General features: G+C 69.2%; 51 protein-coding genes (1 of these 51 running past the window's edge). 24 read left to right on the top strand and 27 right to left on the bottom strand.

What is annotated here, in order from left to right; genetic code table 11:
• Nucleotides 1-172 precede the first annotated feature (172 nt).
• Nucleotides 173-1012 (top strand): universal stress protein, encoded by an 840-nt coding sequence (locus EV141_RS07490; RefSeq protein WP_028495564.1) that lies wholly within the window; start codon nucleotides 173-175, stop codon nucleotides 1010-1012.
• 190 nt (nucleotides 1013-1202) lie between these two features.
• On the opposite strand, the gene EV141_RS07495 is transcribed toward EV141_RS07490, so the two are convergent.
• The 4 genes from EV141_RS07495 to EV141_RS07515 all read right to left on the bottom strand — a co-directional run bounded on the left by EV141_RS07495 (nucleotide 1203) and on the right by EV141_RS07515 (nucleotide 7630).
• Entirely contained in the window at nucleotides 1203-1466 is a 264-nt protein-coding gene (locus EV141_RS07495) for a hypothetical protein (RefSeq protein ID WP_028495563.1), read from the bottom strand.
• A 139-nt stretch (nucleotides 1467-1605) separates the two neighbouring features.
• Entirely contained in the window at nucleotides 1606-4392 is a 2787-nt protein-coding gene (locus tag EV141_RS07500) for a cation-translocating P-type ATPase (RefSeq protein ID WP_130485373.1), read from the bottom strand.
• Between the two features lie 447 nt (nucleotides 4393-4839).
• On the bottom strand, nucleotides 4840-6651 hold the full coding sequence (locus EV141_RS07505) for an SLC13 family permease (protein ID WP_028495562.1): 1812 nt from the start codon (nucleotides 6649-6651) through the stop codon (nucleotides 4840-4842).
• A 421-nt stretch (nucleotides 6652-7072) separates the two neighbouring features.
• The gene (locus EV141_RS07515) at nucleotides 7073-7630 is read right to left on the bottom strand and encodes a PDDEXK nuclease domain-containing protein (RefSeq protein ID WP_311768263.1); all 558 of its coding nucleotides are present in this window, start codon (nucleotides 7628-7630) and stop codon (nucleotides 7073-7075) included.
• Between EV141_RS07515 and EV141_RS07520 the strand changes: the two genes are divergently transcribed.
• Entirely contained in the window at nucleotides 7565-8338 is a 774-nt protein-coding gene (locus tag EV141_RS07520) for a Fic family protein (protein WP_277871062.1), read from the top strand. The two genes, EV141_RS07515 and EV141_RS07520, sit on opposite strands and share 66 nt — an antisense overlap.
• Before the next feature lie 83 nt (nucleotides 8339-8421).
• Here the strand turns inward: EV141_RS07520 and EV141_RS07525 are convergent, their stop codons facing one another.
• The 3 genes from EV141_RS07525 to EV141_RS07535 form a co-directional block, all read right to left on the bottom strand.
• Entirely contained in the window at nucleotides 8422-8736 is a 315-nt protein-coding gene (locus EV141_RS07525; protein WP_130485374.1) for a TetR/AcrR family transcriptional regulator, read from the bottom strand.
• A complete protein-coding gene (locus EV141_RS07530; RefSeq protein ID WP_157985528.1) occupies nucleotides 8733-9092 on the bottom strand; it encodes a cupin domain-containing protein in 360 nt (119 codons plus the stop codon). Before EV141_RS07530 ends, EV141_RS07525 begins: the two co-directional genes overlap by 4 nt.
• An 82-nt stretch (nucleotides 9093-9174) precedes the next feature.
• Nucleotides 9175-9960, bottom strand: a complete 786-nt coding sequence (locus EV141_RS07535) for a hypothetical protein (RefSeq protein ID WP_130485376.1) — start codon at nucleotides 9958-9960, stop codon at nucleotides 9175-9177.
• A gap of 193 nt (nucleotides 9961-10153) precedes the next feature.
• Here EV141_RS07535 and EV141_RS07540 point away from each other — a divergent pair, with 193 nt between their 5' ends.
• Together EV141_RS07540 and EV141_RS07545 are read left to right on the top strand one after the other, a co-directional pair.
• Complete coding sequence (locus tag EV141_RS07540; protein WP_130485377.1) at nucleotides 10154-10981, top strand: DUF554 domain-containing protein; 828 nt, start codon at nucleotides 10154-10156, stop codon at nucleotides 10979-10981.
• A gap of 22 nt (nucleotides 10982-11003) precedes the next feature.
• Entirely contained in the window at nucleotides 11004-11537 is a 534-nt protein-coding gene (locus EV141_RS07545) for a GNAT family N-acetyltransferase (RefSeq protein ID WP_130485378.1), read from the top strand.
• Nucleotides 11538-11578: 41 nt separating this feature from the next.
• Here EV141_RS07545 and EV141_RS07550 read toward each other — a convergent pair whose 3' ends face one another.
• Complete coding sequence (locus EV141_RS07550; RefSeq protein WP_311768262.1) at nucleotides 11579-12076, bottom strand: rhodanese-like domain-containing protein; 498 nt, start codon at nucleotides 12074-12076, stop codon at nucleotides 11579-11581.
• Nucleotides 12077-12152: 76 nt separating this feature from the next.
• Between EV141_RS07550 and EV141_RS07555 the strand changes: the two genes are divergently transcribed.
• The 3 genes from EV141_RS07555 to EV141_RS12255 all read left to right on the top strand — a co-directional run bounded on the left by EV141_RS07555 (nucleotide 12153) and on the right by EV141_RS12255 (nucleotide 13806).
• Nucleotides 12153-12422 carry a glutaredoxin family protein gene (locus tag EV141_RS07555; protein WP_130485380.1) on the top strand — a complete coding sequence of 90 codons (270 nt, stop codon included), beginning with the start codon at nucleotides 12153-12155 and terminating at the stop codon, nucleotides 12420-12422.
• Nucleotides 12423-12838: 416 nt separating this feature from the next.
• Entirely contained in the window at nucleotides 12839-13576 is a 738-nt protein-coding gene (locus tag EV141_RS07560) for an SDR family oxidoreductase (RefSeq protein ID WP_130485381.1), read from the top strand.
• An 83-nt stretch (nucleotides 13577-13659) separates the two neighbouring features.
• Entirely contained in the window at nucleotides 13660-13806 is a 147-nt protein-coding gene (locus tag EV141_RS12255) for a hypothetical protein (RefSeq protein ID WP_157985529.1), read from the top strand.
• A gap of 76 nt (nucleotides 13807-13882) precedes the next feature.
• On the opposite strand, the gene EV141_RS07565 is transcribed toward EV141_RS12255, so the two are convergent.
• The gene (locus EV141_RS07565; protein WP_130485382.1) at nucleotides 13883-16009 is read right to left on the bottom strand and encodes an acyl-CoA dehydrogenase family protein; all 2127 of its coding nucleotides are present in this window, start codon (nucleotides 16007-16009) and stop codon (nucleotides 13883-13885) included.
• A gap of 232 nt (nucleotides 16010-16241) precedes the next feature.
• Between EV141_RS07565 and trxA the strand changes: the two genes are divergently transcribed.
• Complete coding sequence (gene trxA / locus EV141_RS07570) at nucleotides 16242-16628, top strand: thioredoxin (protein WP_130485383.1); 387 nt, start codon at nucleotides 16242-16244, stop codon at nucleotides 16626-16628.
• Here trxA and EV141_RS07575 read toward each other — a convergent pair whose 3' ends face one another.
• The 8 genes from EV141_RS07575 to yczR all read right to left on the bottom strand — a co-directional run bounded on the left by EV141_RS07575 (nucleotide 16629) and on the right by yczR (nucleotide 31515).
• On the bottom strand, nucleotides 16629-17204 hold the full coding sequence (locus EV141_RS07575; RefSeq protein ID WP_241969163.1) for a GNAT family N-acetyltransferase: 576 nt from the start codon (nucleotides 17202-17204) through the stop codon (nucleotides 16629-16631). It lies immediately after the preceding gene.
• A complete protein-coding gene (gene recQ / locus EV141_RS07580) occupies nucleotides 17201-19201 on the bottom strand; it encodes a DNA helicase RecQ (RefSeq protein WP_130485384.1) in 2001 nt (666 codons plus the stop codon). Before recQ ends, EV141_RS07575 begins: the two co-directional genes overlap by 4 nt.
• A 92-nt stretch (nucleotides 19202-19293) precedes the next feature.
• Nucleotides 19294-19857, bottom strand: coding sequence for a serine O-acetyltransferase EpsC (epsC, locus tag EV141_RS07585; protein ID WP_130485385.1), 564 nt, complete (start codon nucleotides 19855-19857; stop codon nucleotides 19294-19296).
• Nucleotides 19858-20793 (bottom strand): cysteine synthase A, encoded by a 936-nt coding sequence (gene cysK / locus EV141_RS07590; protein ID WP_130485386.1) that lies wholly within the window; start codon nucleotides 20791-20793, stop codon nucleotides 19858-19860.
• Between the two features lie 154 nt (nucleotides 20794-20947).
• Nucleotides 20948-24985, bottom strand: a complete 4038-nt coding sequence (locus EV141_RS07595; protein WP_130485387.1) for an ExeM/NucH family extracellular endonuclease — start codon at nucleotides 24983-24985, stop codon at nucleotides 20948-20950.
• A 171-nt stretch (nucleotides 24986-25156) separates the two neighbouring features.
• On the bottom strand, nucleotides 25157-26773 hold the full coding sequence (locus EV141_RS07600; RefSeq protein ID WP_130485388.1) for a DEAD/DEAH box helicase: 1617 nt from the start codon (nucleotides 26771-26773) through the stop codon (nucleotides 25157-25159).
• Nucleotides 26774-26785: 12 nt separating this feature from the next.
• A complete protein-coding gene (locus tag EV141_RS07605; protein ID WP_130485389.1) occupies nucleotides 26786-29935 on the bottom strand; it encodes an efflux RND transporter permease subunit in 3150 nt (1049 codons plus the stop codon).
• A 143-nt stretch (nucleotides 29936-30078) separates the two neighbouring features.
• The gene (gene yczR / locus EV141_RS07610; protein ID WP_130485390.1) at nucleotides 30079-31515 is read right to left on the bottom strand and encodes a MocR-like transcription factor YczR; all 1437 of its coding nucleotides are present in this window, start codon (nucleotides 31513-31515) and stop codon (nucleotides 30079-30081) included.
• A gap of 61 nt (nucleotides 31516-31576) precedes the next feature.
• Here yczR and yczE point away from each other — a divergent pair, with 61 nt between their 5' ends.
• On the top strand, nucleotides 31577-32275 hold the full coding sequence (gene yczE, locus EV141_RS07615; protein ID WP_241969164.1) for a membrane protein YczE: 699 nt from the start codon (nucleotides 31577-31579) through the stop codon (nucleotides 32273-32275).
• Nucleotides 32276-32375: 100 nt separating this feature from the next.
• Here yczE and EV141_RS07620 read toward each other — a convergent pair whose 3' ends face one another.
• Complete coding sequence (locus EV141_RS07620; RefSeq protein WP_130485391.1) at nucleotides 32376-33107, bottom strand: MerR family transcriptional regulator; 732 nt, start codon at nucleotides 33105-33107, stop codon at nucleotides 32376-32378.
• A 175-nt stretch (nucleotides 33108-33282) separates the two neighbouring features.
• Between EV141_RS07620 and EV141_RS07625 the strand changes: the two genes are divergently transcribed.
• Nucleotides 33283-34068 (top strand): DUF4097 family beta strand repeat-containing protein, encoded by a 786-nt coding sequence (locus tag EV141_RS07625; protein ID WP_241969165.1) that lies wholly within the window; start codon nucleotides 33283-33285, stop codon nucleotides 34066-34068.
• The gene (locus EV141_RS12525; protein ID WP_198675522.1) at nucleotides 34065-34862 is read left to right on the top strand and encodes a PadR family transcriptional regulator; all 798 of its coding nucleotides are present in this window, start codon (nucleotides 34065-34067) and stop codon (nucleotides 34860-34862) included. The genes EV141_RS07625 and EV141_RS12525 overlap by 4 nt, the downstream gene beginning before the upstream one ends.
• Nucleotides 34863-34893: 31 nt before the next feature.
• On the opposite strand, the gene EV141_RS07635 is transcribed toward EV141_RS12525, so the two are convergent.
• Complete coding sequence (locus EV141_RS07635) at nucleotides 34894-35562, bottom strand: hypothetical protein (protein ID WP_130485393.1); 669 nt, start codon at nucleotides 35560-35562, stop codon at nucleotides 34894-34896.
• A 64-nt stretch (nucleotides 35563-35626) separates the two neighbouring features.
• Between EV141_RS07635 and EV141_RS07640 the strand changes: the two genes are divergently transcribed.
• The 3 genes from EV141_RS07640 (at nucleotide 35627) to EV141_RS07650 (ending at nucleotide 39791) form a co-directional block, all read left to right on the top strand.
• A complete protein-coding gene (locus EV141_RS07640; RefSeq protein ID WP_130485394.1) occupies nucleotides 35627-36079 on the top strand; it encodes a fluoride efflux transporter FluC in 453 nt (150 codons plus the stop codon).
• Nucleotides 36076-36471 carry a fluoride efflux transporter FluC gene (locus EV141_RS07645; RefSeq protein ID WP_198675523.1) on the top strand — a complete coding sequence of 132 codons (396 nt, stop codon included), beginning with the start codon at nucleotides 36076-36078 and terminating at the stop codon, nucleotides 36469-36471. The genes EV141_RS07640 and EV141_RS07645 overlap by 4 nt, the downstream gene beginning before the upstream one ends.
• Nucleotides 36472-36596: 125 nt before the next feature.
• Nucleotides 36597-39791 (top strand): Calx-beta domain-containing protein, encoded by a 3195-nt coding sequence (locus EV141_RS07650; protein WP_130485395.1) that lies wholly within the window; start codon nucleotides 36597-36599, stop codon nucleotides 39789-39791.
• Nucleotides 39792-39888: 97 nt separating this feature from the next.
• On the opposite strand, the gene EV141_RS07655 is transcribed toward EV141_RS07650, so the two are convergent.
• Nucleotides 39889-40242 carry a hypothetical protein gene (locus tag EV141_RS07655; RefSeq protein WP_130485396.1) on the bottom strand — a complete coding sequence of 118 codons (354 nt, stop codon included), beginning with the start codon at nucleotides 40240-40242 and terminating at the stop codon, nucleotides 39889-39891.
• Nucleotides 40243-40339: 97 nt separating this feature from the next.
• Nucleotides 40340-41440, bottom strand: a complete 1101-nt coding sequence (locus EV141_RS07660; protein WP_130485397.1) for an NAD(P)-binding domain-containing protein — start codon at nucleotides 41438-41440, stop codon at nucleotides 40340-40342.
• Nucleotides 41441-41599: 159 nt separating this feature from the next.
• On the opposite strand from EV141_RS07660, the gene EV141_RS07665 reads away from it, so the two are divergent.
• On the top strand, nucleotides 41600-41794 hold the full coding sequence (locus EV141_RS07665) for a DUF3073 domain-containing protein (protein WP_130485398.1): 195 nt from the start codon (nucleotides 41600-41602) through the stop codon (nucleotides 41792-41794).
• 91 nt (nucleotides 41795-41885) lie between these two features.
• On the opposite strand, the gene purM is transcribed toward EV141_RS07665, so the two are convergent.
• On the bottom strand, nucleotides 41886-42992 hold the full coding sequence (purM, locus tag EV141_RS07670; RefSeq protein ID WP_130485399.1) for a phosphoribosylformylglycinamidine cyclo-ligase: 1107 nt from the start codon (nucleotides 42990-42992) through the stop codon (nucleotides 41886-41888).
• Between the two features lie 104 nt (nucleotides 42993-43096).
• Here purM and purF point away from each other — a divergent pair, with 104 nt between their 5' ends.
• Complete coding sequence (purF, locus tag EV141_RS07675) at nucleotides 43097-44557, top strand: amidophosphoribosyltransferase (RefSeq protein ID WP_130485400.1); 1461 nt, start codon at nucleotides 43097-43099, stop codon at nucleotides 44555-44557.
• Between the two features lie 9 nt (nucleotides 44558-44566).
• Here the strand turns inward: purF and EV141_RS07680 are convergent, their stop codons facing one another.
• The 4 genes from EV141_RS07680 to EV141_RS07695 form a co-directional block, all read right to left on the bottom strand.
• The gene (locus tag EV141_RS07680) at nucleotides 44567-46288 is read right to left on the bottom strand and encodes a sigma-70 family RNA polymerase sigma factor (protein ID WP_185740152.1); all 1722 of its coding nucleotides are present in this window, start codon (nucleotides 46286-46288) and stop codon (nucleotides 44567-44569) included.
• A gap of 94 nt (nucleotides 46289-46382) precedes the next feature.
• Nucleotides 46383-48377, bottom strand: coding sequence for a choice-of-anchor G family protein (locus tag EV141_RS07685; RefSeq protein ID WP_130485402.1), 1995 nt, complete (start codon nucleotides 48375-48377; stop codon nucleotides 46383-46385).
• Between the two features lie 143 nt (nucleotides 48378-48520).
• Nucleotides 48521-48907: a hypothetical protein gene (locus tag EV141_RS07690; RefSeq protein ID WP_130485403.1), complete on the bottom strand. Its 387-nt coding sequence runs from the start codon at nucleotides 48905-48907 to the stop codon at nucleotides 48521-48523.
• 36 nt (nucleotides 48908-48943) lie between these two features.
• The gene (locus tag EV141_RS07695) at nucleotides 48944-49318 is read right to left on the bottom strand and encodes a sterol carrier family protein (protein ID WP_130485404.1); all 375 of its coding nucleotides are present in this window, start codon (nucleotides 49316-49318) and stop codon (nucleotides 48944-48946) included.
• A gap of 74 nt (nucleotides 49319-49392) precedes the next feature.
• Between EV141_RS07695 and purD the strand changes: the two genes are divergently transcribed.
• The 4 genes from purD to EV141_RS07715 all read left to right on the top strand — a co-directional run bounded on the left by purD (nucleotide 49393) and on the right by EV141_RS07715 (nucleotide 53537).
• The gene (gene purD, locus EV141_RS07700) at nucleotides 49393-50652 is read left to right on the top strand and encodes a phosphoribosylamine--glycine ligase (RefSeq protein ID WP_130485405.1); all 1260 of its coding nucleotides are present in this window, start codon (nucleotides 49393-49395) and stop codon (nucleotides 50650-50652) included.
• 70 nt (nucleotides 50653-50722) lie between these two features.
• Nucleotides 50723-51646 (top strand): phosphoribosylaminoimidazolesuccinocarboxamide synthase, encoded by a 924-nt coding sequence (locus tag EV141_RS07705; RefSeq protein ID WP_130485406.1) that lies wholly within the window; start codon nucleotides 50723-50725, stop codon nucleotides 51644-51646.
• A gap of 167 nt (nucleotides 51647-51813) precedes the next feature.
• A complete protein-coding gene (locus EV141_RS07710) occupies nucleotides 51814-52680 on the top strand; it encodes a VOC family protein (RefSeq protein ID WP_130485778.1) in 867 nt (288 codons plus the stop codon).
• Between the two features lie 11 nt (nucleotides 52681-52691).
• Nucleotides 52692-53537 carry an SGNH/GDSL hydrolase family protein gene (locus EV141_RS07715; protein WP_157985530.1) on the top strand — a complete coding sequence of 282 codons (846 nt, stop codon included), beginning with the start codon at nucleotides 52692-52694 and terminating at the stop codon, nucleotides 53535-53537.
• 16 nt (nucleotides 53538-53553) lie between these two features.
• Here EV141_RS07715 and EV141_RS07720 read toward each other — a convergent pair whose 3' ends face one another.
• Nucleotides 53554-54720 (bottom strand): mechanosensitive ion channel family protein, encoded by a 1167-nt coding sequence (locus EV141_RS07720; protein ID WP_130485408.1) that lies wholly within the window; start codon nucleotides 54718-54720, stop codon nucleotides 53554-53556.
• A 110-nt stretch (nucleotides 54721-54830) separates the two neighbouring features.
• Here EV141_RS07720 and purS point away from each other — a divergent pair, with 110 nt between their 5' ends.
• The 4 genes from purS to purL form a co-directional block, all read left to right on the top strand.
• Nucleotides 54831-55103 (top strand): phosphoribosylformylglycinamidine synthase subunit PurS, encoded by a 273-nt coding sequence (purS, locus tag EV141_RS07725; RefSeq protein ID WP_130485409.1) that lies wholly within the window; start codon nucleotides 54831-54833, stop codon nucleotides 55101-55103.
• Entirely contained in the window at nucleotides 55100-55801 is a 702-nt protein-coding gene (purQ, locus tag EV141_RS07730) for a phosphoribosylformylglycinamidine synthase subunit PurQ (RefSeq protein ID WP_130485410.1), read from the top strand. Before purS ends, purQ begins: the two co-directional genes overlap by 4 nt.
• A gap of 79 nt (nucleotides 55802-55880) precedes the next feature.
• Complete coding sequence (locus EV141_RS07735; RefSeq protein WP_130485779.1) at nucleotides 55881-56351, top strand: DUF3817 domain-containing protein; 471 nt, start codon at nucleotides 55881-55883, stop codon at nucleotides 56349-56351.
• Nucleotides 56352-56574: 223 nt separating this feature from the next.
• Nucleotides 56575-57671 carry the beginning of a phosphoribosylformylglycinamidine synthase subunit PurL gene (gene purL / locus EV141_RS07740; RefSeq protein WP_130485411.1) on the top strand. It continues 1222 nt past the right edge of the window, so the window shows 1097 of its 2319 coding nt (coding positions 1-1097); the start codon lies at nucleotides 56575-56577; the stop codon falls past the right edge of the window.

Here is a 57671-nt window from a genome sequence, read left to right on the forward strand (position 1 = left end):
AAGAGGCTTCTCGAAGGATCACACGGTGACCGCGTTTACGTCAGCAACGACGCCGGCGACCACCGAGCGTTACACCACTATGCGGGACTCCACTCGTGACGGAGGATGCGGCGTCGGGCCGATCTGCCGTTGACGCAGGGCTGAGAACCCGTTCGATGAGAAGGAGTGCAACATGAATGAGAAGTTGGTTGTCGGTGTGACGGATGCGTCTGCGTCTCGTCGGGCCGTGGACTGGGCCGTGGAGAGAGCTGCAGCGCGTGGTGACCGGCTCGAGCTGGTATCGATCATCGGCCGCGCGAAAGGTGTCCGCGGGGAGGGACCAGTCATCGAGGAGGCCCTCCAGCTCACACGAAGCCTTCTCGATCGGGAGGCTGAGCGCGTCCGAGCGCACGGCGTGCCCGTCGAGACGCGGATCGGGCGGGGCAAACCGGTGGAACAGCTCATCGACGCCTCCAAGGGAGCTGCTCTGCTGGTCATCGGAAGCGACTACCGCGGCCCAGAGACCGGGCCAGCGCGCGGCCCGCACGGGATCCGCATCACCGCCGGTGCACACTGTCCGGTCGCCGTCGTACCCGACCTGGACCTGACTGGCAGAACCGGGGTCGTCGTCGGCATCGACGGAGCAGATGTGTCCGAGGCCGCCATCGCGTTCGCCGCCGCCGAGGCGGACCGGTCCGCAGAGGTGCTCACCGCCGTCAGCGCTTGGTCGCCAGTCACGGTACCTCTCGGTCTCAGGTCCTACCCCGACGACTACCTGGGCATCATGCACCGCATGGCCGCGGAAACGCTAGCCGGCTCTGTTGGTGGGCTTCCCTCGAAGTACCCGGACTTGGGACTGGAACTGGTCGTTGAACGGGGCGAACCGGCCCTCCTCATCAACCGTGTCGCGGCGCACGCGCGCCTCACCATAGTCGGATCGCACCGCCGCGGGGCGATGGCACGGTTCCTCCTCGGCTCCACCAGTGAACAGGTTCTCGCCCGGCTCGCGACAACCACCATCGTCGTGCGATGAGCGGGATCGCAAACGAGATGGCGAGGTGCTCGAGGCGCGCGAGCCGTCACGGCGGCTTGCGCAGCCTTGCCAAGAAGAGGTGGTCACGCTGTCTGTGACAACCTGAGTGGAGACCAGGGTGACGGTCTCATTCGGACCCACCTGATCGGCTGTCGGTGTGTTGTGACAACTACCTAATCTGGAGAACGATCTAGACAGAACGGTCCGCGCGGTCGGACGGGTCAGAGCCCACAAGCCACACCGCTGTGACTCGGTCCGACCCGCGGATGTCGGCTGAAAGGGACCAGGCCTCACGAAAGTTCGCGCGCGCCCAGTCGATAGTCTCAACCAGGCTGGCGCCCTCCATCTCATACACTGCGACCGCGCCATCGCCATTCAGATGGCCCCACACGCGGAACACCGCGTCATGGATCTCCTCCGTGACATCCCGCTCATCAATCAAAGTTGCGCGCATGGGTTCAGGCTATGACGTCCAGAGCTGCTGAGCAGCCTAAGTGAGCTCTAGACAAGTCCTATTGCACCTGATCAGATGAGCGTTCTCGGTTTGACGAGCCGTCAGAATCTCACGTCGACCGGTGGATACAGGCTTAGCGTCAAGCCCGATGCGTCGCGTTTCCTGCGGGCAGTGCTCCCTGCTCTCGCGGCGTGCGGTTTGCAATCCGTCGGATGACGGCCTTGGCACCTTCCATCACCACGAAAACGCCGACGGCCAGGCCAGCTGTCAGTGCCCAACTGTGGAAACCGATGGGGGTTGAGTCGAACCAGTCGTTCATGAACGGCGCGTAGGTGAACATGATCTGCAGAGCCATCAGCAGGCCGGCCGAGATCCACAGGTTGCGGTTCCCGGTAAGTACCCGAACAGTGAACGCGGAACCGTTGAGCAGACGGCAGTTCAAAAGGAAAGCGAGCTGGCCGAGGGCGAGCATCAGGACTGCGGACGTCTGCGCCACGGCGTAATCGCCGGTGCGGTCGCGCTCGAGAAGGTAAACGACGAAGGTCGCGACGCCGATGACGACCGAGGCGGTGAGGACGACGGCGATCGCCCGCGACGACAGGACCTGCTCCGTCGCTGAGCGCGGCATGCGCCGCATGATGCCTGGCTCTGCGGGCTCTCTCGCCAAGGTCAACGACAACGTGAGCGCGGTGACCAAGTTGATCCAAAGGATTTGCACCGGGGAAAGCGGCAGAGCAATCCCCGCCAGGACCGCAGCGATGATCACAAGGGCCTGCGCACCGTTGGTTGGCAACAGGAAGACTACGGACTTGCGGATGTTGTCATAGATCCGCCGGCCTTCCTCGACAGCGCCTTCGATAGTCGCGAAGTTGTCGTCGGCGAGAACGATGTCCGCCGCTTCCTTGGTCGCTTCGGTTCCCTTGATGCCCATGGCCACGCCAACGTCCGCGAGCGTGATCGAAGGGGCGTCGTTGACGCCGTCGCCGGTCATGGCGACGACCTCGCCGTGAGACTGCAGGGCGCGCACGATCCGCAGCTTGTGCTCCGGGGAGGTACGAGCGTAAACGTCCACGTCACGTACGACCCGGCGGAGTTCGTCGTCGTCCATCGCTTGGAGGTCGGCGCCGGTCAGGGCGAGAACTTCGCCCTCCGCTGGGGCGATGCCCAGCTCACGGGCGATCGCCGTCGCAGTCCCGCGGTGGTCGCCGGTGATCATCTTCACGCGGATACCTGCAGCGTGGGCCTCGGCGATCGCCGCAGTTGCCTCGGGGCGTGGTGGGTCGACGATGCCGATGATGCCGAGGAAAGTCAGGCCGCCATCGAGGTCGCCCAGCACGATATTGTCGACACCGTCGGCCGGGCGTGTGGCTGCGGCCAGCACGCGCAGTCCTTTGGCCGAGAGTGCGTCGATCCGCTCCTCCCACGCCGCCCGGTTGAGCGGTGCGGTGCCGCCGTCGGCAGAGCGCTCGGTGTCGGCTCGGTCGAGAAGGCGGTCCGGGGCGCCGACCACGTGGACGAATCGGGTCACGCCGTCGGGGGTTGAGCCGGTCGGGAGCTCGTCGAGGGTGGCTGCGAACTTGTGGGTTGACTCGAACGGCACCGCGCCGACGCGGGTCACGGCGCCGGTGGCTGCGCCGGCTTTCGCCGCCAGGACGTCGAGGGCTCCCTCGGTCGGCACGCCGACAACCCGCCAGCGGTCTTCCGTCTGTTCGACATGGGCGTCGTTGGTGAGACCGGCGGCCAGCACGAGATCGGAGAGGTCGGGGTGGACGGCGAGGTCGGCGGTCTGGCCGTCGGAGTTGACGACCCGACCCACGGGGTCATAGCCGGTGCCCTCGACTGTGTATGTGCTTACTGCCGTGACGACCGTCCGGGCGGTCATCTCGTTCTGAGTGAGCGTCCCAGTCTTGTCAGAGCAGATGGTCGTCGTGGAGCCGAGGGTCTCAACCGCCTCCATCTTGCGTGTGATTGCGTGGCGTTTAGCCATCTGCTGCACGCCGAGCGCTAGCGTGATCGTCACCAGGGCGGGCAGTCCCTCTGGCACCGCAGCCACGGCGAACCCGATGGCCGCCGAGATGAGCTCATCAACATCCAGGCCGTGCACGAACCAGCCGATGAGCAACATGACAACGGCGAGCACGCCGATGAGGATCGACAGCTGCTTACCCAGGTGGGCGAGCTGTCGGGCGAGCGGGGTGTCCATCTGGTCCTGCTCGGACACGAGCACCGAGATACGGCCGATCTCAGTGTCCCGCCCCGTAGCCACCACCACGCCCTCGCCGTTGCCCGCCGTGACGATCGTCCCTGAGAAGAGCATCGACGTTCGGTCCCCGATGCCCGCATCCGCAGCCACGATCTCATCGCTCTTGTCGGCGGCCACCGACTCGCCTGTCAACGCAGACTCGTCGATCTGCAGCCGCCCGGAGGTTAACAGCCGGACGTCCGCCGGCACCCGGTCGCCGCTACGAACGCGGACGACGTCACCGACGACGATGGTCGCGGAGTCGACCACTCCCCAGGTCCCGTCGCGCCGTACCTGCGCGCTCAACGACTGCATCTTGCGCAATCCCGCGAGCGCCGACGCCGCACGACCTTCCTGGATGAAGCCGATCAGCCCAGTAGCCACGATCACAACAGCGATCACGGTGAAGTCGACCCAGTCACCCCTAATCGCCTTCAGCACGGCCGCCACGATGAGGATGTAGATCAAAACGTCAGCGTAGTGGGCCAGCAGACGCTTGAAGACGGACGGCTCGGGCGGAGTCGGCAATTCGTTGCGACCGTCGCGCGCGAGACGGGATTCGGACTCGCCTTCCGTCAGGCCTTCTGGCCCGCTAGCGACAGCGCGCAACACCTCCCCCCCAGTGATGGCCCAGGACGCTGCGGGCGCCTCGGCGCGGGAGCGGTCGGTCTCAGAAATATTCATCTGGCGTGCTCCTTGGCAGGGTGCGGTTACGCATGATCGCCCGTCCAGCGCACGCTGCGCTACCGCAGTGAGCGAGCGACTGCACTGCTGTCGGCCTCCAGCTCATTTTTGCTTTGTGACCTGTGCGCCGCCGACGCGATTGCAATCCTCTGATTGTAGACACCCGTTTCGATAATCACAATGCGTCCGTCAGAGGCAATTCGGTGCGTCACGCAAAGAAGCGTGCTGGAGTGCAACGAGGTCGTCGCCAGCGCTCTGAATCCGGCGTTGCGGGCTTCCCGAGTGCATACGCACTTCGATCCGGTCTCGCGCGCCGCCAGCTCGGAACGCCGTCATCCTTGCGCGAGGTTGAGAAGTGAAGTCGCTGAACCCGTCGTTGGGCGGCGTCACTTTTTTGGCGGGTGAAACCGTGACGGGGTGCACTCCTCGGCGGGCGCGTGGTGTCGGTCAGAAGGGGAGGACGAGGGGCACCATGAACACGCTGACGAGGAGGACGACGATGGTGAAGGGTGCTCCGACTTTGAAGAAGTCGAGAAAGCTGTAGCGGCCGGGTTCGACCACGAGGGTGTTCACCGGCGAAGACACGGGTGTCATGAACGCGGCGGAAGCCGCCAGAGCGACAACCATCGCGAACGGATAGGGCGAGACCCCCAGCTGTGTTGCGATGCCGATCGCAATCGGACCCATCAGCACGGCCGTCGCAGTGTTCGACACGAAGAGCCCGATGACGGCGGTCAGCACGAAGACGCCGCCAAGCAGGATCGTCGGGTTCGCGTCGCCGAGCCCGCCGAGCAGGCCATCGACGACGAGGTCCACGCCGCCGGTGCGCTGAAGGGCGAGCGCGAACGGCAGCATTCCGACGATGAGCAGGATCGTCGGCCAGTGGATCGATCGGTAGGCGCTGGGCATGTTGACACAGCGGAAGAGCCCCATCAGCAGGCACGCGATGAGCGCGGCGATCACGTTGGGGACGATGCCTGTCATCATCAGCGCAACCATCACGAGCACCGCGCCGATCGCAAAGGGGGCCTGGTTGGCGGCGGGGGCCACTTCCTTCACTTCGGCCGGGAGGTCGAGCATGATGAAATCCTGGCGCTGCGCCTGGAGCCGGTGGATGGAATCCCAGCCGCCGGCGACGAGCAGTGTGTCGCCGGCGGCGAGGCGGATCACGGGGAATGCCGGCCCGGCGGCCTCGCGCCGATGACGGACGCCAAGCACGACGAGATCGTGCTTCTCCCGGAACCGGATGCTCCGCACGCTGAGGCCGCGCGCGGACGAGTCTGGCGCGATCATGACCTCGGCCATACCCACCTGACGTGAGTACGATTCGAAGAAGTCGGGTGTCAATGCCAGCTCTTCGAGCCGGAGACGACGTCTCTCCGCGCTGGGCACCTCCAGGTCCACCACCACGATGTCGCCCTCCGTGAGGATCGTGTCGTCGTCGGAGGTGCGTACGGTCTTACGCCAAAGGCGGGTGCGCTCGAGCACCAGGACTCCGACCATCGCGCCGCCGCCGAACTCGGCATCCGCCAGTCGTTGGCCGATCAGCGGCGATCCTGCATTGATTCGATATCGGCGGGTGCGGGCGTCCACACCGTAGTCGAGGATCAGGCTCCCGAAGGAGGTGCGCGAACCGGCATCCGCGATCGCCTCCGCGCCGAGGAACCGACGAGCGACCAGCATGTAGCCGATGCCCAGGGCGAGGATGACAAGCCCGAACGGGGTGGGGGCGAAGAAGCCGAAACCGCTCAGACCGTGCCGCCGCAGCTCAGCGTCGATCACTAGGTTCGGCGTCGTGGCGATCAGCGTAAGCATGCCACTGATGAGACCGGCGAAGCTGATCGGCATCAACAGCTGCCTGACCGAGATGCCCGTTCGGGATGCCACGCTCAACGCGACCGGAATGAAGATCGCGACGACGCCCGTCGAGCTCATCACCGCGCCGAGCAGCGCGACGCAGAGCATGAGCAGCACGATCACCCGCGTCGCACTCGCACCCGCCGTACGCGCCAGCCAATCCCCGAGCCGGTACGTGACCCCCGTGCGGGAGAGCCCCTCACCCACGACAAAGAGCGCGGCGATCAGCACGACGTTCGGATCGGCGAAACCCGCGAGAGTCTCCGGGACGGAGAGAATGCCGGTCAACGGCAGCGCGACGATCATCAATAGCGCAACCACATCCATGCGCGGCCGGCCGATCGCGAACATCACGATCGCCGCGATCAGAAGTGCGAGGACCACCGCCAGCTCCAGGTTCACGCCGTCCTCCCTCCCTCAGGAGACTCCTGAAGCGTACCCACCTTCGGCTGGCGATGATGATTCGGCTACCGTACCAACGCCGCCGCACGGGTGATGGACATCCTGGCGCTGTAAGACGTCGCCGAACTCCTGCTGAAGCCGCTGTTCGGATCCCTGTCGGATCGGATCGGGGCCAAACCCGTGATCGTCGGCGGTCTCCTCGCGTTTGCGGGACTGTCGCCGTTCGGGCTTGGCGCTGACAACACCATCATGCTGGCGGTTGCACGACTGGGGGCAGGGCGCCGCCACCGCAGCGTTCTCGCCAGCGTCGTCTGCCACGGTTGCCCGCCTGGCCGGCGCTGGTCGCACGGGGCGCTACTTCGGTCGCTATGGGTCGTGGAAGAGCCTCGGCTACACGCTCGGACCATTGCTCGCTGGGCGACTAATCGGCGTTGGCGGGCTGCCTTCTAGGTTGGCGTCCTGGCGGTTCTGGCAGAAGCAAATGCGATCTGGGTCGCTGTCCCTCCACAAGCTCCACATAGGAGCCGAGCTGGCCGGCATACTCCGGCTCGAACTTACCTGCCTTGAGCTCCACTACGACGTAGCGCAGCTGTTCGAGATGGAAGAACAGCAGGTCGACGAAGAACTCATCGCCGTCCACGTCGAACGGGACCTGCCAGCCGACGAAGCTGAATCCGCTGCCCAACTCTCCGAGGGTCTTTATGGCGCGTTCCACCAGCGCCTGCTCGAGTTCCCGCTCCGCGTGGCCCGGCTCGATGCGAAGGAAGTCGAAGACGTACGGATCCTTCGTGATCTGCTGCGCGAGCTCGGACGCACCCGGGTCCAGGATGCGATCGAAGTTCGTCGGCGCCCCGCCGAACCGCAGGTGAGCGGTGGTCTTGATGGGGTGCTCGAGCGTGGCACCGGTCCATCCGTGCGTCAGGGTTTGGCCGGCGTACCAGTCCCGCAGTTCGGGACCGAGGAGCTTGTCCAGGAGCACGGTGATGTTGCCCTACGGCAATTGCGCAACAGGCTGTTGCGCAATCTCGGTAGGTCCTGGCCCGGTCCGGGCAAAAGAGGGCTACACCACGCTAAGGGGCACTACTCCGACTGGGAGAACTTCGTCAACGCGGACGGCTCATCGATGCCCGCACTGGTGCAAGCCGCTCTCATGCACTACCAATTCGAGACGATCCACCCTTTCCTGGATGGCAACGGGCGCATCGGACGACTTCTCATCAACCTTCTCCTGATGGAGCGGGGGCGCCTATCGCTCCCTCTCCTGTACCTATCGAATTACTTCGAATCGCACCGCGACGAGTATTACGACCGCCTGCAAGCGGTTCGCGAGCGCGCAGAGATTGCCGAGTGGCTGACGTTCTTCCTCGGCGCCGTGCGCGCCCAAGCAGACGATGCAGTAAAGCGATCACGAGCGCTCGTGCGGATTCGCGAGGAGTACCACGCTCAGGCGATTCAGGAGCGATCGAACCTGCCCCGCCTCGTGGATCTCATCGCTCGTAACCCGTTCGTCACCGTCAAGTCCATCGAGCAGCAACTTGAACTCACGAATCAGGGCGCTCGGAATCTCATCAAGAACGCCGAGGGGCGGGGATGGCTGACAAGCCTCGGAACCCGAGGCCGGGGCGGCCGTGAGTTGTGGTTTTCAGCGGCCATTTTTGAAATCGTCGAGGCACCAATGTCCTACTGAGGCGCCGGCCGCACGAGCGCCGGGGCCAGCGTCAGGGCGCGGCGCTCGAGCACCGCCGTAATGGCGGCGCGCAGGTGGCCGTGTCACGTGGCGTAGACGCTCTGCAACAGCGGCGACAGGTGCGGGTACTGCATCACCATGTTCGACGACTCGAGCCACAGTCTCGCCTGATCGTCGAAGCTCGGCACGGCGGCGTGCAGCATCGCCGGCGCGAGCAGGTTCTCGTGCGAATCGAAATAGTGCTGAATCAGGCCGACCGAGACACCCGCCCGATCGCCCACGTCGCGCAGGCGCGTGCCGGCGTAGCCCTTTTCTCCGAGCACCCGGAAGGCGGCGACGAGAATCAGCTCACGCTTTTCCTCGACACCGCCCACCGACGGCGATGCTCTGGTCGTCATTCGAAGATGACGTAGACCTTCTTGAGCGGCTCGGTGACCTCCCAGAAGCCGGCCCAGCCGACGGGAAAGACCACGAGGTCGCCCGGCTCGATGTGCTGCGGCTCCTTGCCATCCTCGGTGACCGTCATGCGACCCGAGATCACGTAGATGACTTCGCCGCTGTCGGTGAAATCCCACCGGGAGCGGCCGGGGTCGGTCTCCCAGATGCCGACGTCGAGAGAGGCGGCCTTGCCCGAGAACACCTCCAGGTAGGTGGTCGCAATGTCGGCGCCAAGCGGGTCGGCCAGCGGCAGCTCAAGCGGAGTGTGGGTCTGATCGGCGCGGGTCACCGCGCCAGTGCGGCAGACGATAGCCATGGGAAGCCCTTCTGTGAAGCAGATTCGGTCACCCCTATCGTCGTGCATTCCGCCTGAGACAGCACGGTTCGCTGCTGCCCGCTCACCAACCGAAGCGGGCGGCGATCACGTCGGCCGCGCGGCTCGGAAACTCGGGCCACCCCGGCTCAAGCTCGCGGCGCATCAGCGCGAACAGGGCCCGCGCCGCCGGCTCGACCGGCTGCGCGACCGCCTCGGCGAGCGCCGCGGCCGGCCCGGGCAGCACACGCTCGAGGCGCCGGGTCGGCTCGAGGATGTCGCGCAACGGCTCATCGGGGTCGAGCAGTCGGCCGCGCAACGCCCGCACCAGGTGCTGCACCGCCCAGGTGCGCACGAACAGACCGCCGCTGACCACCTCGCCGCGGCGGTCGCGACCCACGCCAATGCGCAGCTTGATAAGCGCAAGGCCCACCTCGAGCGCCGGGTCGATCGCGATGCTCGCGGCGGCCCGCGCCTGCGACTCGTCAATCAGTGTCGCGACGGTGCCCGCCTCATCATCAACGGTCACGGTCGTGAGACCCGCGAGCGCGCCCTCGAGCTCTGCGGGGTGCGCGGCGGCGAACTCGAGCAGGTGGCCGTCGTCGTACAGCACGACCACACCCGCGCCCCCCTCGGGCAGCGCGAGCACGATGTCTTCTTGCCGCGGCAGCCACGACAGATCCGCCCGCACCCGCGGCCCCGCACCATCGGCCGCGATCGCGAAAAAGTCGTGGTCGCTCCACTCGTCGCGCCGGTGCCGACCGGCCTCACTCGCCGACCCCATGAGGGCAAGACCCACCAGCTCGGGGTTGTCGCGCACTCCGCGCGCCAGCTCGTCAGACAGCTCGTCAAAACGCCGGGAATCGGTCACGGCGCACCTCCTTCGCGGGGCGCCACGCGCATCCCGCATCATCGGGCGGCCACCGGCCGCCGCATCGAAAAGATGACAACGCGGATGCGCGACCAGCGTCGTGACAGGGCCGTTCGATTGTGGGCGCCCGGCTCGGGCGCGCCCAGTCTGCCACCGTGAAGCGCGGCGCGCCAGAGGTGCGAGACTGGCCCCCGTGATCGGTCTCGGCACTCTCATCAACGTCGTCGCCATCGTGGTGGGTGCCGCCGCCGGCAGGCTCATCGGGCACCGGCTGCCCGAGCGCACGAACCGCCTCGTCACCGACGTGCTCGGCCTCGTCGTGCTGGTCATCGGCGGGCTCAACCTGGCCGCTCTCTCTGACCCCGACTACGTGGCGACGGTCACGCCGGGCGGCACGCTGCTCGTCGTGCTGGGCGCACTGCTCATCGGCGGCATCACCGGCTCGGCCCTGCGCATCGAAGACCGACTCGAGCAGTTCGGCGGCTGGCTGCAGGGCCGCGTCTCGCGGGCGCTGCCGGCGCCCGCCCCCGCCGTCGGCCTTGATGGCGCAGACCCCGACACCGCCGCCATTGACGCGGCCGCCGCCCAACACGCGGCGAAGCGCGCCCAGTTCATCACCGGCTTCGTCAACGCCTCGCTCGTGTTCTGCATCGGCCCGCTCGCGATCCTCGGAGCGTTCAGCGACGGCACCGGCCAGGGCATCGACCAGCTCGCCCTCAAGTCGGTGCTCGACGGCTTCGCGTCGATCGCGTTCGCGGCGACCCTCGGCTGGGGCGTCGCCCTGTCGGCCCTGCCGGTCGGCCTGTGGCAGGGGCTGTTGACCGTGCTCGCCGCCACCCTCGGCACGGTGATGTCGGCCGCCGCCATCGCCTCGCTCACCGCCACCGGCGGCGTACTGCTGCTCGCCGTCGGCATCCGCATCATGAACGTCCGCGCGATCGCCGTCGGTGACCTGCTGCCCGCGCTGATTGCCGCACCTCTGCTCACCGTGCTGGTGGGCACGCTGCTCGGTACGGCGTAGCCCGCGCGACTACCGTGGGCTGATGCCCACCACCGTTCGACGCATCCGACCCGATGAGTGGCCCCGCGTGCGCGACTTTCGACTCGAGGCCGTCTCCGACCCCGCCGCCCCGATTGCGTTTCTCTCAAGCGCCGACGACGAGCGCGCCCATTCCGACGAGTTCTGGCGCGAGCGCGCGGCCACCAACGCAGCCGGCGACGACTCAGCCCAATTCGTCGCCGTCACTGACGAGGATGCGTGGCTCGGCACCGCGACGGCGCTGCGTCGCATCGTTGGCCAGGTCGACCATCTCGGCCGCCCCGTCACGCGCGACCGCATCGACATCGTCGGCGTCTATGTCACCCCGGATGCTCGCGGCCGCCGCATCGTCGACCTCCTCTTCGAGGCGGTCGCCTCGTGGGCCGCCGAGCATGGAGCCGAGGCGCTCACCCTCGACGTGCACCGCGACAACGCCCGCGCCCGCGCGGCGTACACCCACGCCGGCTTCACCCCGACAGGCGTCGAGTTCACGGGCCCGATCGGCCCCGAGCTCGAGCTATCGAAGCCCCTGCCGTGACATAACGCTGACGACGGCCGCCCGTCAGAACCCCGCGTGCCTCAGCAGTCGAAGCTGATCGCGCCGCCCGACACCGGTGCCGTGAGGGGGTCGGCCGCGCGGTGAATTGGGCCGTTGGCGCCCTCGACGGGCAGCCCCTCGCGCGCCCAGTACTCGAAGCCGCCGAGCATCTCTTTCACCGGGCGGCCGAGGCTTGCCAACAGCTGTGCGGCCTTCGATCCGCCGTTGCAGGCGGGCCCCCAGCAGTACACGACGATCGGCAGCGCGGGGTCGAGCGTGTCGAGCTGCGCCGCCAACTCCGCCCGCGGAATGTGCCGGGCCGCCGCCGCGTGCCCCTGATCCCACGCCTCGCGCGAGCGCACGTCAATGAAGTGGAAGCGTTCGCCCGCCTCGAGCGCCGCCGCCACGTCGGAAGGGTCCGTCTCGAACGACAGCTTGCGGGCGAAGTGCTGCGCGATGGCCGCCGCGTCGGCAAACTCGCCGAGCGCGCTGCGCGCGCGGCTGTCGGTCGCGGTCGTGGATGCGGTGGTGTCGGTCACAGCGTCATCGTACGGATGCGCGCGGCGCGTTCGCGACGCCGGGAACAGCCACGCGCATCCGTGCGTTGCACCAGGCATGACGAACACTGTCGAGAACCCTGCCCGCGTGACCATGTACGGCGCCGACTGGTGCCGCGACTGCCGCCGCAGCGAGGCCCTGCTGAACCAGCTCGGCGTCGACTGGGTGAAGGTCGACGTTGAGCAGAGCGCTGAGGCCGCCGAGACGGCGAAATCGATCAGCGGGCGCATGAACATTCCCGTCGTGCACTTCCCCGACGGCAGCTTCCAGGTCGAGCCGAGCGACGCCGACCTCAAGGCGAAGCTCGAAGCGCTCGGCGCGCTCTAAGCGCGAAGCGCGGGCCAGCGTCGAGCGCGTTAGGCGCTGGGCGCTGGGCGCTGGGCCGCGAATAGTCAGTTGTGGGGGCCTCATCGGCCGAAACGCCCCACAACTGACCATTCAGCGCAGAAGCGAGCCGCCGGCGTAGTGAGTTGCCCGTCGTGGTCACACTCGGTCGCACGAGGGCACCACAAGGGGCAGCTCACGCCGGTCACGCTGCCCCGCCCTACTCACGCCGGGCACGCTCCCCGCCCTGCCCCTCCCCACACACACCGCGCACCCACCGCCCGCCCTCCGCGGCCGGTGGGCTCTAGGCGCAGCCACCGGCACCACACGACCCGTCAGAGGGCCGAAAGGCCCTGGCGGGTCGTTCGCGTGCGCGAGTACGGTCGAGCACACCTCACCCACCGATCCAAGGAGGAATCATGGGAAAGCTCGACGGAAAAGTCGCCCTCATCACGGGCGGATCACGCGGAATGGGCGCCGCACACGCGCGCCTGATGGCATCAGAGGGCGCGAAGGTCGTCATCACCGACGTGCTCGACGATGAGGGCCACGCCCTCGCCGACGAGATCGGCGGCACCTACCACCACCTCGACGTCACCGACGAAAACGCCTGGGCGAGCGTCGTCGCCGACGTGCACGCGAACGTCGGCCCGATCGGCGTGCTCATCAACAACGCCGGCATCGTCGGCTTCAGCCCGATCGCGACCGCCTCGACCGACGAGTGGAACCGCGTCATCGGCATCAACCTCACCGGCACCTTCTTCGGGATGCGCGCCGTCGTCGAATCCATGACGTCCGCCGGCGGCGGCGTCATCATCAACATCTCCTCCACCGCGGGCCTTCAGGGCTACTCGAACCTCTCGGCGTACGTCGCCAGCAAGTGGGGCGTGCGCGGGCTCACCAAGTCGGCGGCGCTCGACCTCGGGCAGCACGGCATCCGCGTCGTGTCGATTCACCCCGGCCCGATCAAGACGCCGATGACCGACGGCTTCGGCGACGAGATGACGGCGCAGCAGGCGATCCCGCGCTTCGGCCTGCCCGAAGAGGTCGCCGCGATGGCCCTGTTCATCGCCGCCGACGCGACGTACACGACCGGCACCGAGTTCGTCATCGACGGCGGCGCGACCGTCGGGGCGGCGCTCCAGCCACCGCAGTAACGCCGTCTCGCGGGCGCGGATGACTCCGGGGGCGTACGCTCAGCCCTACAGGGTCACCTCGGCTCTCGGTAAGGAGAGCCCACATGGGTGAAAAGTCTGTACGCAAAAGCTCAGGCAAGACGGCCGCATCGAAGACGCTGAAAGAGAAGCGCGTCGCGAAGGCCGACAAGAAGGCCGCGAACGAGCGCAGCCAAAACTCTGACGCCGTCAGTCGCGCCGCCAAGCACTAGCGACTCCCGCCGTCACAACGACAACGGCCCGCACCCCAGGGGGGCGGGCCGTTGTCGTGTCGTCGTGACATCCGACTCAGCGGCGCGACTTCTTGCCGGCCAGCAGGTCTTTTTCGTCGATCGGCGTCAGACCGCGCGAGCGCAGCTCGGCGTAGTGCGCCGCCGCTTCCTCCTGACGCTGGGCCTCGACACCGGTGGCGATCTCGGCACGGATGTGCGCATCCTCAAGAAGGAACGCGTCGGTCAGCGACCGCGCGTGCGGGCGCAGGCGCGGCAGCAGGCGGCCGTCGATGTAGTCGGTGATCGCCTGCGCGCGGTGCGCCGAGAGGCGGCCATGCATCAGGTACCAGGCGAGGTTCTTCTCAATCAGCGTGAAGCCGAACAGGTCGCGCAGCCACGTGAGCACGGTCTTCGTGCCGGCGTGCTCGACGTGGTCGAGCGCTTCGGTGAAGGCCTCCCACTGCAGCAGCTCACCGTGGGCACGGGCAGCCTCGATCAGCTCGTTCTGGTGGCGGTTGAACAGTTCGGCGGCCTCGCGCTTGCCCATCTTCGACGCGCCGCGCAGGCGACCGGCGAGCTCGGCGACCATCGTCTCGACGCGGTCGGTCAGAAGCTGGCGCTGCGACTCGGTGTCGCGCACGTAGCCGACCGAGCGGGCGGTCGAGCCGAAGTCGGCGACATTCTGAGCGAGACGTCGCAGGCCGGACTTGTTGAAGGCGCGGTCGCCGACCTGGTCGGCGACGTAGCCGGCGAGCGCCCCGGCGTCAGCCTTGGCGAACTTCTTCGAGTAGTCGGTGAGCAGGCGCTTGGCGACGAGTTGCAGCAGCACGTTGTTGTCGCCCTCGAAGGTCGCGTAGACGTCGAGGTCGGCGCGCATCTGCACGAGGCGGTTCTCGGCGAGGAAGCCCTGGCCGCCGCACGCCTCGCGCGCCTCTTGAATGATGTCGAGCGCCGCCCACGTGCTGAGCGGCTTGAGGGCCGCGGCAAGGGTCTCGAGGTCTTGGCGCGACTCGTCTGTGTCGTCACGACCTGAGAACACGGCGTCGAACTTCTCGAGGAACACCTCGTGGGCGAACGACATCGCGTAGGTCTGGGCGAGGCGCGGCAGGAGGCGGCGCTGGTGGCGCTGGTAGTCCATCAGCACGACCTCCTCGCCCTCGCCGCCGGCGAACTGGCGGCGCTCGGTGCCGTAGCGAATGGCGATCGTCAGCGCGAGCTTGCTGGCGACGGTGCAGGCGCCGTCGAGTGAGATGCGGCCCTGCACGAGCGTGCCGAGCATGGTGAAGAAGCGACGGCCGGGGCTCTCGATCGGCGAGCTGTAGACGCCGTTCTCGTCGACCGAGCCGTAGCGGTTCAGCAGGTTGGTGCGCGGAACACGCACGTTCGTGAAGTGCAGGCGACCATTGTCGATGCCGTTGAGGCCACCCTTCAGCCCGTCGTCCTCGCCGCCGATGCCGGGCAGGAAGTCGCCGTTCTCGTCGCGAATCGGAACGTAGATCGCGTGTACGCCGTGGTTGACGCCGCGGGTGATGAGCTGCGCGAAGACGACGGCGGCCTTCGCGTGCAGGGCGGCGTTGCCGAGGTAGTCCTTCCACGCCGCGCGGAACGGGGTGTGGATGACCCACTCGTCGGTGGCCTCGTCATACGTGGCGGTGGTTCCCGCGGCGGCAACGTCAGAGCCGTGGCCGGTTTCGGTCATCGCGAACGCGCCGGGGGTCGTCATGTCGAGGGCGTCGGGCAGCCACTTCGCGTGGTGCTCGTCGGTGCCGAGGTGCTGAATCGCGGCCGCGAACAGGCCCCACTGCACGCCGGCCTTGATCTGCATGCTGGGGTCGCCGAGAACGAGCTCTTCGAAGCTCGCGATGTTGCCGCCGTTGTCTTCGTCGCCGCCGACCGACTTCGGGAATGCGCGGTGCACCGAGCCTGCCTCGACGAGCTTGTGCAGCTGGCCGAGAACGCGCTCGCGGTGCGCGTCTTTACCCAGATCGGGGTCGCGCTGAAACTCGGGGCGCGTCATCAACTCGCGGGCGTGCTTGCGGGCGTACGCCCACTGGCCGAGCAGCTGCTCGCCGAGCGCGGCGACGTCGATGGCCAGCGGCAGATTCACCTCGCCCGTGGCGGGCGCAATGTCGGCGGCGCTGGCGGCGGCCGCGTCGTCGGCCGGGGTCGCGGGGCGGGTGGTGCTGTCGGTGAGCTGCGTCATCGTCGGTTCCGTTCGCACGTCGGGTGCCGCCAGGTGTGGGGCACGTCGGTTCTTCGACGGTAGGTCGCGTTTCTCTCGCGCGCTCGTGCGTGGTGGTCGGGGCACGAATAGGGCCGGATGCACACCGTCACGCTTGTAGGGATCGGCACATAGCTGGGCGATCGCTTAGTGGGCCATCTCTGATTATGGATACCCCTTGGGGTATCTCTGTGGCTGTGTCAGGATGGTTGTTATGGCAACCATCGACCTGACCACCGCCGACTTTGAGCAGACCGTCACGAAAGACGGCATCACCCTCGTCGACTTCTGGGCCGACTGGTGCGGCCCCTGCAAGGCGTTCGCGCCCGTGTACGAGGCGGCAAGCGAAGCCCACCCCGACGTGACCTTCGGCAAGGTCGACACGGAAGACCAGCAGGCGATCGCGGCGGCCGCGAACATCCGCTCGATCCCGACGCTCATGGCGTTCCGCGACGGCATTCTCGTCTTCGCGCAGCCCGGCGCGCTGCCGGCCCCCGCGCTCGAGCAGGTCATCACCGCGGTGAAGGACCTCGACATGGATGACGTACGCAAGCAGGTTGCGGAGCAGCAGGCGCAGGCCGAGCAGGGCGCCGCGCAGTAATCAGACGCGCCCTTCGCGTGGGCGCCAGCGGTACAGCACGTGCGGGCGCAGTGGGTGCCCGTCGGCGACGTTCGGATGCTCGAAGTCGCCCGCGGGATCACGCACCATTCCGATGCGCTCCATCACCGCAATCGACGGCAGGTTGAGCGCTGCCGTGAACGACAGCACCTCGTCGATGCCGAACCCGGGCGCGGCGTCCAACACGCGGCGGGCGGCCGCCGATGCGGCACCGCGCCCCCACGCCCACGCGTCGAGACGCCAGCCGATCTCGACCGCCGGAGTGAACGGCGCCGCAAACGTCGCCCGTGCGAGACCGACGTAGCCGGCGAAGCGGCCCTCGACCTCGACCGCCCACAGGCCCCAGCCGTCGGCCCGATGCTGCGCCACGATGTGGTCAACGAACGCGTCACTTTCAGCCCGAGACCGCAGCGACGGGAAGAACCGCATCACCTCGGGGTTGGCGTTCATCGCCGCGAAGGGCGCCCGGTCGCTATCGCGCCACGCCCGAAGCCGCGAGCGGTCGCCTGCGGAGCCAGCGAGCTCAGGGCTCGGCTCGGCGTGCAGCGCCTCGCTCACCACTCCTCCGGAGGCGGAGGCTCGTCGTCCGGCGGCGGCTCGTCAAAGTAGGGCGGCGGTTCAGCCGCTGCGACCGGCGGACCGGAGCGTGCGGCCCCGCGCGCGGTACGTAACCGCGCCGACAGCGCCGCCGGGTCGCTCGGGGTCGACACCTCGACGGCCGGGGGCTCGTCGCCGCGAACCACCGCGAGCACCGCTTCGCCGAACTGCTCGAGCTTCTTCTGGCCGACTCCGCTGATCTGCGCCAGCTCGTCGAGCGACGACGGCACCGTCAGCGCAATACCCCGCAGGGTCGCGTCGCCGAACACGATGTAGGCGGGCACTCCGGCCTCGCGCGCGGTCGACGCGCGCCAGGCGCGCAGCCGCTCGAAGAGACCGCCCGCCTCCGCCGGCAAATCAGCGGGGGCCGAGCGCTTCGACCGCGAACCCGAACTCGAGGAGGCGCGCGGAGCATCCTTACGAAGGCGCACCTCGCGCTCGCCGCGCAGCACCGCCGCGCTCGCCTCGGTGATGCCGAGTACGCCGTACTCGCCGCGCACGGCGATGAGGCCCTGGGCGAGCAGCTGGCGCACGACGCCGCGCCACTCTTGCTCGCCAAACTCGGTGCCGAGGCCAAAGGTCGACAGCTCATGGTGGCGCTGCTGCTGCACCCGCGGCGTCTGCTTGCCGGTGAGGATGTCGATGAGGTGGCCGGCGCCGTAGCTCTGGCCGCGCTCGCGCTCAAGCCGCACGATCGTCGACAAGAACTTCTGCGCCGGCACCGTGCCGTCGATCGCCTCAGGCGGGGCCAGGCACGTGTCGCAATTGCCGCAGCGACCCCCGGGCAGCTGCTGACCGAAGTAGTCGAGCAGCTGCGCGCGGCGGCACTCGACCGTCTCGCAGAGGGCGAGCATCGCGTCGAGCAGCTGCGACTGGCGGCGCTTGTGCGCCGGGTCTCCGTCGCCGCGCTCGATCAGCTGGCGCTGCTGCACGACGTCTTGCAGGCCATAGGCAAGCCAGGCCGTCGACGGCAGCCCGTCACGACCGGCGCGGCCCGTCTCTTGGTAGTAGCCCTCGACGCTCTTCGGCAGGTCAAGGTGGGCGACGAAGCGCACGTCGGGCTTGTCGATGCCCATGCCGAAGGCGATCGTCGCGACCATGACAATGCCGTCTTCACGCAAGAACCGCGACTGGTGGTTCGCGCGCACCGAGGCGTCGAGGCCCGCGTGGTACGGCAAAGCCGCGATGCCGTGGTCGGCCAGCTGCTGAGCGGTCTTCTCGACGCTCGCCCGCGACAGGCAGTACACGATGCCCGCGTCGCCCGGGTGCTCGGTGCGGATCAGCCGCAGCAACTGCTGCAGGGGCTGGTTCTTCGGCTCGATGCGGTACTGAATGTTGGGTCGGTCGAAGCTCGCGACGAAGTGGCGGGCCTGGCCCAGCTCGAGGCGCATCGCGATCTCGCGCGCCGTCTCGGCCGTCGCGGTGGCGGTCAACGCGATGCGCGGCACCTGCGGCCAGCGCTCGTGCAGCATCGACAGCGCCAGGTAGTCGGGCCGGAAGTCGTGCCCCCACTGCGACACACAGTGCGCCTCGTCGATCGCGAACAGCGCGATGTCGAGCCGCGAGAGCAGCTCGACCGTCGCCGGCACCGTGACGCGCTCGGGCGCGAGGTACAGCAGGTCGACCTCGCCCGCAGCGAGCGCCTGCTCGACGGCGCGACGCTCGTCAGGCGATTGCGTGGAATTCAGGAACGCGGCGCGCACGCCGACCGCGCCCAAGGCATCCACCTGGTCTTTCATGAGCGCGATCAGCGGCGAAATGACGACGCCGACGCCGCGGCGCACGAGCGCCGGAATCTGGTAGCAGAGGCTCTTGCCCCCACCGGTCGGCATCAGCACGAGCGCGTCGCCGCCGGCGACCACATGGTCGATGATCTGCTGCTGCTCGCCGCGGAACGCGGGATACCCGAAGACCTGCTCGAGCACCTGCTGGGCGGCGGGAGCGGTGGTCGGATTCACCGACCCAGGCTAACGGGCACCGCCGACGCGTATGCCGCGAGCGCCCACCCCGGTGAACGGATGCGCCCGCGCGGCCGGGTGGGGACGACGGCCTAAATGTGGATGGCCGGGTCGATCCAGAATCCGTCGGCGCCGGCCGCGGCGTTCGCGCCGCGCGGCTTCGCCACCGCGGGAATGCCGGTCGCCACGTGATTCGGCGGAACGTCGCGCGCGACGAGCGCGAGCGCCCCCACCTGCGAGTCGTCGCCGATCGTGATCGGGCCGAGCACCGTCGCGTTGGCCCCGATCAGCACGTTGTTGCCGATCGTCGGGTGACGCTTGCCCTTCTCGAGGGTTCGACCGCCCAGCGTGACGCCGTGGTAGAGCATGACGTCGTCGCCGATCTCGGCCGTTTCACCGATCACGACGCCCATGCCGTGGTCGATGAAGAATCGGCGCCCGATCGTGGCGCCGGGGTGAATCTCAATGCCCGTCAGCCAGCGGGCGAACTGCGACACGAGGCGACCCAGCAAGAACAGTCGGGCTCGCCACAGGCGGTTCGCCAGGCGATACCACCAGATGGCGTGCAAGCCGCTCGAGGTGAGAAACACCTCGAACGCGGAACGCGCGGCGGGATCTCGCCGCCGCGCGTTCGCGATGTCTTCCCGCAGAGGCATCTACGCCCGCAGGTCTTCGTACAAGACGCTCGAGAGGTAGCGCTCGCCGTAGCTGGCGACGATCACGACGATCGTCTTGCCGGCGTTCTCGGGGCGCTTCGCGAGCTCAACGGCGGCGTGCACGGTCGCACCCGACGAGATGCCGGCGAGGATGCCCTCTTCGGCAGCCATGCGACGGGCCATCGAGACGGCCTGCGTGATGTTGACGTCGACGATCTCGTCGTAGACCTCGCGGTCGAGCACGGCGGGCACGAAGTTGGCGCCGATGCCGGCGATCTTGTGCGGGCCGGGGTTGCCGCCGTTGAGAATGGGGCTCTCCTCCGGCTCAACGCCGACAACCTTCACGTCGGCCTTCTGGCCCTTCAAGTACTGGCCGGTGCCGGTCAGGGTTCCGCCGGTGCCGATGCCCGAGACGAAGATGTCGACGGCGCCGTCAGTGTCGTTCCACACCTCGGGGCCGGTGGTGGCACGGTGAATCTCGGCGTTCGCCTCGTTCTCGAACTGGCGGGCGAGCACAGCGCCCGGCGTGCTTTCGACGATCTCTTGAGCCTTTCCGACGGCGCCCTTCATGCCCTCGGCACCCGGCGTGAGCACCAGCTCGGCGCCGTAGGCCTTCAGCAGCATCTTGCGCTCTTCGCTCATCGTCTCGGGCATGGTGAGGATCACCTTGTAGCCGCGGGCCGCGCCAATCATGGCGAGCGCGATGCCGGTGTTGCCGCTCGTGCCCTCGACGATGGTGCCGCCCGGCTTCAGCTCGCCGCTCTTCACGGCGGCGTCGATGATCGCGACACCGAGGCGGTCTTTCACGCTGGCAGACGGGTTGTAGAACTCGAGCTTCGCCAACACGGTCGCCGCCGCGCCGTCGGTGACGGCGTTCAGCTTCACGAGCGGGGTGTTGCCGAAGACCTGGGTGATGTCGTCGTAGACGCGGGCCATGGTGCTCCTCGGTACGTAGTTCGCGGATCGGTCGGGGACAAGCGTAGGGGCGCGGGCGCAGAAAACGCCGGGCGCGCATCCGGCGGAGACAACGAAACGGGGGCGACGGGTATTCCCCGCCGCCCCCGCATTCATGAGCGGATGCTCGTGCCGGTTACCAGAAGATCAGCGCAGTGATGAGGCTGATCAGCCCGTTGACCCACTTCGGGGCGCCCGGGATGGCCGGCGGCACGCGACGCTCGTCGGTCGTGACCGTGAGCGTCTCGTAGCCGTCAGCGGTCACCGTCAACTCGACCGAGAGTTCCGCGAGGCGGTCGGCCGAGGTCACCCGGTAGCTGTCACCGGTCGCACCCTCGATGGGCTGACCGTTACGCAGCCACTGGTACTCGACCTCGACACCGCGCACGCTGTAGCGGCCGTCGTCAACGCGGAGCGTCTTGCCGACCACTGCCGAACCCACGAGCTTCGGCTGCTTCTTCACCTCAATCGTCGGCAGCGGCTCGGCCGCCTCGATCGTGACGGGGATGCTGACCTCGGTGCCGTTGTCGGCAACCGCAATCACGACATCCGTCGCGCCCTCGACACCCTCGGGCACCGTGAACGAGACCGTCGCGCGGCCCTGCTCGTCGGTGCCATCAACGATGGTCGCGTCGATGGCGGCCTCGGCGAGAACCTCGCCTCCGATGCTGACGGTGACCGTCGCATCCCGGTCGCCACCGTTCGAGTAGAGCAGCGAGCTGAGCTGCAGCTCGACCGTGTCACCCGGGGTCAGGGTGCTGCCCGCGATCGACGGCGAGACGCCAATCGAGCGGTCGGCGGCGCTGGCCGTGACGGGCGAGAACTCGGCGAAGTAGTCGACGAAGGCCTGCAGGTCGATGCGGCCCGAGTCGGCACGGTTCGTGCCCTGCGCGAAGGTGAAGAAGTTGTCTCCACCGGTCGAGAGGAACGAGTTCGTGACGATGCGGATCTGCTGGTCGTCGGTCACGGTCTCGCCGTTCAGCGTGATCGTGCCGATGCGCTCACCGGCGGCGAGGCTCGGGTCGTACGTGTAGTCGAGCCCCTCCGAGATGCCGAGCTTCAGGAACGGACGCGACGAGCCGGCCGGCTGCCACTGCTCTTCCAGCACCTGACGCAGCTGGGCGCCGGTCAGGGTCATGGTAAAGAGGCTGTTCGCGAAGGGCTGCACGCTGGCGGCCTCACGGAACGTGACGTTGCCATCGGGATCGGTCGCGCCGGTGCCCGCGAACACGAGGTCGGCACGCAGACCACCCGGGTTCATGAGCGCCACCTCGGTGCCGAGGTCGCGCGTCGCCCAGAGCTGAGCGTCGGCGACCAGGTTGCCGAGCAGCGACGCGCCACCGCGGTTCTCGGTGCCGTTCGCCTGAACCGCGCGACGCACGTCGCCGGTGATCTCGCCGAGGCTGACCGAGCCCGCCTCGTTGGCGAAGGCCACAGCATCCGCCACGATCTGCGCGATCGCCGGGTCGGGCTGGGCTGCACCCGGCAGCGGCAGCACGTCGGCGGCGATGTCGAGCAGCTCACCCGTGGTGGGGTCGACGCTCAGGCTGAAGCGGCCCACGTGCGAGCTGTACTCGCCGTTCTGGGTCACGATCAGCGGCAGGTCGCTGCCGTCAACCGGGATCTCGTGGTCGTAGACGCGGTGCGTGTGCGACGAGACGATGGCGTCGACCGAGCCCGCGGTACCGGTGACGAGGTCTCCGAAGTCGGAGTCGTCGGTCGCCGTGGCGATGTCGGTCGTGGCGGCACCCTCGTGCACGAGCACGATGATGACGTCGGCCTCACCGTTAGCAGCGTCGCCGTCCTGCAACTGACCGGCCACGCGGTTGACCGCCTCGGTCATGTCGCCGAACTCGAGCGAGGCGATGCCCGCCGGAGTCACGAGCGACGGCATCGACTCGGTGATCGCGCCGATGAAGCCCACGTCGACGCCGTCAACCTCGGTCACCCAGTACTCGTCGTACGCGGGCTCGCCAGTCTCACGGTCGTAGATGTTCGCCCCGAGGTACGGGAAGTTCGACGCAGGGATCACGCGGTCGTCAAGGTCGCTGCGACCCAGGTCGAACTCGTGGTTACCGATGGCCGTCACGTCGAGGTCCATCGCGTTCAGCACGTCGATCGTCGGCTTGTCCTGCTGGATGAACGACGTGAAGGTCGAGGCGCCGATGTTGTCGCCCGCCGAGACGAACAGCGTGTTCGGGTTCTCGGCACGCACCTGGTTCACGAAGCCACCGAGCACCGCAGCGCCACCGACGCCCGAGCCCGCCTCGAGGCGGCCGTGGAAGTCGTTGATCGTGACGATGTCGATGTCGACCGGCTGCGCCTGGGCCGACAGGCCCACGACGACCGGGTCGTGGTCGCTCGAGCGGTAGACGGACGAGCCGTCGGTCGCGCCGAAGTTGTACTGGCGGTCGCCCCACTCGGCGGCGTTGATGTTCCAGACGCCGACACCGGTGACGTTCGCCGCAATCGCGTCGCTCGCCAGCACGTGGTCGAGCGAGCCGAGCTCGCCGTTGAACGTGTAGGTGTACTGACCGTCGGTGCGGTCGTCAACGAGGCTCGTGAAGCCGGCCTCGCCGAGGGTGGCGATCGGGTCTTCCTGGCTGTAGGCGTTGAAGTCGCCGAGCAGCAGGATGTTCTCGCCCCGCTCGGGGTCAGCCTCGATCTCGTCGGTCAGCGCCGCCAGACCCTTGGCCTGCGCCACGCGGTCGGTGTTGAAGAAGCCCTGGCCGTCGGCGGGCTCGGTGCCCGAACCGCTCTTCGACTTGAAGTGGTTCGCGACGACCGTGAAGCGGTAGCCGTCTTTGTCGAAGGTGGCGCCGAGCGGCTCTCGGGCGTTGAACCACACGGTCTCGTCGATCTGCGTGATCATGTCGCCCACCAGCTCGACCGAGGCCGGCTTGTAGATGATCGCGTTGGTGATGACGTCGACGATCGAGGCGTCGTTCAGCTCGGGGGCCGACGGAACGTAGGCCCAGGTGCCCGCGCCGTCGACCTCGTTGAGAGCGGCAACCAGCGTGGCAACCGCCTCGTCGGGCTGCTCGCCGAGGGCAACCGAGTTCTCGATCTCTTGCAGGCCGACGACGTCGGCGCCGAGAGCGGTGATCGCCGCAACGATCTTCGCCTCTTGGCGCTCGAACGCGGCGGCATCGCGCGCCCCTCGCGCGTCACTGTTCTGCGTCGTCAGGGTCGTGAAGTAGTTGAGCACGTTGAACGCGGCAACACGGAGGTCGCCACCCGTCTCGGGCGCGGTCTCGGGGCGCGGATTGCGCGACTCGAAGCCGACGCCGTAGCCCGCAGGCCCCTCGGTCGAGATCGGCACCTGGGGCTGCAGACGCCAGTCGTCGAAGCCCCACTGCAGCACCATGCCGGCCTCGGGGAACACGACCTTGTCACCGTTGCGCACGATCTCGTCGGCGCGCAGGTACGGCTGGTCGCCCGGGTGCCGGCTGTTCGAGATCTGGATGTTGTACCCGTCGTCGAGCAGGATGCGCGACGCGCGGTTCTCGGCCGCAATCGCGTCGGCCTCGGGGCCGGGGCGCACCTGCTCGGTGCTCTTGACGAGCTCGTCACCGGGGGAGAGCCACAGCGTGCCGAAGTTGAAGAGCTGGTGAGTGGAGCCGATGAGGTAGTCGCCGGTGGGGGCGACGAGCATGTTTTCGAACTGCTCACGGTCGGTGCCGATGACGTCGGCGGGCAGCGGCGTCGGAGCCGGGAGCCCCACCTGCGCCTCGACGAGGGTCACCGTGCCCGCGGCGGTCGCCGTGAGCTGGGTCTGCCCGAAGTTCTCGCCAGCCCGGCCCGTCACCTCGACGAGGTCGCCGATGGCGACGCCGGGGTTGTGGGTGCTGCCGAGGAAGATGAAGATGCCGTCGGATGCGCCGGGCGTGGCGTCGGTGTCGCCGCCCGAACCCTGCTCTTGAACGACGATGCCGTTGTAGCCGCTGACGCCGCGGTAGTCAGCCGTGACGACGCCGCGCACGGTGACCGTCTGGCCGTCAAGCGGCGTCGTCGCGCCCGTGCCCTGCACGGCGGAGATGGGCGTAATGGTGGTGTTCGCGACGGCCGGGGTGACAGCGACAGTGCTGAACCCGAGGCCCACCGCGAGGGCGGTGCAAACAGCGACCGCCCTGGTCGGCGCTGTACGCCGGCGGAAGGGTGTGAGGTGATTCATCGGTTGGGTGCTCTCCTTGGTAGCGTCATAAACGCTTCACGGAACGACCCCCAAACGGGGGCCGACAAGAGAGTAAGCACAGAATCGTCTGTGAACCAAGCGCGCAGATGAGTAGTCACGCAGAGTTCACACGGGCGTCAACGCCGTGTATCGACGAGCCCTCGGCTCGGGTTACGCGCGCTGCGCGAGCTGGCGAATCAGGCGATCGCCGGGCTTCACGGCGTCGAACTGGGCCGTGATGTCGGCGCGTTCCAGCAGCTCTTCGAGCGAGGGCCGGCGGCGAGCCGAGATCAGAGTGACGACGAGCCCGCGGGCGCCGGCGCGGCCGGTGCGACCCGCGCGGTGCAGGTAGGCCTTGTACTCGTCGGGGGCGTCGGCCTGCACGACGATCGCGATGTCGTCGACGTGAATGCCGCGGGCCGCGACGTCGGTCGCCACGAGCGCCTGCACCCGCCCGCTGGTGAGTTTGTCGAGATTGCGCTGTCGACGCTCTTGGCTCAGATCGCCGTGCAGCGCCAGCGCCGCAATGCCGGCGTCGTCGAGATGGTCAGCCAACTCGTCGGCGAACACCTTCGTACGCGTGAAGAGGAGCGCCTTGCCGTCACCCGCGAGCAGCTCTTCGACGACGACCCGCTTGTGTCGAGGGTCGACAACGAGCACCCGGTGCTCAGTGCTCGAGGTGGCCTGTGTCTCGCCGGCGATCTCGTACACGGCGGGTTTCTTGAGGAACTCAGCGACGAGCGCCCCCACGCGAGTGTCGAGGGTCGCCGAGAAGAGCAGCATCTGACTGTCGGTCGGCGTGCGACGCAGGATGCGCTGCACCGGCTCGAGGAACCCCAGCTCGCAGAGATGGTCGGCCTCGTCGACGACGGTGACGACAACGCCCGACAGGTCGAGGCGGCCCTGCTCGATGAGGTCTTCGATGCGGCCGGGAGTGCCGATGACGATGTCGACGCCGCGCTTCAGGGCGCCCACCTGACGACCCTGCGGCACGCCGCCATAGATCTGCGTCGTGTACAGCCCGACGCTGCGGGCGATCGGCTGCACCGTGTCATCGATCTGCAGGGCGAGCTCACGCGTTGGCGCGAGGATTAGCGCGCGGGGGCGTCGACCCGGCTTGAGGCCGCGACCGCCCCCATTCTGCAGCAGACGCTCGACGAGGGGGGCGCCGAACGCGATCGTTTTGCCCGAGCCAGTACGGCCGCGGCCGAGCACGTGCCGGCCAGCCACCACGTCAGGAATCGTCGCCGCCTGAATGGCGAACGGCGACACCGCACCCTGCTCGGCGAGCGCCGCGACGATGTTCTGACCGAGGCTGAGGTCGCCGAAGGTGAGGCCGGCCACCGAGGCCGGGTCGACGACGGTTGCCTGCAGCTTCTTCAGCACCGTGTCGGGGGTGCGGGGTGGGCGCGCGGCGCCGTCGGTGCGGGGTGCGCGCGCGGCGGGCCGCTCGGTGCGGCGGCCGCGATCGCGCTGCTCGCGCTCATCACGCTGCGCGCGGGCGGCCAGCGCGTCGGTGCCGCGCCGTGATTCGGAACGGGGGGATGCGCGGCGCGCGTCCTCGGCGGAGCGAGCGCTGCGCGCGTCGTCCCCGGAGCGTGCACCGCGCGCATCCTGCCCCCGCGCAGCGGAACCCGGGCGGCCCGGCTTGCCCTTGCCGCGCTTCGCCTCGGGATCGAACGGACGCCAATCGGGGCGGTGCGTCTGCTTGCCGCTGCCGGTGCGGCCAGAAGTCGACGAGGTGCCGCGGCGTTTGCGCGGGTCACGGGAGGAAGAGGGGCGAGGCATAAGGGGCCGAGTCTAGCCCGCGTGCGCACCGCCCGACGAGGGGGCGTCGCCCACCGTCGCGCGGCCAGCGGCGTCGAGCGCCGCCTCGCGCGCCGCGCGCTTCTCGTCGCGCCGATCTTTCGCTCCCTCGACGAGCCAGTACAACGCGGGCAACACGACGAGGGTGAGCAACGTCGACGACACGAGGCCGCCAATCACGACAACCGCGAGGGGCTGCGAGATGAAGCCCGCCGTTCCGGTGATGCCGAGACCCAGGGGCACGAGCGCGAAGATCGTCGCAGCCGCCGTCATGAGCACGGGGCGCAGACGACGCACTGAGCCCTCGATCACCGCCTCACGAGCCGTCATGCCGCGCTCGCGGTACTGGTTCACGAGGTCGATGAGCACGATGGCGTTCGTGACGACGATGCCGATGAGCATCAGCACACCGATGAGCGACGGCACTCCAAGCGGGATGTCGGCGATCAGCTGCAAGATGATCGCGCCCGTTGCCGCGAAGGGCACGGAGACGAGCAGCAGCAGCGGCTGGCGCAGGCTCTTGAAGGTCGCGACCAGAATCACGTAGGTGATCAGCAGGGCCACGAGCAGGGCAAGACCCAACTGCTGGAAGGCGTCTGCCTGCTGCGCGGCGACGCCACCCAGTTCGGCGCGGGCGCCGTCGGGGAGGTCGATGCCCTCGAGCGCGTCGGCCACGGCGACCGAGGCCGAGCCGACGTCCTCGGTCGACGGCGTGATCGCGACCGTCGCGCTGCGAATACCGCGAATCGTCGTGATCGACTCGGGGCCGAGTGCCTCCTCAACCGTCGCGACCTCGCTGAGTGCGAGCGGGCCGGTAGCGGTCGGGAGGCTGAAGTCGCGCAGCTCGGCGATGGTGACCGGGGCGGCGTCATTGGGGAGGTAAATCTCGAGCGTCGTGTCGTCGATGACGACCTGGCCGACGGACGCGGGGAACATGGCCTGCGCGACCAGTCCGCCGATCGCCGCCTCGGTGAGGCCTACCTCGGCCGCAGCCTGACGGTCAACCTCGACGGCGATGTACGGCTGTGTCTCAGAGAGGTTGCTCGTCGCCTCGGCCGTGACGTCGAGCTCGTTCACCGCCGCGAGCACGTCGTCGGCGGCCTCCCGCAGAGCGTCTTGGTTGGGGGCGAAGATCTCGACGTCGATCGTGGACGAGGCGAAGCCCTGGTCGGCCGAGCGCACCGTGATGTCGCCGACGTTGTCGAGGGCGAACAGTGCGTCGCGCACGTCTTGCTGCAACTCGGTCTGGTCGACGTCTTCTGCGGTCGTGATCGAGTAGGTGATGTCGCCCCCGCCGCCGAGGAACCCGAAGATGCCACCGCCCTGGCCAATCGACGACTGCACCGTTTCGATGCCGTCGATCTCGAAGAGCTCGGCTTCGACGACCGCTGCCGCCTCGTCGAGGCGCTCAAGGCTCGCCGAGGAGTCGACCGTCTGACTGACGGTGAGCGTGTTCTGCCCGCTGTCACCGATGAAGTTGGTCTGCAGCTGCGTGGCGAGCCCCGCGGTTCCGCCGAGCACAAGCAACGCAAGCATCAGGGTCGCCACGGGGCGCCGCACACTGAAGCGCAGGGCCGGCAGGTAGCCCTTCTGTAGCGGCGTGGGGTTCGCCGACTCTTGCTCGAAGGTCACGGCGGTGTGGCTGCCGTTCTTCGGGGCGCGCAAGAACCAGTACGACAGCACCGGCACGATCGTGAGCGACACGAAGAGCGAGGCGGCGAGCGCGATGGCGGTCGTCAGCGCGAAGGGCCGGAAGAGCTCACCCGTGATGTCGCCGACGAGCGCGAGCGGCAGGAAGACGGCAATCGTGATGAGCGTCGACGACGTGATGGCGGTCGCGACCTCACGCACGCCGTTCGTGATCGCCTCGAGGCGCTCTTCGCCGAGGGCGAGGTGCCGCTTGATGTTCTCGACCACGACGATCGAGTCGTCGACGACGCGCCCGATCGAAATCGTGATGGCACCAAGGGTCAGGATGTTGATCGAGTACCCCGCCCCCTGCATGCCGAGGAAGGTGAGCAGGATCGAGGTCGGAATCGCGACGGCGGTAACAAGCGTCGAGCGCACCGACAGCAGGAACACCAGGATGATGATCACCGCGAAGACGAGGCCGAGCGCGCCCTCGATGGCAAGCGCCTCGATCGAGCTTTCGATGAACGGGGCCTGGTCGAAGACGACGGTGAACTCGGTGCCCGAGCCAATCGCCTCGGCAATCGCCGGCAGGGCCGCCTGCACAGCGCGCGAGACATCGACCGTGTTGCCGTCGGGCGTCTTCGTGATGCCGAGGGTCAACGCGGGCTCGCCGTTGATGCGCGAGAGGTTCTGCACCGGGTTGCTCACGATCGTCGCGTCGGCGACATCGTCAATGGTCGTCACGACAACCGCGCCGTCGTCACCAATGACGGGCTCGCCGGCGATAATCGGCAGCGCCGCCAGCTGGTCGACGCTCTCGACCCGGACTCCGGTCAAGACGGCGAGGGTGCGGTCGTTTTCGGTGATCGTTCCGGCGGGAAGCAGCACCCCGTAGGCATCGAGAGTGTCGACGATGTCGGCCCGACTGAGGCCGCGCGCGGCCAGCTCGTCATCGTCGACCGTGATTTCGACCCGGTCGCCCACGGCACCAAACACGCTGACCTCGCGCACACCATCAAGCTCGGTGAGGTCGGGCACGGCCTGCACGTCGAGGGCGGCGGCGAGCTCGCCCTCGCTCAGGTCGCTCGTGACGCCGACCTGCACGACCGGCAGATCGTCGATCGAGCCTGTGATGACCTGCGGCTCGACGGTTGACGGCAGCTCAAGCCGGTTGACGAACAGCTGTACACGCTGCTCGGCGCGGGCAATCTCTGTGCCGAATTCGAACTGCGCCGTGACGATCGAGATGCCCGTCGACGACGTCGCATCCGATGCCTCCAGGCCATCGACCGCCTGAATCGCGTTCTCTATGGGGGTCGATACGTCTTGCTCGACGGCGTCAGGGGCCGCGCCCGGGTACTGGCTGATGATGATCACCTGCGGGAAGGCGATCGACGGGATCAGTTCCTGCTTGAGGCTGGTGAGCGCGAGCCCCCCAAAGACGCCCACGACGATGGTGACGAGAGCGATCAGCGCCCGGTTGCGCAGACTGAACACCGAAAGGCGGAACACGGGCGACTCCGAAGAACGAGGGCGGGGTGGTGGCGGGATGCGCGGGGCGCGTGAGAGCGCCCGGTGCGCTGGACAGCATCCCAACGATTACTGGACGTTGCCAAAGCGCGGGATGTACGCGCGCCCCCAATATGACCGATCGGTCAGACGACCGTCGTGACCAGCGCATCGTCGTCGGGCACATCGGCCCGCGCGGGCCCGAGGCGCTCCCACGCCCGCTCCATCGCGTCGACCGCGCGGCGCGTCAAGGTCTCGGGGTAGCAAAACGGCAGCCGCAGATAGCGCTCGAAGGCCCCGTCGATGCTGAAGCGGGGGCCCGCCCCGAGCTGCACGCCTTCCGCCCGGGCGAGCAGGGCGAACTCGCTCGCGACCGGTCGACCGAGATTCGTCCAGAGCACGAGGCCACCGTCGACCTCCGGCAGGCGCCACTCGGGAAACCGCTCGCTCAGCAGCGCGCGCAGCAGCTGCTCACCCGCGCGCAGTTGCGCCGTGCGCTCGGCGACGAGGCCGTCGAAACGCTGCAGCAGCTCACTGAGCAGCAGTTGCTCGAGGGTCGGCGACCCGAGGTCGCCCGCTGGCCGGGCTCTGGCCAGCTCGCCGATCGTCTCGCGGTCGGCGCGGATCCAGCCCAGTCGAATACCGCCCCAGATGCTCTTGCCCACCGAGCCCACCGTGATGATGCGGGGACTACAGCTCGCCATCGGCACCTGCACGGTCGCGGGGTCAAACGCGAGATCGACCATCGTTTCATCGACGACGATGCGGGTGCCGTGACGGTCTGCAAGGGCGGCCACGCGCTCGCGCTGGGCCGCCGGCATCGTCGCGCTCGTCGGGTTGTGCAGGTCAGGCATGAGGTAGGCGAGGCACGGCGCCGAGCGCGGGAGCAGTTGCTCGAACGCCTCGTCGTCCCAGCCGTGCTCGGTGCTGACCGGGACGCCCACCAGCCGGGCGCCCGCCGACGAGAACGCCTCGAGCGCATGCGGGTAGCTGGGGTTCTCGACGAGCACACGGTCGCCGCGCCCCACGAGAGCCTGGGCAATCAACGCGATCGCGCGCTGCGCCCCGAGGGTGACCATGATCTCGTCGGCCGACGTCGGAAGACCCCGAGCGGTGAAGCGGTCGGCGATCGCCTGGCGCACCTCGTCGAGGCCATACAGATCGAAACCGGCAAGGCCGAGGTGCTGGGGAAGTCGGGCAACTGCGGCCGCGGCGGCGTCGACCACGGCGGGCAGCGCGGGCAGCGTCGCCTTCGAGAAGTCGAGCATGTCGGGGCGATCGACCACGTCGAAAGCGGGAGCGTCGCCGGCCGGCAGTGCCGTCACACTTCCCGAGCCGCGTCGGCTGACGAGGTAGCCGAGCTCGCGGAGGCGTGCGTAGGCCGCCGCCACCGTCGTGCGGCTCACGCCCTCATGGTCGGCGAGTTGGCGTTCGGCGGGCAGGCGAGCACCCAGGGCGATGCGGCCGTCAAGCACCAGAAGGCGCACCCGATCGGCGAGCGCCTGCGCGAGCGTTCCGCTGTGGTGGCGCCAGTCCCCCAAGAGCACAGACAGCGCCCGGGCGCTGAGTACCGTCGTCGACATGCGGCCACTGTAGCGGGATTGGCATCTTGATAACAGGCCAATAGTGCGATGGACTCACACCATGACCCGCCCCCGCACCTCCGCAGCCCCGCGCGGCGCCGTGCACCCCGTGCGCCGCTGGACTCAGCTGATGGGTGGCCTCGTGCTCTACGGCGTTGCCATCGGGCTCATGATCAGCGCCGAGGTGGGCCTGGACCCCTGGACCGTCTTCGCGCAGGGGTGGTCACTCACCACCGGCGTGCCAATTGGCCTCATGACAGTGATTATTGGCATTGTCGTGCTGCTGCTCTGGATTCCGCTGCGTCAACGGCCCGGTATCGGCACGGTCCTGAACGTCATCGTGATCGGCCCCGTCATCGACCTCACGCTGCTCGTCGTCGACACCCCCGACACGCTGGCACTGCGCTGGCTCGTGTTCGCCGGGGGCCTCGCCCTGCTCGCCGTGGCGACCGGCCTTTATATTGGCGCCGGCTTCGGCCCCGGGCCCCGCGACGGCCTCATGACCGGAGCGCACGCCCGCTTCGGCTGGCCGGTGTGGGCCGTGCGCACCGGGGTCGAGGTCACGGTGCTCGCCACGGGCTGGCTGCTCGGCGGAACCGTGGGCTTCGGCACCGTGGCGTTTGCCCTCCTGATTGGCCCGATGGTCGGAGTCACGCTTCCCCGACTGCGCCTCCCCGAGGCGCCGCGTCGCGAACGCGGCACGCAGCCGAGCAGCGTGGCGAGCGATTCGATACCGGGCGGGCAAGGAGGCGGGGCATGAGCATCCTCATCGCCGTCGTGGCGCTGAGCGCGTGGGCGATCATCGCGACCGTCGAGCTGGTGTCGCGCGACGGCTATGGGCCCGTGCCGACGCGGCCCGTCTAGCCGAGGCTCGCCGCGGCCGCGTCGCGTAAGAATGCGGCGTGCGTGGGCCCGCCGTAGTGGGCGGCGAATCGTTCGTCGGCGACGTACATTTCGGCGAGTCCGAGGTAGGCCTCGTCTGTTGCCGTGCCGCCCCATGCGCCGGCCACCCAGGCGCGATGCCGCTCGACGAGGCGCTGCGCGTCGGCGCCGGCGTGGTCGGCGCCGGCCGCGACGAGGCGGCCGAGCTCTGCGACGATCTCGGCGTCGGCGGCGCGATACGCCTCCTGGCCGGCCGCGCCGAGTCCGCGCCACCACCCGTCGCCACGGGTGTAGGCATCGGCGCCCCAGCGCTCCACGACCTCGTCGCGGTACTGGGTGTGATCGAAGCCGTCGAAAGTGGTGTCGGTCATGAGGGGGTCTCCTTCGGTGAGTGCGGTGATGGTGCGTTGGATGCTCTGGATGCGTCGCTCGAGTCGCTCGCGCTCGTCGCGCAGCAGGGCGATGTGCTCGGTGAGCGCGGCGACGTCGTCGCGATCGGTCTCGAGGGTGGTCGCGATCGCGGCGAGGCCGAGGCCGGCGTCGCGCAGCAGCAGGATGCGCTGCAGGCGCGCGAGGGACGCGTCGTCGTAGAGGCGCATCCCTCCGGGCCCGGTGCCTGTCGCGGGCAGCAGTCCGATGGCGTCGTAGTGGCGCAGGGTGCGGCTCGTGAGACCGGTCGCGCGCGCCAGCTCCTGAATTGTCGCGGTCATGACAGCGACGGTACGGGTTGACGCAACGTCAACCGCAAGGGGTCGGCGAAAAATGTCCTTGCGATGATCGAAGACGCGATATATCGTGACTTCCACCAACGCGATATATCGCGGTATGAGCATCCCGAATCGGGTGAATGGGAAGGACCAGCACGTGGCGCAAGAAACCTGGGTCGTGTCAGACCCCACCACCATCGACCTCGAACTCGTGCGCAGCGTCAAGATCGGCCTCATCGGCGGCCAGGTCGACGTCGTCGCCCACGACGAGCCCGGCGCTCGCGTCGAAGTGCACGGCGTTCGCGGCCGCGACATCACGATCTCGCTCGAGGGCGACCGACTCGTGATCGACCACATCGACAAGCGCTGGACCAACTTCATCGACATGTTCCGCAGTTACCGCGGCTCGTCGAAGGTCGAGATCAGCGTGCTCGTTCCGCGCACCGCGGCCCTCACCTTCGGCGTCGTCAACGCCTCGGCCCTGATCAGCGGCCTGCACGCCGACATCAGCGTGTCGACCGTCAGCGGCGACGTGGTGATCGACGGTGTCGTCGGCGACCTCTCGGTCAACTCGGTCAGTGGCGAGGTCGCCGTGCGCGGCCACCATGGCGACGTGACGGCCAAGACCGTGTCGGGCGATCTGACCGTCAGCGGCGAGGTGTTCCGGTTCCGCGGCAACTCGGTGTCGGGCGACACCTTCGTCGACCTGCACGGCACGGCCGACATCGTGTCAACAAAGAGCGTCAGCGGTGACGTCACCGTGCGCCTCGACGCGGGAGTGCCCACGCAGTACCGCATCTCGACGCTCTCGGGCGCGCTGCAGCTCGACGACACCCGCATCACCGGGGTGAAGGGTCAGTACGAGGGGCGCTACGGCGAACTGCACGGCCGCTTCACCGAGGTGGTCGCGAACTCGGTGTCGGGTGACGTGTCGGTCGTGCACGCGGAGCGGGTGTCGTCGTGACGCCCCCCGTCTTCGGCCACGGGCACCTGCGGCTGTACTTGCTGTCGGTGCTGGAAGAGCGCCCGATGCATGGCTACGAGATTATTCAGGCGATCAGCGACCGCTTCGGTGGCACCTACGTGCCGTCGGCCGGCACGATCTACCCGCGGCTCGCGAAGCTTGAGGCCGAGGGGCTCGTCTCGAAGTCTGACGACGGCGGGCGGCGCACGGTCTACACGCTGACCGACGCCGGGCGGGCTGAGCTGGATGCGCGCCGCGACGAACTCGACGCGATCGAAGACGGGGTCGGCGACAGCGTGCGGCGTCTCGCCGACGAGGTGCGGGCATCCGTATCGGATGCGATGGCGAGTCTGCGCGCCGAGCTGGCCGCCGCCGCGCGTGAGGCGCGCGACGAGGCGCGGAACGCGGCGAAGGCCGCGGGCGGTGCGGGGCTAAGCGCGTCGGCCGGGTACCAGCGCGGGTGGACTCCCGACGACGAGGGTGCCCGTGACGGCGCGGATGCGGCTGCCGGTGACGGTCGATCGGATGCGCGGGACGCGCCGTTCGCGGATGACGCGCCCCGCGCATCCACCGCGTCGTCGCCGGGCGGCGCGACGGAGACGCGCGCCGAGGGCCGGGCGCAGCTGGCCCGCGCCGAGGGCCTGCTCGCCGAGTTCCGTCAGGACATTCGGGCGGACCTGCGCCGGGCCGTGGCGACGGGACGCCCGCTGGACGCGGCCGCCGTCGACCAGCTGCAGTCGAGCCTCGCCGAGGTGCGGGCCGCGCTCGCTCGCGCGGTGGGCACGCCCGAGTAGGGCGCCGCGCCGCCGGGGGCCGAGCTGCCCGCTACTCGGCTCCTGCCGGCGCCGTGTCCCAGGCGACCGGGAGGTACAGGTCTTGCACCCGGTCGCCGGTGGCGGTGTGGTCGTTGCGCGTGTAGATGCCGCACTTGACCGCGGCGCAGTCGACGGCATCGTCGGCGGACGGCCCGACGAGCAGGTACGCGGTGAATTCGCCGGCGGCGCGGTTGTCGAAGCCGCGGGCGCCGAAGATGCGCCAGGCGAATTCGTCGTTGATCCAGTTCGAGGGCGCCCACTGCACGCTGCCTTCGACGAGGTCTTCGCGTGTCTGGTCGGGCACGCCGCCGAGGCACGGGCCGGGGCGGCCGTCGAGTTGGGCGGGCACCGCGCAGATGGCGACGTACAGCCCGCGGTTGGGGGTGTACCCGCTTCCGGTGACGATGATGCGGTCGCCGTCGCTCACGCGCGCGAGGTCGACAGGGCCACCGTTCTCGCGGGTGGCGCTGAGCGTGCGCGTGCGCTCGTCGTCGCCGGTCGCGGTGACCGTGGTCGGGTAGCCCTCGACGCGGGCCTGGCCGCTCGATCCTTGCGGCTCGTGCAGGAGGATCGGCAGCGCGACGGATGCGGCGAGCGCCCCGACGACGAGCGCGACGACTCCGGTGACGAGCCGGCCCCAGCGCACGCGTCGGCGCGGGCGGGGGCGAGGTGAACGCATGTCACCAGACTAAGGACACCGGCTGAACGCGTCGAGCGGATGCGCGGCTAGGCTCGCGAACGCCATGACCGCCCCGCCGCCCCCCGCTTCGCTGGCCCGCCCCCTTGCCGCGCCGGTGCTGCTCGCGGTGCTCGGCGGGGGCGCCGTCGGAACCCTGCTGCGGGTGGGTGCCGACGCGGCGCTTCCGGCCGCGCCGGGGGGTTTCGGGGGGTCGTCGCTGCTCGTCAACGTGGCGGGGTCATTCGCGCTGGGTCTTCTGGTCGCCGCCCTGTGGTCACGCCTGCCGCCGTGGGCGCGCGCCGGCTTGGGTGCGGGCGTGCTCGGATCGTTCACGACCTTCTCGGCGCTCGCCGACAGTCTTTGGCAGCTCGCGTCATCGGGCGCGGTCAGCCTCGCCCTCGCGACCTTGGCCGCGCACCTGGTGCTCGGCCTGGGCGCGGCGCTTGGCGGACTCGCGCTCGGTGGGCGCATCGCTCGGCACGCGCCCCCTCCCCTCACGGACGGCAGCGACGAGTGACCACCGACGCCGCTCTGACCCCTGGCCTGATTGCCGCCGTTGCTCTCGGCGGTGCGCTCGGTGCCCTCGTTCGCTACCTCGTCACGGTCGCCCTCGCGGGGCGCGAGACCCCGCCCGGCCCCGTCGTCATCGTGAACGTCGTCGGCTCGCTCCTCTCGGGCCTCGCGCTCGGCGCCCTCACCGATCCGACCCTGCTGGTAGTCGCGGTGTCGGGCTTCTGCGGGGGCCTCACGACCTTCAGCACGCTGAGCGTCGAGTCGGTGCAGCTGGTCATGGATGGCCGGTGGCGACGGGCAGCGGGCGGGATGCTCGTGAACGTTGTCGCGGGCGTGGCGGCGGTCGCTATCGGCATCGCTCTGGGCGGGACGCTCGTCGAAACATTCGGTCGCTAGGCGCATATTGTCCCCCATATGGGGCACAAAGTCCCCCAAAAGGCGGACTGTGAGAGCGCTCTCATTCTGCTTACGGTGGTCGCCGACGTCCAACGAGGGGCGTCGACGACCCCCGGAGTGAGTGCATGTCCCCACAAACACCAACGCTCAGGCGCCGGGCAATCGCGACGACCGCAGCGGTAGCGCTGCTCGTTCCGATCGCCCTGGCCACGACCCCCGCGGCCGCCGCGACGACGGCCGTGCTCGGCAACTTCGATAGCGGGGCGATCCCCGGCCAGTTCTTCTACGGCGCCGCCGGCGGTGGCGTCGAGGTGATCGCCGACACCGATGGGCGGGCGAAGCCCGGTCAGGTCGGCCCCACCGGCATCCTCAACTTTGGCTGGAACGTCACCGAGCCTGGCAGCTTCGGAGGCTACGGCGTCGAGTTCGACGACCCCGTCGACTTCTCGGTCTTCGATGGCGTGCGGTTCTCGTACCGCGGCGCCGACAACCCCGACGCGCAATTCCGCTTCGAGATCTTCGATGGCACCGCAGAAGCAGCCACCTACGAGCGCTTCGATGTGCAGCTCAGCGACGAATCTGACCCGAACGTCGACAACCTGTGGGTCACCAAAGAACTCACGTGGGATCAGTTCGAGCGCGCGGGGTTCCAGAACGACGGCGCCCCGAACGACGAACTGCAGCTCGACCTCGTGCAGGGCTTCGCGATCCCCGCGCTCGCGGGCAACTCATCGATCGCGCTCGACGACATCGAACTCTTCTCGGCCGATGACCTGACGCCGGCCGCACGCCTTGCCTCGAGCACCACGACCGTGGTCGAGGGTGGCACCGCGACGGTCGACGTTGCGCTGAACTTCGCCGCCGCAACCGACGTCACGGTGGTGGCTACCACCGCCGACGGAACAGCGACCGCAGGCGACGACTACGCGGCCGTCTCAGAGACGGTCACGATCGCGGCGGGCGCGACCCGCGCATCCGTCTCGATTCCGACGGTCGACGACGCCCTCGACGAGGGCTCGGAGGCGTTTACGGTGACGCTCAGCGACCCGAGCGGCGCAACGCTCGGCAGCCCGAGCACCGCGACCGTCACGATCATCGACAACGACGGGGAGATCGTCGGCCCTCCGACCGGCCGTACCCAGATTGTCGACGACATGGAGGCCCCGCTCGACCAGGGTCGAGACGGCACGATCGACATCGGCTGGCTGCAGGCAACGGGCGCCGATTCGACGATGAGCTACGGGCAGTCGACGACACCGCCCGCCCCGGTTCCCGGAGCGGCCGACGGCAACACCACGCTGCGCGGCACCTTCGACATCGGCACCTTCGGCGTCGTCGTGCGCGCCTTCCCGAACGAGACGCTCGACGAGTGGGTGCCGCAAGACTGGAGCACCTTCCAGGGCGTCGGCTTCTGGATGTACGGCAACGGCACCGGAACCGACCTCTTCATCGACGTGGTCGACAACCGGAACCCCGGCTCGACCCGCGACGACGGCGAGCGCTTCAGCGTCGCCTTCGAAGACGACTGGACGGGATGGAAGTTCCTGACCTTCGACTTCGACGACTTCCTGCGCAAGGAGATCGGCAACGGAGCGCCCAACGACGGCTTTACGCTCACCGAGGTGCACGGCTACGCGATCGGCACGCTGCGCACGCCCGGCGAGGTCACGTACTACGTCGACGACGTGCTGCTGTGGGGCGAGCGCGCACCCGCGCCGCTGGCGGTTGCCTTCGATCGCGCCGGCTACGAGGTCACCGAGGGCGATGACGCCGTCACCACGGTTCGCCTGAACCGCATGTCCGACACCGACGTCACCGTCGACTGGTCGGCCTTCACGACCCAGGCCCGCACGCTGACGGAAGACCTGCCCGCGACCGAGGGCGAAGACTTTGTCGCCGCCTCGGGCACCGTCACCATTCCGGCGGGCGAGCGCGAGGCATCCGTCTCAGTCGAGACGGTGCAGAACGACAAGTGGGAGGTCGATGAGACATTCGTCGTCGCCCTGTCGAACCCCGTCGGCGCCGAATTCGGCGTGATCCGTACGGCTGCCGTGAGCATCCAGGATGACGACGAGCGGGTCGCGGGACTGGTCGACGACTTCGAGTCGACGCCCTGGCTGCTCGACGTCGAGCGCGGAGCGCGCATCGACATCGCGGATGCTGGCGGCGCGTACCCGGGTGCCGACACGGTCGAGCGCGTGCTCGACATCGCCAACCGTGGCACCGGTGTCGTGAACCGCCCGATCGAGGGCGGCCAAGACTGGTCGCAGGCCGACGGTCTGTCGTTCTGGGTCAACACCACGAAGCCCAACCAGCGCCTCACGGTCGGCATCGCCGACAACGCGGCGCCCGACGGCGGACCCGACACGTGGGAACTGGCGTGGAGTGACGAGTTCGACGGCGCGGCCGGCGAGCGGGCCAACCCCGAGAACTGGACCTACGAGACCGGCGGCTGGGGTTGGGGCAACGACGAGTTGCAGTACTACACCGACTCGACCGACAACGCGGCGCTCGACGGCGAGGGCAACCTGCGCATCACCGTGAACGAGATCGACCCGGCGACGACCGAACTGCAGTGCTGGTACGGCCCCTGCGAGTACACCTCGGCACGCCTCATCACCGAGAACAAGCAGGAGTTCGAGTACGGGCGCATGGAGACGCGGGTGCTGGTGCCCCAGGGCAGCGGCATCTGGCCGGCGGTGTGGACCCTCGGCAACGACTTCCGCGACGTCGGATGGCCCCAGACGGGCGAGATCGACATCATGGAGTTCGTCGGCCGTCTGCCGAACGAGATCTTCGGCACCATTCACGGCCCCGGCTACTCGGGCGGCCAGTCGTTCGGCGGCATCTACGACTTCGGCACGCCGGTGTACGACGACTGGCACACCTTCACGGTCGAGTGGACGCCCGAGCGGATCGATTGGTTCGTCGACGGAATCCAGTACCACACGGCCTCGCCGGCCGATCTGGAGCCGAATGAGTGGGTGTTCGACCACCCGTTCACGCTGCTCACGAACGTCGCCGTGGGCGGCAACTTCGGCGGGCAGCTGGGCGACGACCTCGAGTTCCCGCAGTCGCTGCTGGTCGACTACATCCGCGTGTACCAGGCGCCCGACACCGCCGAGCGGTTCACCGCCGACGTGACCGTGCGCGGCACCGGCTGGCAGAAGATCACGGTGCCGTTCGACGACTTCGACCGGGCGCGCCAGCAGCCGGCCGGGGCGCCGAACGACGGCCTGACGCTGAGCGACGTGCAGGGCTACAGCCTCGAGCTGCGCGGCACGACGTCGCTGCAGCTTGACCGGGTCATGGTCGAGTAGCGCGAGGGCGCGTCATCGCGAACGGGTCGGAGGATTTCCTCCGGCCCGTTCGTCGTTTCGGGGAATATGCCGCGCCCGCGCGGGAAGGGCGCGCCCGTTACAGGGCGAGGGCGGCGAGGAACGCGGCGTACGCGGCGAGCGCCGCCCACGCGCATCCATCAATCAGGATGCGCGGGGCGCGCAGCGCGAATCCGGCCAGCGCAATCGCGAGCAGCCCCCAGCAGATCGAGTGCGCGTACTGCAACAGGAAGCGCTGCAGGCCCTCGGCCTCGGCCGCCTCACCCGGCACCACGACGAGCCAGGTGGCCGCGAGCGCGGTCGCCGCCACCGCACCGACGGTGCCGACGACGCGGCGGTGACGGTGCCACCAACGCTCGGGGCGCCTGTCCCGGCCAGCGCGTGCGTGGGTGTCTGCGGAAGCGTCGGCGTCGGCTCGTGCGTCTGCGGTCATGCAACCAGCACAGCGCACGAGAGGTGTCGTGCGCATCCCCCATTCGGTCGACGCGTCCGTCCACCGCCCGCACGCCCACCGACGGGCTCGAGGCCGCCTAACGGCCGATGCGGCTCAGCTGCGCGATGACCTGCCGCGCGATGTTGCGCCCGGCACGGTTCGCCCCGATGGTCGACGCGGCGGGCCCGTAGCCCGCGAAGAACAGCCGGGGGTCGCGGGCGACGCGGTAGCTGTCGACCGTCACCCCACCCTCTTTTTCGCGCAGCTTCATGGGCGCGAGGTGGCGCAGCTCCGGCCGAAAGCCGGTCGCCCAGATGATCGCGTCGGCGCGCTGAAACTCGTCGTCGGGGAAACGCACGCCGTCGGCCTCGATGCGCGCGAACATGCCCTTCGTCTCCAGGATGCCCCGCTCAATCGCCGCCTGGATCTTGCGGGTGCGCGGCACCCCCGTTCCGCTGACGATGCTCGGCAGCGCGCGACCCGCGCGCGCCGCCTCGTCTTGCGCTCCGACCGCCTTTTCAGCGGCCTCGAGGTCGAGTTCAGAGCCGTCGAGAAACTCGGGCGGCCGCCGCGTGGCCCACGTGATCGAGTTCGCGACGCCCTCCAACTCGAGAATGAAGCCGATCGCGGAGGTGCCCCCGCCGACGACGACCACATCTTGACCGGCGAAATCGTGCGCATCCACGTAAGTGCTCGTGTGTACGTGGCGGCCGGTGAAGTCGCGCATGCCGGGGTAGTGCGGCACGAAGGGCGCCCCCCAGGTGCCGGTCGCGTTCACGATGGTCGCGCCGCGCAGTTCGAGCTCGCCACCCTCGGTGTCGAAACGCACCAGCAGGTCACGGCCCAGGTCGGTGACGCTCGTGACGTCAGCCGGGCGCACGACCTGGAGGCCGTAGTGCTCTTCGTAGGCCGCGTAGTACTCCTCGACGACGTCGCGCGCCGGAACGCCGTGGTCGGCGGTCGTGAAACTGAGACCCAGCTCGTCCATGCCGGGCAGGTCGTTGACCTTGTGCGCCGAGCCGAGCTTCAGCGCCTCCCAGCGGTGCTGCCACGCGCCGCCGGTCGACGGGCCGCGATCGAGCAGCACGAATTCTTCGCCGGGTTCAAGGCCGAGGCGCCGCAGATAGTAGGCAACCGACAGGCCCGCCTGGCCCGCACCGATGACGATGCAGGAGGTGCTCAGTTCGGCGTCGGTCACAAGCGTCTACGGTACCGGCCCACCCCTGGCGCCCCCTCCGTGACCGCCGGGGTCGAGCGGCGCTCCGTGGTAGAGTGCCCGTTAGTTTTCGTCCAGTCCCACGTCGGCGCGATCTCGCGGAATATCCGCCCGCCGACCAACCTGTTGAGGGGGTCACGCATGGGGCGCGGTCGCCAAAAGGCAAAGCACACCAAGGTCGCTCGTGAGCTGAAGTACTACAGCCCGAACACCGATCTGACGCAGCTCGAGCGCGAGCTCGCGGCGAAGGAGAACGACGAGTACGTCGACAAGTGGGCCGACCTGGTCGACGACGAAGACGACGACGCCGACATCGACCAGCCGCGCACCGCGTAGCCGTCACACAGATTCGCGTGAGGCCCGCTTCGGCGGGCCTTTTCGCTGTGCGCGGGATGCGCGACGCGCTATGCGCGGACCGGTACCGCCCCTAGTCGGCGTAGCTGCCGACGAGGCGCACGGCGCCGCCGTCGACGCCCTTTGCACCCTGCTCGAACCCGGCGAGATCCCGGGTGGCGGTCGACACCGCGCCGACCTGCCAGCTCGGCAGGCCCGCCGCGGTGAGCGTGGCGGTGACCGCGGACGCGTGATCTGCGTCAACGACCGCGAGCATCCCTAGCCCCAGGTTCCACGTTCCCTCGGTCGATTCGAGGCTGTCGCCCGCGAGGTCAGTCAGCACGCGGAAGACGGCGGGCGGGCTCCAGGTCGCGCGGTTGACCTCGACCCACGCGCCCTGCGGCAGCACGCGGGCGAGGTTCGCCGCGATGCCGCCGCCCGTCACGTGGCTGAGCGCGTGCACGGCGCCCGGATGCGCCTCCAGCGTCTGAAGGATCGGTGCCGTGTACAGCCGGGTCGGCTCGAGCAGGGTCTTACCGACGACTCCGCCGAATTCGGGCAACTCGTCGTGGAACGAGATGGAGCGCTGCGCGAGGATGTGCCGGACGAGCGAGAAGCCGTTCGAGTGCAGGCCCGAGCTTGCCATCGCGATGACCACGTCGCCGTCGGTGACGCGCTCGGGGCCGAGTACCGCATCCGCCTCGACAACGCCGACGGCGGCGCCGGCGACGTCATAGTCGTCGGGGCCGAGCAGGCCCGGGTGCTCGGCCGTCTCGCCGCCGACGAGCGCCGTGCCGGTCGCGGCGCAGGCCTCGGCAATCCCGCGCACGATGTCGGCGATGCGCTCAGGGTGCACCTTGCCGCAGGCGATGTAGTCGGTCATGAAGAGCGGCGTGGCCCCCACGACGACGATGTCGTCGACGACCATCGCCACGAGGTCGTGGCCAATCGTGTCGTGAATGTCCAGGGCCTGCGCGATGGCGACCTTCGTGCCGACGCCGTCGGTGCTCGTGGCGAGCAGGGGCTTGCGGTAGCGGGTCAGCGCTGAGGCGTCCCAGAGGCCGGCGAACCCGCCCACCCCGCCGAGCACATTGGGCCCGTGGGTGGCGGCGACGGCCGACTTCATGAGCTCGACCGCGAGGTCACCCGCAGCGGTGTCGACTCCGGCGGCGGCGTAGCTGCTTGATGCGCTCTCGGTCACGGCTCAAGCGTATCGGCGGCGGCGTGCGCAGATGAGCACGTATGCCAGACTTGAGGCGGCTCGATCGGGCCGAATCCCCTGTCATTCGGGAGCACGCGAACTTCATGTGCGGCATCGTCGGCCTCGTCTCGTCGGGCCCCGTCAATCAGCAGGTCTACGACGCGCTGGCGCTTCTGCAGCACCGCGGCCAAGACTCCACGGGCATCGCCACCGCCGAGGGGCGCGTGCTGCACATGGCGAAGGCGAAGGGCCAGGTGCGCGAGGCGTACCGCACCCGCGACATGCGCTCGCTGCTCGGCAACTCGGGGCTCGGCCACGTGCGCTACGCGACCCGCGGCACCGCCTCGAGCGAGGAGGAGGCGCAGCCGTTCTACGTGAACGCGCCGTACGGCATCATCCTCGTGCACAACGGCAACCTCACGAACACGCGCGAGTTGACGCGCGAGCTGAACGAGGTCGACCGCCGGCACCTCAACACGAACTCCGACACCGAGTTGCTCGTCAACGTGCTCGCGCACGAGCTGCAGCAGCAAGTGACGATCAGCACCGACCTCGACCCCGACCAGGTGTTCGCCGCGATCAGCCGCGTGCACGAGCGGGTCGAGGGCTCGTACGCCGCGATCGCCCTCATCGCCGGGCACGGCCTGCTGGCATTCCGCGACCCGTTCGGCATTCGCCCCCTCGTGCTGGGCCGTCGCCTCAGCGAGTCGGGTCAGCACGAGTGGGTCGTCGCGAGTGAGTCGCTCGTGCTCGAGGCGGGCGACTACGAGATCGTGCGCGACATCGCCCCGGGCGAGGCGGTGTTCATCAGCCAGAGCGGCGAGCTGATCAGCCGTCAGTGCGCCGCGAACCCGCGACTGATTCCGTGCTCGTTCGAGTACGTGTACCTGGCCCGGCCCGACTCGATCATGAACGGCATCTCGGTGTACGAGGCGCGGCTGCGCCTGGGCGACCGGCTGGCGAACACGATCGCCGAGTACGCGCCGACCGGCGACATCGACGTCGTCATGCCGATTCCCGACTCGTCGCGACCCGCCGCCATGCAGGTGGCGCAGAAGCTCGGCATCGAGTACCGCGAGGGCTTCTACAAGAACCGCTACGTCGGCCGCACCTTCATCATGCCCGGGCAGGCCGAGCGGAAGAAGAGCGTCAAGCAGAAGTTGAACGCCATGTCGAGCGAGTTCCGCGGCAAGAACATTCTGATCGTCGACGACTCGATCGTGCGCGGCACCACGTCGAAAGAGATCGTCGAGATGGCCCGCTCGGCCGGCGCCCACTCGGTCACCTTCACCTCGGCGGCCCCGCCCGTGCGCTACCCGCACGTCTACGGCATCAACATGCCGACGTCGAACGAGCTCGTCGCCCATGGCCGCAAGATTCCCGACATCGCCCGCGAGCTCGGCGCCGACCACCTGATCTACCAGGAAGTCGCCGACATGCAGTCGGCCATCATCGAGGGCAGCGACATCACCGAGCTCGAGATGAGCTGCTTCACGGGCGACTACGTCACCGGCTCGGTCAGCCCCGAGTACCTCACCTGGGTCGAGGCGAACCAGAACAGCTAGCCGCAGCCGTCACTCGCCGGTCGCGATGCTCACGCCGGCGATGCTGGTGGTCGCCAGGGACACCGGGGTGATCAGACCGTCGATCAAGCGATCCACCCCGCCCAGCAGGCCGTCAAGCACACCACCGACGCCCGGCAACAGCCGCTGGAGGTAGGAACGATCGACGACTTGAACGACATCAAGGTTCTGCACGCCGTCCGGCAAAGCGGTCACGGCGAGGCGGAAGGTGCCGTCCGCGGCCACGGTCGCGGTGGCATAGACCTGCCCGGCCGCCTGCGCCGACACGGTCGCGCCCGGCGTCGCCGTTCCAAGAATGTCGAACTCCAGGTCGGCACCCAGGACGCCGCCGGGAGCGGTATGCCCAGCGGGGGGTGCACCCCCCGTGACGGTGTCGATGACCCCGCCAACCACATCCTGAACTGCGTCGACCTCGCGCGCGACCGCGGTCTCCAGCGACGACGGTGGCGCGGCGAGCGCCGTCTGCTCAGCCTCGAGCGTCACCTCAACGGTGTCCGATGCGTCCACACCACGAACCCAGCCGTCGAGCGTGTCGCGCGGCACGGTTCCCGGGTCAATGACCGCCGTGGGTCTCTCGTCACGCGGGGCGCCGTCGGTACGGTCGGCGGTCCCGCCACTCGCATCGCTCTGCGCGCTCACCGTCGTGCCTCCGTTGGCAGCAGCGTCGGTAAAGAGGGGCGCCGCGGCTACCCCGCCCAATAGTCCCCCCGCGATTAGCACGGGCGCGATGACGGAGGCGGACACGACCCCGAGTGCCGATGTGGTTCCCGCTGTGACGGCGGGCGCTGACGCGACGGGGGCGACGGCACTCGCGAACGAGAACCCCGTCTCGAGCGGGACGTTGGAGATGCCCGGCTCGGGCACCGCCGGAGCAATCGGCGACAGATCACCCGGAAGCGCCATGTCGGCACTCGAGGGCGTGGACGCGAACGCGGTGGCTGCCCCCGCCCCGAGGAACAACGGCAACAGCACGAGGGCCAGCCGCGCACCCACATCGTCGACCTCCTCGACGATGACCGCGCAGCGCGCGCACTGGGCGAGGTGATGATCGCGCCGCGCACGGTCGGCGGGCGCGAGCGTGTGGCGCGCGGACTGCGCCACGTGGGCGGCCACCCACCGGCACTCACCGTCGAGCCCCGCCGATTCGACGTGAGCTGTCAGCCATGCTGAGCGCAGGCCGTCCCGTGCGCGGTAGGCGAGGGCTGCGACAGCGTTCGGTTTCAGCCCGAGAAGCGGAGCGACTTCGTGGGGGTCGAGCCCCTCGACCTCCGTGTACCAGAGCACTGTCTGCCAGCGCTCGGGCAGACTGCGAAACGCACGGACGGTGAGGCTGCGTTCGAGCGCCGCCTCGACGTGGTGGGAGGCGTCGGGCGACGCGCCCCCGTCGTCGATGCACTCGGTTAGGTGCTCCTCGTCCATCGCGATTTCGGATGGCCGACGCAGCCAGTCGAGCGCGACGTTTCGGATGGTCCGGTACAGGTACGGGCGAAACGCTCCGTTCGGGCCGCGGCCCTTCGCCAGACAGGCATAGATGCGGATGAACGCCTCGTTCACGAGGTCGTCCGAGTCGATGCCGCGGAAGCCGCGCGCCGCGCGGAGCGCCGCCTCGCGATGACGCTCGTACAGCATCCCGAAGGCGGATTGGTCGCGATCGCGGGCGCGCGCGATCAAGAGATCATCGGATGCTTCGGCGTCGCGTCGTCGGGAACCCATGGGCCCGCCTTCCTCGAACTCGAATTTTACTTCGATAACCATGGACAGGCAAGAGGGTGCACGGGAGGGGTGGCGAGCACCCCTCCCGTGCGACTCAGGCCACGAGCTCGGCGCTGCGACGTCGAGCGCGTAGCGCTAAGCCCGATGCGGCAAGTAGTGCCGCAGCGAGGCCGATGATGGCGAGGAGCGCCGAGACGCCGGTCATCGCCAAGCGGTCGGGGCCACCCGGAACACCGAAACCGGCGGGAGTGGCGGGATCATCCGCGCCCGGCCCACCGGGCCCTCCCGGCCCCTCCGGGTCGGTCGGCTCGCCGGGACCGTTGTCGCCTCCCACACCCCCAATGACCTCGGCGGTCGCGACGTCGAGACGCACCAGGCTGGCTGACTCGCCGCCCACCGTGACCCGCACCGCGGTTTGGGTGAGGCCGGCGCCGCCCGCCCGCACGTCCTGCTCGTTCACGGTGACCGATAGGAGCGCGCCGAGTGCTGAGGCGCCGTCTGCACCGAGCAGGGCGTGAAGCGCCGGGTCGACGAGAGTGAGCTGAAGACGCCGCTGCACCTCGCGCACCGCGCCGTCATCACCGAACAGCTCGGCCGTAATGACGGCCGCAAGAGCCGAACGAATCGCCGGCACCGGCACGTCGACCCGCGAGCCGAGCACGACGAGAGACGCGACGGAGGTGTCGACAATCCCGTCGCTCGCCTGACCGAGGTTCGCCGTGAGCGTCAAGTCAAGACCCGTAGCCAGATCGGGAAGCGGCACCGCGACGGTGCTGCACACCGTCTCGGTTACCGTGTCGACGACCTCGCCGACAACGTCACCCACGCCACCGACCACATCGCCGACGAGGCCGCCGATTCCGCCCAGAAGCCCGCCGACGAGTCCGTGCCCCGACGAGCCACCGCTCGAACCGGAGCCGCCTGACCCACTGCCTGACGGAGCCCGCACGATCTCGCGCGTGATGTCGCGGCACTCGGACTCGTAGCGCGGCTGCTGCGCCGTCAACGTCGACGCGGAGGCCGACACCGAGATCGTTCCCGACCGCAGTGCCTCGTCGACAGCGGCCGTGATCTGATCGACGAGGTCGGCAATGGACCCGGTGGCCCCGTCGAGAACCGGGGAGAGCACCCCGGCTGAGAGCAGGTCAGTACCGGGAGGCAGCTCGTTGAGGCGACCACCGGCGAGGGTGGCGAGATCGACGGTGACCGTGCCGGTTTCTAGGTCGATGCTGATACCCCGCGCGGCGTACTCGGTGCGGAGGAGCGGCGTCACTGCGCCGCGAACGTCGGCGTCGATCGCGATATCCACATTTGCAGCAATTCCCGCAGTGCCGAGTAACGGATTCAGTGCCGCGCCAATCGACAGCGCGAGCGGTCCGTCGTCTCGCGAGAGCGCATCCAGTCTGCTCGTGACGCCATCGAGCGCCGACGACACCTTCTGACCAAGAGCCGCGACAGCGGGGCTGGAGATGAGCAGCTCGGCACCCGCCAACGAGTAGTCGCCGGTGACACCATCGGCGTCGGCACGCGCACTCGCCTGGACCGCGCTGAGGCGCAGCTCGACGTCGGCAAGCGCGTCGCTGAGTGCACCGTCGAGCGCGGCCGAGAGGTCGAGGGCCAGGTCACCCCCAGCACCCGAGGTCGTCACGCCGAGCGATGCCCCTCCCGCGCGGCCGATCGCCCCCGAGCCCGCTGCCGCCGAGCCGTCAGCCGAGGCACGAGCGAGCTGAGCCGCGACGCCCCCGTCGACAATCGACCCGAGGTCAAGCTGGATCCCTGATGGCAGTGTGATGAGCGACGCCCCGAGTGCTGACACGATCAGCGGGTTGTCGACGATGCGATCGGGCTCGGAACCGCTGTTGGCTGCGCGCGCCGGCTCGAGCGCCACGATTCGGTCGAGCGACACCCCGGCGATCGAGCCGGACAGGAATTGTCCGCGCGCCGACGCCTCACGAGTCCCCGAATCACGGTCCACCGACGCCGCGGCGGGCCCGGCAGTGCCGAGGACGAGAGCGATAGCGCCGGCCGCACTGACGGCGCCGAGTACTCGTTGTCTGGCGACCCGACGGCCCCCTCGTTGTGTTCGCATGTGGTCTTCCCCTCCACCGCACAACCGACCGGTATGTCGACTGCTCTTAGTGAGAAGGACGCAGAAATAGCTCCGCTATGACGCGAGGGAGGAAAGAATTTTTCCGAGCATCAGGATGCGCTCAGCGCGCAATCGACAAACGCTTAGGAAACGCGCGGGTCTCGCGGCTCGTCGCGAGGCCCATCACCCCGCTCGTCATCTTCGAGCTCGCCCTCGATGGGGGCCGGGTCGACGACCTCGCGCAGGGCCTCCATCGTGCGGGCACGGCGCCGCGAGCGGCGATCAAGCGCAACCCCGACGATCGCCCCGACGAGCACGCCGGCCGTGATCCCGTACAGCGAGAAGTACGCGACGAGGGCGCCGAGGCCCACCTGTGATTCGGGGTTGCGCGGCACGAGAGTTGTGACGATGAGCGTGATGACAAATCCGAGGGTGCCGCCGACGACGAGGAAGGCGCCAATTTTTGGCGCCCGGCGCACGCTCAACTGCTGGCGGTCGCCCGTCTCGGGCGCGGGGGTCGCGTCGCTCACGCGCCTATTCTGACCGACTCGGCTGAGCAATCGGGCCTAGTCGTGAGTGACGGGCGCGATCGGGAACAGCGACGAGAGGTCGCTGCGTGATCCCGAGGCGTGGATGCGCGCATCCTGAACCGCGTCAGCGAACGTGGCCCGACCGGCGGCGAGCGCGATGAGCGTCGCCGCGTCGGTCTCGACGACATTCGGCGGGGTGCCGCGGGTGTGCCGCGGGCCCTCGACCAGTTGCACGGCCCCGAACGGCGGCACCCGCAGTTCGACGCTCTTGCCGGGGTGCTCGTCGCCCAGCAGCTGCAGCACGTAGCGGCTCGCCGTGGCAAGCGTCGTGCGCTCGGCTGCGTCGAGATCGGCGAGGGCGGCGGCGAGCGCCGCCTCGCCCTCCGATTGCGGGATGCGCGGGCGGGGCATGCGACGAGGCTAACGGCCCGCGGGCACCCGCCAGCGCCCGTCGGCACCCACGGCTGCGTCGGTAGGCTGAGCGCGTGAAGATCCTCGTCCTCGGCTCCGGTGCCCGCGAGCACGCCATCATCACCGCCCTCCTGAGCGAGCGGGCCGAGCACCACATCGTCGCCGCCCCCGGCAACGCCGGCATCGCCGAGGCCGTCGAGACGGTCGCGCTCGACCCCACCTCGGGCGCGGTTGTGGCCGACTACGCGATCGAGAACGGCATCGAGCTCGTCGTCGTCGGGCCCGAGGCGCCGCTCGTCGCCGGCGTCGCCGACGCCCTGCACACCCGCGGCATCGCCGTGTTCGGGCCGAGCGCCAAGGCCGCTCAACTCGAGGGCTCGAAGGCCTTCGCGAAGCGCATCATGGAGGCGGCAGGGGTTCCGACGGGCGCCGCGGTGCGCGCCGCGACGCTCGCCGAGGTTGAGCAGGCACTCGACCGCTTCGGCGCCCCCTACGTCGTGAAGGCCGACGGGCTCGCGGCCGGCAAGGGCGTGATCGTCACCGACGACCGTGCCGCCGCGCTCGCCCACGCCGAGCACTACCTGCAGCAGGGCGGCGTGCTGATTGAAGAGCACCTCGCCGGCCAAGAGATCAGCCTGTTTTTGCTGAGCGACGGCGCGACCGTCGTGCCGCTCAGCCCGGCGCAGGACTACAAGCGCATCGGCGACGGCGACACCGGCCCGAACACCGGGGGCATGGGTGCGTACTCGCCCCTGCCGTGGGCGCCCGAGGGCCTCGTCGACGAGGTCATCGACACCGTCGCGCTGCCGACCGTGCGTCAGCTCGCCAGCGAGGACACGCCCTTCATCGGTCTGCTGTACTGCGGGCTGATCCTCACCGAGAAGGGCCTCAGAGTCATCGAGTTCAACGCCCGCTTCGGTGACCCCGAGACGCAGGTCGTGCTGCCGCGCCTCACGACCCCGCTGTCGGCGCTGCTGTACGCGGCCGCGACCGGCACGCTCGTCAGCGCCCCGCCCCCGACCTTCAGTGACGACGTCGCTGTGACGGTGGTGCTCGCGAGCGCCGGCTACCCCGACACCCCACACACGGGCCGCCCGCTCACGGGGCTCGCTGAGGCGGCAGCCGTCGAGGGCGTGCACCTCTGCCACGCGGCGACCGCCCACACCGACGAGGGCTTCGTTGCCACCGGCGGGCGCGTGCTGAGCGTCGTCGCCACCGGCCCCGACTTCACGGTCGCGCGCGAGCGGGCGTATCGTGCCATCGATCTCATCCACCTCGAGGGTGGGCAGGTGCGGCGCGACATCGCCGCCCGCGTCGACCCGGCCGCGCACTAACCAGCCCCACCCCTCACCCCGCACCTTGTCTCGCCGGGCGGTGCCCGGCCCGGCCCCGCAGGAGACCCGCATGAGCACCGGTCACGCCGTCGACGCCCTCCACCTTTCCGGCTGGGCGCACGCCTACAGCGGCAAGGTGCGCGACCTGTACGTGCCCGCCGACGTCGCGGAGGCGACGGACGCGGAGGGCGCGCCCCGTGCATCCGCCCTGGCCCGCGCCGACCGCGTGCTCATGGTCGCGAGCAACCGGGTGAGCGCGTTCGACCACGTGCTCGAGCCCGAGATTCCGGCAAAGGGCGCACTGCTCACGCAGCTCAGCCGCTGGTGGTTCGCGCAGCTGCCCATCGCCAACCACATCGACCCGACCGCCGAAGTGCCCGCCGAGGTCGCCGACCGCGCGGTGGTCGCCCGCCGGCTCGACATGTACCCGGTCGAGTGCGTCGTGCGCGGCTACCTGGTCGGCAGCGGCTGGGCCGAGTACCGCGAGCACGGCACCGTCTGCGGCATCGCGCTGCCCGCGGGCCTCGCGAACGGCGACCGCCTGCCCGAACCGATCTACACCCCCGCGTGGAAGGCGCCGTACGGCGAGCACGACGAGAACATCACCTTCGAACGCTCGGTCGAGCTGGTCGGGGCCGATGTCGCCACCGCGCTGCGGGATGCGTCGCTCGCGATCTTCACGCAGGCCTCGGTCGTCGCCGAATCGCGCGGCGTGATTCTCGCCGACACCAAGTTCGAGTTCGGCGCCGACCCCGAGACGGGCGAACTGACCCTCGCCGACGAGGTGCTGACGAGCGACTCGTCACGCTATTGGGACGCCGCCGCCTACGCCGCGGGCGGCCCCGACCGGCTCGCCAGCTTCGACAAGCAGATCGTGCGCGACTGGCTGTCGGCCAACTGGGACGGCCAGGGCGTGCCCCCGCGTCTGCCCGCCGAGATCGTCGAGCAGACGGCGGCGCGCTACCGCGAGTTGATCGAGCGCCTGACGGCGTAGGGCGCGCGGCGGCTCGCCCGTCGGCCCGCTCGGACCGCCGGCCGGAATACCCCGGGGGGATATCGGGTTGAGCCGATATGCCCGATCAGCACGAAGCACCCGCCGAGCAGCCGCTACCCACCGAGCAGGCGCGTCCCGCCGAGCACGCGCTGCCCGCCGACTTGGCGATGGGCGCGGTGACCCTCGACGTCGCCAACCTCGACCTCATGACCGCCTACTACCGCGACGCCGTGGGGCTGGCCGTTCTCGCCGAGGGCGCCGGCACGGTCACGCTCGGCCGCCCGGCTCACGTCGCCAACACCAGCTCGGGCACGACCGTCACGCCCGCCCAACCCGCCGTCGTGCTGCGGCACGCCCCCGCGATGCGGCACGCCGGCCCCCGCGAGGCGGGCCTCTTCCACACGGCGATCCTCTTCGAGACGCGCGCCGCTCTCTCCGCCGCGGTGTACCGCACGGCGACGGCGCATCCCGATCGCTTTACGGGCTCGGCCGACCACCTCGTGAGCGAGGCGTTCTACTTCGACGACCCCGAGGGCAACGGCGTCGAGCTCTACTGGGACCGTCCGCGCGACACGTGGCAGTGGTCGGGTGACCGGGTCGCGATGGCCACACTCGCGCTCGACCCGAACGCCTACCTGCGCGAGCACCTCACCGAGCACGCCCTTGCGGCCCCCATCGCCGGTTCCGTCGGCCACGTGCACCTCTCAGTCGGCGACGTCGACACGGCCCGCGACTTCTACGCGGGCGCGCTCGGCTTCGACATCACCGCCGAACTCGGCAATCAGGCCGTGTTCATGAGTGCGGGCGGTTACCACCACCACATGGCGATGAACGTGTGGCGCAGCCGCGGCGCAGGCGTGCGGCAAGCGACGCTCGGGCTCGGCCTCGTCGACATCGTGCTGCCGACCGCTGACGCGGTCGACGCCCTCACCGAACGGATGCGCGACCACCGCATCGAGGTCGCGAACGACGGCCAAACGGTCACCCTCGGCGACCCCTGGGGCAACACCCTGCGCGTCACCGCGACGCTCTAGACTCGTCGGCCGTGAGCGATCCCCACAACCAGACCGACCCCGCACACAACAGGGCGGCGGCGCGCCACGAGCGCGACCAGGCCGACAAGCCCAGCTTCACGCGCGACGGGCTCGCCGTGAGCCGCGCGGTCGCGCTGGCGCTCGCGCCCGTGATCGTGCCGCAGTCGCGCGTGCTGCGCGAGAGCATCCCCGTGCTGCCCGAGGCCCCCGCCCCGTGGCGCGGCTCGGCCGGCCCCCGCGGTGGCGGCGAGCCCACGCGGCTGCTCGTGCTCGGCGACTCGACCGCCGCCGGCGTCGGCGTCGACCACGCACGGCTCGGTCTCGGCGGGCAGCTGGCCAAGGCCCTCAGCGAGGCGACCGAGCGGCGGGTGTTGTGGCGCGCATCCGGCCGATCGGGCGCAACGGCCCGCGACCTCATCGCCCGCCACCTGCGCCCGGCGCTGCGCGAGCGCACGACCGTGGTCTTTCTCACCGTGGGCGCCAACGACGCGCTCGCGGTGCGCAGCGCCCGCGGCTTTCGGCGCGACGTCACGCACATCGTCGACAAGGTGTTCGCCGCCCACCCCGACGCCGTGCTGCTGATGTCGTCGCTGCCGGCGTTCTTCCGGTTCCGCGGGCTGCCCGAGCCGCTGCGCTCAACGCTGTACCGGCACTCGCAGGCGCTCGAGCACGAGGCACGCGAACTCATTGACGCGCACCCGCGGGCCCACATGTCGCCTCCCCCGCCGCCCTACACTGAGGGCTTCTTCGCGGTCGACGACTTCCACCCGAGCGCCCTCGGCTACCGCGACTGGGCGCAGTTCGCCGTCGCCGACGCGCTCGAGTCGCCGGTCGGCGCGCTGCTGCGCGAGGCGTAGGCGCCGCGGCGGACGCTTACGAGGCTGACTCGTCGCCGTCGGCGGGCGCCTCGCCGGCAACCGGGCCGCGCGCGCGGGACCGGCCCCGCGCATCCCGATCAGCACCCAAATCGGCACCAGCGGCCACCTCGCCCACCTCGACGCGCTGCGTCGGCAGCGCCTCGGGAGCCTCGCGGCGCACCCAGTCGACGAGCTTTTCGCGCACGAGGATCTGCAGGTCCCACAGGTCGCTCGAGTTGCGGGCACTGACGAGCGGGCGCACGCGCACGTAGCCGCCGACGGCGCTCGTGACGGCGATGCTCGCGACGCGCTCATCCCAGAGCGGCGAGGCCTCGACGATGTGGGTGAGTTCGGCGCGCATTGCGTCGACGTCGACCCGCCAGTCGACGTCGAGCTCGACGGTGCCCATCAACTCGGAGGCGCTGCGGGTCCAGTTCGCGAACGGCGTCGTCGTGAAGTAGGTCGACGGCAGGACGAGCCGACGCTGATCCCAGATGCGCACGACGACGTAGGTGAGCGTGATCTCCTCCACGCGACCGAACTCGCCCTCGACGACGACCACATCGTCGAGACGGATCGCGTCGCTGAACGCCAATTGCATGCCCGCGAACACGTTGGCGAGGGTCGACTGTGCGGCAAGACCCGCGATCACCGAGGCGAGACCGGCCGAGGCGAGCAGGCTCGCGCCTGCCGCCTGCGCGCCCGGGAAGGTCAGCAGCGCGGCGGCGACCGCGAGCAGCCCGATCACGACGACGACCACCCGCCGGATCAACCTCAGCTGCGTCTGCATGCGCCGGGCCACCCGGTTGTCGTCGACCGTCACGTCGTAGCGGCGCAACACCCGCTCGAACATGAGCTGCACGATCGCCGTGGTGAACCACGCCGCCGCGAGAATCACGAGAATGCGGAACGTCTGGTTGATCGCCGGCCGCCAACCCGCCTCCACCACGTCCGGCGGCAGCGTCAGCGAGAACGCAATCCACGTTCCGATGAGGGCGAGCAGGATGCGCAACCGCCGCCTCGGCGGACCGAACGTCGCATAGGCGCCCGCCCACTTCCGCGAGGCGATGCGGGCGGCGAGCGCAAGCATCCCGGTCACGATGATGACGATGCCGAGCGCGATCGCGACGGCGATCGCGAGGCCCGGCCAGCTCTGCCAGGTGAAGGTGTCGATGTCGGGCACGAGGCCTCCCGTTCCGGTTTCCTGATCGGTGGTCGTCGGTCGGTCACCCCACGCTAACCACGCCGGTAGAGTGAATGCTGACCCCACCCGCTCAATCGCAGGGAGCCGCCGTGCCCACCATCGTCGTCGAGGTCATGCCGAAGGCCGAACTTCTCGACCCGGCCGGCAAGGCCGTCGCGGGGGCCATTCACCGCCTGGGTGAGAACCGCATCACCGACGTGCGCCTCGGCAAGCGTTTCGAACTGCACGTGGATGGCGAGGTTGACGACGCCCTCCTCGACACGGCGCGGCAGTTGGCCGCCGACCTGCTGTCGAACGGCGTCATCGAAGACGTGGTCAGCGTGCACGTGGCCGACGACGCGCACGCCTCGACGGGCGCGTGACCGTGCGCGTCGGAGTCGTCACCTTCCCCGGGTCGCTCGATGACCGCGACGCGATGCGCGCCGTGCGCCTCGCCGGCGCCGAGCCCGTCGCGCTCTGGCACGGCGAGCACGACCTGAAGGGCGTCGACGCGATCGTCTTGCCCGGCGGCTTCAGCTACGGCGACTACCTGCGCGCCGGCGCCATCGCCGCTCGCTCGCCGATCATGGCCGAGGTCATCGATGCGGCGAACGGCGGCATGCCCGTGCTCGGCATCTGCAACGGCTTCCAGATTCTCGTCGAGGCGCACCTGCTGCCCGGCGGGCTCATTCGCAACGACCACGGCGACTTCATTCGCCGCGACCAGAAGCTGCGGGTCGAGTCGACGGACAGCGCCTGGACGAACGGCTTCACCGCGGGTCAAGAAATCGTGATCCCGCTGAAGAACGGCGAGGGCGGCTACATCGCCGACGACGCGACGCTCGATCGGCTCGAGGGCGAGGGGCTCGTCGCCTTCCGGTACGTCGACGTGAACCCCAACGGCTCGCTGCGCGACATCGCTGGCCTGCGCAACGAGCGCGGCAACGTGGTGGGACTCATGCCGCACCCCGAGCACGCGGTCGAGGCGGGCTTCGGCCCCGACACCGACCTCGCGATGCGCTCCGGCACCGACGGGCTGACGTTCTTCACATCGGTGCTCAAGCAGAGCGTGCTGAACTAGGCACGTGACTACCGACGCCTCCGGGGCGCCTGCCGCGCCCGCCGCGCCGTCCGCCGCCAGCGCGAGCACCGCATCCCGCCTGACGCCGAAGAAGCTGTACCGCGTCGTCGCGATTGCCGAGGCGATCACCTGGACGCTCCTCATCGGCGGCCTCATCATTCGCGCCGTGATCGGCGACGAGGACGGCGGCATCTTCGTCACGATCGGCGGCAGCATCCACGGATTCGTCTTCCTCGCCTACGGTGCGACGGCCGTCTTGACCGCCGTCAACCAGCGCTGGGGCGTGGGCATCGGGATGCTCGCGGTCGTCACCGCAATCGTTCCGTACGCGACGATTCCGTTCGACATCTGGGCGCACCGCACGGGTCGCCTCGAGGGTGACTGGCGACGCGAGGCGACGGACGACCCGCGCGACCGCGTGTGGTTCGACCGCCTCGTGCGGTGGATGCTGCGGCACCCCTACCTGCTCGGCACGCTGATCGTCGTGGGTGTCGTCATCGCGTACGTAGTGCTGCTCACGATCGGGCCGCCGATTCCGAAGGCCGACTAGCTCACCGCTAGCCGTGCACGGCGACTAGTTCAGCGCTGCGCCCACGAAGAACGCCCCCGTGAACACGAGGAGGGCGATCACCACGAAGATCCAGAGCGTCGACGCCTTCATGCGCTCAGCGTATGCGGGTCGCGTTACGGGCGGATGACGCGTCGGGGCGGATGCTCCCCCGCCGATAGGATCGGAGCATCCGCCCCCGCCTCCCGCTAAGGAGCGTTCTTCCGTGAGCGATGCCGTCGCGCCCGCCATCCCCCAGCCCGACACGGTCGACAACGCGATCGCGACGCCGGACAAGCACCAGCCGTACGACGCGCTGGGCCTGAAGGCCGACGAGTACCAGCAGATCCGCGAGATCTTGGGCCGCCGCCCGACGAGCGGCGAACTCGCCATGTACTCGGTGATGTGGAGCGAGCACTGTTCGTACAAGTCCAGCAAGGTGCACCTGCGCCAATTCGGCCAGAAGGTCAGCGACGAGATGCGCGAGCACCTCATGGTCGGCATGGGCGAGAACGCCGGCGTCGTCGACATCGGCGAGGGCTGGGCGGTCACGTTCAAGATCGAGAGCCACAACCACCCGAGCTACATCGAGCCCTTCCAAGGTGCGGCGACCGGCGTCGGCGGCATCGTGCGCGACATCATCTCGATGGGCGCCCGCCCCGTCGCCGTCATGGACGCCCTGCGGTTCGGCGCGATCGACCACCCCGACACCGCCCGCGTGCTGCCGGGTGTCGTCTCCGGCATCAGCTTCTACGGCAACTGCCTCGGCCTTCCCAACATCGGCGGCGAGACCTGGTTCGATCCCGTCTACCAGGCGAACCCGCTCGTCAACGCGCTCGCGGTCGGCGCCCTGCGCCACGAAGACCTGCACCTCGCGAACGCCCGCGGCGTCGGCAACAAGGTCGTGCTGTTCGGGGCCCGCACGGGCGGCGACGGCATCGGCGGTGCGTCGATTCTCGCCTCCGACACCTTCAGCGAGGGCGGGCCGACGAAGCGCCCCGCCGTGCAGGTGGGCGACCCGTTCGCCGAGAAGGTGCTTATCGAGTGCTGCCTCGAGCTGTACCGCGAGGGCCTCGTCGAGGGCATCCAAGACCTCGGCGCCGCCGGCATCTCGTGCGCGACCAGCGAGCTCGCCTCGAACGGCGATGGCGGCATGGTCATCGACCTCGACGCCGTGCTGTTGCGCGACCCGAGCTTGACCGCCGAAGAGATCCTGATGTCGGAAAGCCAGGAGCGCATGATGGCCGTCGTCGAGCCGTCGAAGCTCGACGCGTTCCTCGCCGTCACCGCCAAGTGGGACGTCGAGACCAGCGTGCTCGGCGA

This window comes from Microcella putealis (genome assembly GCF_004216575.1).
GTDB classification, from domain to species: domain Bacteria; phylum Actinomycetota; class Actinomycetes; order Actinomycetales; family Microbacteriaceae; genus Microcella; species Microcella putealis.

Coding starts and splice junctions, on each gene's coding strand:
- EV141_RS07490 (WP_028495564.1), top strand. CDS start 173: ATGAATGAGAAGTTGGTTGTCGGTGTGACGGATGCGTCTGCGTCTCGT.
- EV141_RS07495 (WP_028495563.1), bottom strand. CDS start 1,466: ATGCGCGCAACTTTGATTGATGAGCGGGATGTCACGGAGGAGATCCAT.
- EV141_RS07500 (WP_130485373.1), bottom strand. CDS start 4,392: ATGAATATTTCTGAGACCGACCGCTCCCGCGCCGAGGCGCCCGCAGCG.
- EV141_RS07525 (WP_130485374.1), bottom strand. CDS start 8,736: ATGACGACCAGAGCATCGCCGTCGGTGGGCGGTGTCGAGGAAAAGCGT.
- EV141_RS07530 (WP_157985528.1), bottom strand. CDS start 9,092: ATGGCTATCGTCTGCCGCACTGGCGCGGTGACCCGCGCCGATCAGACC.
- EV141_RS07545 (WP_130485378.1), top strand. CDS start 11,004: ATGCCCACCACCGTTCGACGCATCCGACCCGATGAGTGGCCCCGCGTG.
- EV141_RS07555 (WP_130485380.1), top strand. CDS start 12,153: ATGACGAACACTGTCGAGAACCCTGCCCGCGTGACCATGTACGGCGCC.
- EV141_RS07560 (WP_130485381.1), top strand. CDS start 12,839: ATGGGAAAGCTCGACGGAAAAGTCGCCCTCATCACGGGCGGATCACGC.
- EV141_RS12255 (WP_157985529.1), top strand. CDS start 13,660: ATGGGTGAAAAGTCTGTACGCAAAAGCTCAGGCAAGACGGCCGCATCG.
- EV141_RS07565 (WP_130485382.1), bottom strand. CDS start 16,009: ATGACGCAGCTCACCGACAGCACCACCCGCCCCGCGACCCCGGCCGAC.
- trxA (WP_130485383.1), top strand. CDS start 16,242: ATGGCAACCATCGACCTGACCACCGCCGACTTTGAGCAGACCGTCACG.
- epsC (WP_130485385.1), bottom strand. CDS start 19,857: ATGCCTCTGCGGGAAGACATCGCGAACGCGCGGCGGCGAGATCCCGCC.
- cysK (WP_130485386.1), bottom strand. CDS start 20,793: ATGGCCCGCGTCTACGACGACATCACCCAGGTCTTCGGCAACACCCCG.
- EV141_RS07595 (WP_130485387.1), bottom strand. CDS start 24,985: ATGAATCACCTCACACCCTTCCGCCGGCGTACAGCGCCGACCAGGGCG.
- EV141_RS07600 (WP_130485388.1), bottom strand. CDS start 26,773: ATGCCTCGCCCCTCTTCCTCCCGTGACCCGCGCAAACGCCGCGGCACC.
- yczR (WP_130485390.1), bottom strand. CDS start 31,515: ATGTCGACGACGGTACTCAGCGCCCGGGCGCTGTCTGTGCTCTTGGGG.
- yczE (WP_241969164.1), top strand. CDS start 31,577: ATGACCCGCCCCCGCACCTCCGCAGCCCCGCGCGGCGCCGTGCACCCC.
- EV141_RS07620 (WP_130485391.1), bottom strand. CDS start 33,107: ATGACCGCGACAATTCAGGAGCTGGCGCGCGCGACCGGTCTCACGAGC.
- EV141_RS07635 (WP_130485393.1), bottom strand. CDS start 35,562: ATGCGTTCACCTCGCCCCCGCCCGCGCCGACGCGTGCGCTGGGGCCGG.
- EV141_RS07640 (WP_130485394.1), top strand. CDS start 35,627: ATGACCGCCCCGCCGCCCCCCGCTTCGCTGGCCCGCCCCCTTGCCGCG.
- EV141_RS07650 (WP_130485395.1), top strand. CDS start 36,597: ATGTCCCCACAAACACCAACGCTCAGGCGCCGGGCAATCGCGACGACC.
- EV141_RS07655 (WP_130485396.1), bottom strand. CDS start 40,242: ATGACCGCAGACGCACGAGCCGACGCCGACGCTTCCGCAGACACCCAC.
- EV141_RS07665 (WP_130485398.1), top strand. CDS start 41,600: ATGGGGCGCGGTCGCCAAAAGGCAAAGCACACCAAGGTCGCTCGTGAG.
- purF (WP_130485400.1), top strand. CDS start 43,097: ATGTGCGGCATCGTCGGCCTCGTCTCGTCGGGCCCCGTCAATCAGCAG.
- EV141_RS07680 (WP_185740152.1), bottom strand. CDS start 46,288: ATGGGTTCCCGACGACGCGACGCCGAAGCATCCGATGATCTCTTGATC.
- EV141_RS07685 (WP_130485402.1), bottom strand. CDS start 48,377: ATGCGAACACAACGAGGGGGCCGTCGGGTCGCCAGACAACGAGTACTC.
- EV141_RS07695 (WP_130485404.1), bottom strand. CDS start 49,318: ATGCCCCGCCCGCGCATCCCGCAATCGGAGGGCGAGGCGGCGCTCGCC.
- EV141_RS07705 (WP_130485406.1), top strand. CDS start 50,723: ATGAGCACCGGTCACGCCGTCGACGCCCTCCACCTTTCCGGCTGGGCG.
- EV141_RS07710 (WP_130485778.1), top strand. CDS start 51,814: ATGGGCGCGGTGACCCTCGACGTCGCCAACCTCGACCTCATGACCGCC.